General features: G+C 67.3%; 57 protein-coding genes and 1 tRNA gene (1 of these 58 running past the window's edge). 34 read left to right on the top strand and 24 right to left on the bottom strand.

Annotated features, from left to right (window positions below; translation table 11 throughout):
• On the top strand, positions 1-339 hold the final stretch of the coding sequence (locus tag F816_RS0109500; RefSeq protein WP_038032074.1) for a 4Fe-4S dicluster domain-containing protein. 357 nt of this gene lie to the left of the window's left edge; only the last 339 of its 696 coding nucleotides appear in the window; the start codon falls outside the window, past its left edge; it ends in the stop codon at positions 337-339.
• Positions 340-365: 26 nt separating this feature from the next.
• Positions 366-1304: a DmsC/YnfH family molybdoenzyme membrane anchor subunit gene (locus F816_RS0109495; RefSeq protein ID WP_019594536.1), complete on the top strand. Its 939-nt coding sequence runs from the start codon at positions 366-368 to the stop codon at positions 1302-1304.
• A 78-nt stretch (positions 1305-1382) separates the two neighbouring features.
• Here F816_RS0109495 and F816_RS15105 read toward each other — a convergent pair whose 3' ends face one another.
• Entirely contained in the window at positions 1383-1517 is a 135-nt protein-coding gene (locus F816_RS15105; RefSeq protein WP_019594535.1) for a hypothetical protein, read from the bottom strand.
• Between the two features lie 174 nt (positions 1518-1691).
• On the opposite strand from F816_RS15105, the gene rfaH reads away from it, so the two are divergent.
• The gene (rfaH, locus tag F816_RS0109485; RefSeq protein WP_019594534.1) at positions 1692-2243 is read left to right on the top strand and encodes a transcription/translation regulatory transformer protein RfaH; all 552 of its coding nucleotides are present in this window, start codon (positions 1692-1694) and stop codon (positions 2241-2243) included.
• 180 nt (positions 2244-2423) lie between these two features.
• Here the strand turns inward: rfaH and F816_RS0109480 are convergent.
• Positions 2424-2500 (bottom strand) — tRNA-Arg (locus F816_RS0109480).
• A gap of 183 nt (positions 2501-2683) precedes the next feature.
• Between F816_RS0109480 and F816_RS0109475 the strand changes: the two genes are divergently transcribed.
• Positions 2684-3562 carry a c-type cytochrome gene (locus F816_RS0109475; RefSeq protein WP_019594533.1) on the top strand — a complete coding sequence of 293 codons (879 nt, stop codon included), beginning with the start codon at positions 2684-2686 and terminating at the stop codon, positions 3560-3562.
• A 72-nt stretch (positions 3563-3634) separates the two neighbouring features.
• Here F816_RS0109475 and F816_RS0109470 read toward each other — a convergent pair whose 3' ends face one another.
• From F816_RS0109470 to F816_RS0109460, 3 genes are all read right to left on the bottom strand, one after another.
• Entirely contained in the window at positions 3635-5140 is a 1506-nt protein-coding gene (locus F816_RS0109470) for a YifB family Mg chelatase-like AAA ATPase (RefSeq protein WP_019594532.1), read from the bottom strand.
• A 59-nt stretch (positions 5141-5199) separates the two neighbouring features.
• Complete coding sequence (locus F816_RS0109465) at positions 5200-5460, bottom strand: accessory factor UbiK family protein (protein WP_019594531.1); 261 nt, start codon at positions 5458-5460, stop codon at positions 5200-5202.
• A gap of 65 nt (positions 5461-5525) precedes the next feature.
• A complete protein-coding gene (locus F816_RS0109460) occupies positions 5526-6248 on the bottom strand; it encodes a pteridine reductase (protein WP_026333221.1) in 723 nt (240 codons plus the stop codon).
• An 82-nt stretch (positions 6249-6330) separates the two neighbouring features.
• Between F816_RS0109460 and F816_RS0109455 the strand changes: the two genes are divergently transcribed.
• Together F816_RS0109455 and tsaD are read left to right on the top strand one after the other, a co-directional pair.
• Positions 6331-7530, top strand: a complete 1200-nt coding sequence (locus F816_RS0109455) for a class I SAM-dependent methyltransferase (RefSeq protein ID WP_038085706.1) — start codon at positions 6331-6333, stop codon at positions 7528-7530.
• A 76-nt stretch (positions 7531-7606) separates the two neighbouring features.
• The gene (gene tsaD / locus F816_RS0109450) at positions 7607-8629 is read left to right on the top strand and encodes a tRNA (adenosine(37)-N6)-threonylcarbamoyltransferase complex transferase subunit TsaD (protein WP_019594528.1); all 1023 of its coding nucleotides are present in this window, start codon (positions 7607-7609) and stop codon (positions 8627-8629) included.
• A gap of 53 nt (positions 8630-8682) precedes the next feature.
• On the opposite strand, the gene plsY is transcribed toward tsaD, so the two are convergent.
• Positions 8683-9300: a glycerol-3-phosphate 1-O-acyltransferase PlsY gene (gene plsY, locus F816_RS0109445; RefSeq protein WP_018168903.1), complete on the bottom strand. Its 618-nt coding sequence runs from the start codon at positions 9298-9300 to the stop codon at positions 8683-8685.
• 47 nt (positions 9301-9347) lie between these two features.
• On the opposite strand from plsY, the gene F816_RS0109440 reads away from it, so the two are divergent.
• The 10 genes from F816_RS0109440 (at position 9348) to ccoS (ending at position 19996) form a co-directional block, all read left to right on the top strand.
• On the top strand, positions 9348-10172 hold the full coding sequence (locus tag F816_RS0109440; protein ID WP_019594527.1) for an alpha/beta fold hydrolase: 825 nt from the start codon (positions 9348-9350) through the stop codon (positions 10170-10172).
• Positions 10169-11041 (top strand): malonyl-ACP O-methyltransferase BioC, encoded by an 873-nt coding sequence (gene bioC, locus F816_RS0109435; RefSeq protein ID WP_019594526.1) that lies wholly within the window; start codon positions 10169-10171, stop codon positions 11039-11041. The genes F816_RS0109440 and bioC overlap by 4 nt, the downstream gene beginning before the upstream one ends.
• A 204-nt stretch (positions 11042-11245) precedes the next feature.
• Positions 11246-12730 carry a cytochrome-c oxidase, cbb3-type subunit I gene (gene ccoN, locus F816_RS0109430; protein ID WP_026333219.1) on the top strand — a complete coding sequence of 495 codons (1485 nt, stop codon included), beginning with the start codon at positions 11246-11248 and terminating at the stop codon, positions 12728-12730.
• Between the two features lie 19 nt (positions 12731-12749).
• Entirely contained in the window at positions 12750-13484 is a 735-nt protein-coding gene (ccoO, locus tag F816_RS0109425; protein ID WP_019594524.1) for a cytochrome-c oxidase, cbb3-type subunit II, read from the top strand.
• Between the two features lie 18 nt (positions 13485-13502).
• Positions 13503-13721, top strand: coding sequence for a cbb3-type cytochrome c oxidase subunit 3 (locus F816_RS0109420; RefSeq protein WP_018145085.1), 219 nt, complete (start codon positions 13503-13505; stop codon positions 13719-13721).
• Positions 13718-14647, top strand: coding sequence for a cytochrome-c oxidase, cbb3-type subunit III (gene ccoP, locus F816_RS0109415; RefSeq protein WP_019594523.1), 930 nt, complete (start codon positions 13718-13720; stop codon positions 14645-14647). The genes F816_RS0109420 and ccoP overlap by 4 nt, the downstream gene beginning before the upstream one ends.
• A 179-nt stretch (positions 14648-14826) precedes the next feature.
• Positions 14827-16227, top strand: a complete 1401-nt coding sequence (gene ccoG / locus F816_RS0109410; protein WP_019594522.1) for a cytochrome c oxidase accessory protein CcoG — start codon at positions 14827-14829, stop codon at positions 16225-16227.
• Between the two features lie 110 nt (positions 16228-16337).
• The gene (locus tag F816_RS0109405) at positions 16338-17171 is read left to right on the top strand and encodes a FixH family protein (RefSeq protein ID WP_018168910.1); all 834 of its coding nucleotides are present in this window, start codon (positions 16338-16340) and stop codon (positions 17169-17171) included.
• A 17-nt stretch (positions 17172-17188) separates the two neighbouring features.
• Complete coding sequence (locus tag F816_RS0109400) at positions 17189-19747, top strand: heavy metal translocating P-type ATPase (protein ID WP_019594521.1); 2559 nt, start codon at positions 17189-17191, stop codon at positions 19745-19747.
• Between the two features lie 30 nt (positions 19748-19777).
• A complete protein-coding gene (ccoS, locus tag F816_RS0109395) occupies positions 19778-19996 on the top strand; it encodes a cbb3-type cytochrome oxidase assembly protein CcoS (RefSeq protein ID WP_018145090.1) in 219 nt (72 codons plus the stop codon).
• Positions 19997-20287: 291 nt separating this feature from the next.
• On the opposite strand, the gene rpoH is transcribed toward ccoS, so the two are convergent.
• The 4 genes from rpoH to ftsY form a co-directional block, all read right to left on the bottom strand.
• Positions 20288-21154, bottom strand: coding sequence for an RNA polymerase sigma factor RpoH (rpoH, locus tag F816_RS0109385; protein WP_018145092.1), 867 nt, complete (start codon positions 21152-21154; stop codon positions 20288-20290).
• A gap of 102 nt (positions 21155-21256) precedes the next feature.
• Positions 21257-22186 (bottom strand): ABC transporter permease, encoded by a 930-nt coding sequence (locus F816_RS0109380; protein WP_019594520.1) that lies wholly within the window; start codon positions 22184-22186, stop codon positions 21257-21259.
• Positions 22183-22860, bottom strand: a complete 678-nt coding sequence (gene ftsE, locus F816_RS0109375; protein ID WP_019594519.1) for a cell division ATP-binding protein FtsE — start codon at positions 22858-22860, stop codon at positions 22183-22185. The genes F816_RS0109380 and ftsE overlap by 4 nt, the downstream gene beginning before the upstream one ends.
• 12 nt (positions 22861-22872) lie before the next feature.
• Positions 22873-23880 (bottom strand): signal recognition particle-docking protein FtsY, encoded by a 1008-nt coding sequence (gene ftsY / locus F816_RS0109370; RefSeq protein ID WP_019594518.1) that lies wholly within the window; start codon positions 23878-23880, stop codon positions 22873-22875.
• A gap of 55 nt (positions 23881-23935) precedes the next feature.
• On the opposite strand from ftsY, the gene F816_RS0109365 reads away from it, so the two are divergent.
• The 14 genes from F816_RS0109365 (at position 23936) to F816_RS0109300 (ending at position 38869) form a co-directional block, all read left to right on the top strand.
• Positions 23936-25348 (top strand): pitrilysin family protein, encoded by a 1413-nt coding sequence (locus F816_RS0109365; RefSeq protein WP_019594517.1) that lies wholly within the window; start codon positions 23936-23938, stop codon positions 25346-25348.
• A 14-nt stretch (positions 25349-25362) separates the two neighbouring features.
• Complete coding sequence (locus F816_RS0109360; RefSeq protein WP_019594516.1) at positions 25363-26667, top strand: pitrilysin family protein; 1305 nt, start codon at positions 25363-25365, stop codon at positions 26665-26667.
• On the top strand, positions 26654-27265 hold the full coding sequence (rsmD, locus tag F816_RS0109355) for a 16S rRNA (guanine(966)-N(2))-methyltransferase RsmD (RefSeq protein WP_019594515.1): 612 nt from the start codon (positions 26654-26656) through the stop codon (positions 27263-27265). Before F816_RS0109360 ends, rsmD begins: the two co-directional genes overlap by 14 nt.
• 192 nt (positions 27266-27457) lie before the next feature.
• On the top strand, positions 27458-29080 hold the full coding sequence (locus F816_RS0109350; protein WP_019594514.1) for a BCCT family transporter: 1623 nt from the start codon (positions 27458-27460) through the stop codon (positions 29078-29080).
• A gap of 9 nt (positions 29081-29089) precedes the next feature.
• On the top strand, positions 29090-29971 hold the full coding sequence (locus F816_RS0109345) for an NAD(P)-dependent oxidoreductase (protein WP_081622689.1): 882 nt from the start codon (positions 29090-29092) through the stop codon (positions 29969-29971).
• 369 nt (positions 29972-30340) lie between these two features.
• Positions 30341-30544 carry a 50S ribosomal protein L31 gene (gene rpmE / locus F816_RS0109340; RefSeq protein WP_018145101.1) on the top strand — a complete coding sequence of 68 codons (204 nt, stop codon included), beginning with the start codon at positions 30341-30343 and terminating at the stop codon, positions 30542-30544.
• 16 nt (positions 30545-30560) lie between these two features.
• Positions 30561-31424 (top strand): hypothetical protein, encoded by an 864-nt coding sequence (locus F816_RS0109335; RefSeq protein ID WP_019594512.1) that lies wholly within the window; start codon positions 30561-30563, stop codon positions 31422-31424.
• Positions 31424-32290 (top strand): M48 family metallopeptidase, encoded by an 867-nt coding sequence (locus F816_RS0109330; RefSeq protein WP_019594511.1) that lies wholly within the window; start codon positions 31424-31426, stop codon positions 32288-32290. Before F816_RS0109335 ends, F816_RS0109330 begins: the two co-directional genes overlap by 1 nt.
• A gap of 81 nt (positions 32291-32371) precedes the next feature.
• Positions 32372-33592 carry a malic enzyme-like NAD(P)-binding protein gene (locus tag F816_RS0109325; protein WP_019594510.1) on the top strand — a complete coding sequence of 407 codons (1221 nt, stop codon included), beginning with the start codon at positions 32372-32374 and terminating at the stop codon, positions 33590-33592.
• A 25-nt stretch (positions 33593-33617) separates the two neighbouring features.
• Positions 33618-34541: a malate dehydrogenase gene (gene mdh / locus F816_RS0109320; RefSeq protein WP_019594509.1), complete on the top strand. Its 924-nt coding sequence runs from the start codon at positions 33618-33620 to the stop codon at positions 34539-34541.
• Positions 34525-35481, top strand: coding sequence for a 5'-3' exonuclease H3TH domain-containing protein (locus F816_RS0109315; protein WP_196801684.1), 957 nt, complete (start codon positions 34525-34527; stop codon positions 35479-35481). The genes mdh and F816_RS0109315 overlap by 17 nt, the downstream gene beginning before the upstream one ends.
• Positions 35478-36137 carry a DUF1007 family protein gene (locus F816_RS0109310; RefSeq protein WP_019594507.1) on the top strand — a complete coding sequence of 220 codons (660 nt, stop codon included), beginning with the start codon at positions 35478-35480 and terminating at the stop codon, positions 36135-36137. Before F816_RS0109315 ends, F816_RS0109310 begins: the two co-directional genes overlap by 4 nt.
• A gap of 10 nt (positions 36138-36147) precedes the next feature.
• Positions 36148-36690: a pseudouridine synthase gene (locus F816_RS0109305; RefSeq protein WP_019594506.1), complete on the top strand. Its 543-nt coding sequence runs from the start codon at positions 36148-36150 to the stop codon at positions 36688-36690.
• A 121-nt stretch (positions 36691-36811) separates the two neighbouring features.
• A complete protein-coding gene (locus tag F816_RS0109300) occupies positions 36812-38869 on the top strand; it encodes a transglycosylase SLT domain-containing protein (RefSeq protein ID WP_019594505.1) in 2058 nt (685 codons plus the stop codon).
• Between the two features lie 330 nt (positions 38870-39199).
• On the opposite strand, the gene F816_RS0109295 is transcribed toward F816_RS0109300, so the two are convergent.
• Positions 39200-39583, bottom strand: a complete 384-nt coding sequence (locus tag F816_RS0109295) for a group III truncated hemoglobin (protein ID WP_019594504.1) — start codon at positions 39581-39583, stop codon at positions 39200-39202.
• A gap of 68 nt (positions 39584-39651) precedes the next feature.
• Between F816_RS0109295 and F816_RS0109290 the strand changes: the two genes are divergently transcribed.
• Positions 39652-40560, top strand: coding sequence for a fructosamine kinase family protein (locus tag F816_RS0109290; protein WP_019594503.1), 909 nt, complete (start codon positions 39652-39654; stop codon positions 40558-40560).
• A gap of 72 nt (positions 40561-40632) precedes the next feature.
• Here the strand turns inward: F816_RS0109290 and proC are convergent, their stop codons facing one another.
• Together proC and F816_RS0109280 are read right to left on the bottom strand one after the other, a co-directional pair.
• Positions 40633-41451 (bottom strand): pyrroline-5-carboxylate reductase, encoded by an 819-nt coding sequence (proC, locus tag F816_RS0109285; RefSeq protein ID WP_019594502.1) that lies wholly within the window; start codon positions 41449-41451, stop codon positions 40633-40635.
• On the bottom strand, positions 41448-42164 hold the full coding sequence (locus F816_RS0109280) for a YggS family pyridoxal phosphate-dependent enzyme (RefSeq protein ID WP_019594501.1): 717 nt from the start codon (positions 42162-42164) through the stop codon (positions 41448-41450). Before F816_RS0109280 ends, proC begins: the two co-directional genes overlap by 4 nt.
• Before the next feature lie 140 nt (positions 42165-42304).
• On the opposite strand from F816_RS0109280, the gene F816_RS0109275 reads away from it, so the two are divergent.
• Genes F816_RS0109275 through F816_RS0109265 form a run of 3 tightly spaced genes read left to right on the top strand, consistent with a single transcriptional unit; the run spans position 42305 to position 45705 of the window.
• Positions 42305-43339 carry a type IV pilus twitching motility protein PilT gene (locus F816_RS0109275; protein ID WP_018145114.1) on the top strand — a complete coding sequence of 345 codons (1035 nt, stop codon included), beginning with the start codon at positions 42305-42307 and terminating at the stop codon, positions 43337-43339.
• Between the two features lie 54 nt (positions 43340-43393).
• Positions 43394-44566: a PilT/PilU family type 4a pilus ATPase gene (locus F816_RS0109270; RefSeq protein ID WP_019594500.1), complete on the top strand. Its 1173-nt coding sequence runs from the start codon at positions 43394-43396 to the stop codon at positions 44564-44566.
• Between the two features lie 20 nt (positions 44567-44586).
• Positions 44587-45705, top strand: coding sequence for a PilT/PilU family type 4a pilus ATPase (locus F816_RS0109265; protein WP_019594499.1), 1119 nt, complete (start codon positions 44587-44589; stop codon positions 45703-45705).
• A 321-nt stretch (positions 45706-46026) separates the two neighbouring features.
• Here F816_RS0109265 and F816_RS0109260 read toward each other — a convergent pair whose 3' ends face one another.
• The 11 genes from F816_RS0109260 to gshB form a co-directional block, all read right to left on the bottom strand.
• Positions 46027-46935: a dihydroorotate dehydrogenase electron transfer subunit gene (locus tag F816_RS0109260; protein WP_019594498.1), complete on the bottom strand. Its 909-nt coding sequence runs from the start codon at positions 46933-46935 to the stop codon at positions 46027-46029.
• The gene (locus F816_RS0109255; protein WP_019594497.1) at positions 46932-48224 is read right to left on the bottom strand and encodes a dihydroorotase; all 1293 of its coding nucleotides are present in this window, start codon (positions 48222-48224) and stop codon (positions 46932-46934) included. Before F816_RS0109255 ends, F816_RS0109260 begins: the two co-directional genes overlap by 4 nt.
• Positions 48221-49234, bottom strand: coding sequence for an aspartate carbamoyltransferase catalytic subunit (locus F816_RS0109250; RefSeq protein ID WP_018145119.1), 1014 nt, complete (start codon positions 49232-49234; stop codon positions 48221-48223). The genes F816_RS0109255 and F816_RS0109250 overlap by 4 nt, the downstream gene beginning before the upstream one ends.
• A gap of 19 nt (positions 49235-49253) precedes the next feature.
• Positions 49254-49775 (bottom strand): bifunctional pyr operon transcriptional regulator/uracil phosphoribosyltransferase PyrR, encoded by a 522-nt coding sequence (gene pyrR, locus F816_RS0109245; protein ID WP_019594496.1) that lies wholly within the window; start codon positions 49773-49775, stop codon positions 49254-49256.
• Positions 49772-50167, bottom strand: coding sequence for a Holliday junction resolvase RuvX (gene ruvX / locus F816_RS0109240; RefSeq protein ID WP_019594495.1), 396 nt, complete (start codon positions 50165-50167; stop codon positions 49772-49774). Before ruvX ends, pyrR begins: the two co-directional genes overlap by 4 nt.
• A 2-nt stretch (positions 50168-50169) precedes the next feature.
• Complete coding sequence (locus F816_RS0109235; RefSeq protein WP_019594494.1) at positions 50170-50748, bottom strand: YqgE/AlgH family protein; 579 nt, start codon at positions 50746-50748, stop codon at positions 50170-50172.
• 91 nt (positions 50749-50839) lie between these two features.
• Positions 50840-51712, bottom strand: a complete 873-nt coding sequence (locus tag F816_RS0109230) for an energy transducer TonB (protein ID WP_019594493.1) — start codon at positions 51710-51712, stop codon at positions 50840-50842.
• Positions 51713-51868: 156 nt separating this feature from the next.
• Complete coding sequence (locus F816_RS0109225; protein WP_019594492.1) at positions 51869-52417, bottom strand: Gx transporter family protein; 549 nt, start codon at positions 52415-52417, stop codon at positions 51869-51871.
• 10 nt (positions 52418-52427) lie between these two features.
• Positions 52428-52802: a NusG domain II-containing protein gene (locus tag F816_RS0109220; protein WP_019594491.1), complete on the bottom strand. Its 375-nt coding sequence runs from the start codon at positions 52800-52802 to the stop codon at positions 52428-52430.
• Positions 52799-53836 carry an FAD:protein FMN transferase gene (locus F816_RS0109215; protein ID WP_019594490.1) on the bottom strand — a complete coding sequence of 346 codons (1038 nt, stop codon included), beginning with the start codon at positions 53834-53836 and terminating at the stop codon, positions 52799-52801. The genes F816_RS0109220 and F816_RS0109215 overlap by 4 nt, the downstream gene beginning before the upstream one ends.
• A gap of 5 nt (positions 53837-53841) precedes the next feature.
• Entirely contained in the window at positions 53842-54804 is a 963-nt protein-coding gene (gshB, locus tag F816_RS0109210) for a glutathione synthase (protein WP_019594489.1), read from the bottom strand.
• Positions 54805-54854: the final 50 nt, after the last annotated feature.

Below are 54854 nucleotides of genomic sequence, written 5' to 3'. Positions count from 1 at the left end.
CGCGAGCTCGACCGCGAAGACGGCGTCATGAAGAAGTGCACGCTTTGCGTGGACCGCATCTACGACGAGCAGCTGCCGCCGGAAGAGCGCCAGCCCGCCTGTGTGATCACCTGCCCGGCGCACGCGCGTTTCTTCGGCGACTTCGATGACGACGCCTCCGAGGTCAGCCGCCTGGTCCGCGAACGTGGTGGCGTGAAGCAGATGCCCGAGCTTGGCTACAAGCCGGTCAACACCTATCTGCCGCCGCGGATCACCCGTTCCATCCCCACCGACGATGTGCGTGCCAACACGCTGATCACCTCGGTGAAGGATTGGGTCAACAAGATGGTGGCGCGCTAAGCGCGCCCGATCGGGGAGAGAAAACCATGCATCCGGCGTTTTCCGTCATTCTATTTACTGTCATCTCCGGTGCAGGCTACGGCCTGTTCCTGCTGCTGGTGGCCTTCCATCTCGCGGGCATCGGCCCGGCCATGAGCCATGGCGAGCTGATCGCGCACGGGGTTGCGGCCCTGGGCATGATCACCGTCGGGCTCATGCTGTCCACCGGCCACCTGGCGAACAAGAAGAACGCCTGGCGTTCATTCATGCGCTTCAAGACCTCCTGGCTCTCGCGCGAGGCGGTGTTTGCCGTGCTGTTCTACCCGTTCGCCGCGATCTATGGCCTCGGCGTGCTGCTGCAGGGCTACGAAATCGGTCCGTTGGCCGCAGTGGCTGGCGCCATCGCCGCCGTGCTGGCGGTGGTCACGCTGTTCTCCACCGGGATGATCTACGGCTGCCTGAAGACCATCCGCCAGTGGAATACCGCGCTGACCCCGGCCAACTACATCCTTCTGGGCGTGGCCACCGGTGCCGTCGCCTTCGCCGCCATTGCCAGTGTGTTCGGCAACGCCACCGCGATGCATGCGGGCGTGGCCATCGTGCTGCTGCTGATCGCCGGCGTCCTCAAGGGGATCTACTACTTCTGGATCTCCCGCGTGACGGGCCCGACCATCAACACCGCCACCACCTTCAACCGGGCGACCGTGCGGTTGCTGGATACCGGGCATACCGCCGGTACCTTCCTGACCGACGAGTTTGGCTACGATGCAGGCAAGAACACCACCGATACCCTGAAGATGGGCGTGTTCCTGCTCGCGTTCGGTACCCCGATCCTGGTGTTCGCCGCGATCCTGTCCGGCGTACCGGCCATCGTGGCCTGGCTCGGCCTGGTCGCGGCTCTGGTGGGTGTGGTCATGGAGCGCTGGCTGTTCTTCGCCGAGGCGCGGCACGTCGTGCGCTTGTACCACGGGGACCAGCATACCTGAGCCCCGCTGGCTGAAGTGGCACATCAAACGCCCGCCTTGCGCGGGCGTTTTCATGGGCGGCCGTCGGGCGCGGAGGTCTTACTCGCGCTGATCGTCCTGGCGCATGCCGTGGATGATGTAATAACCCACGTAGCCAAAGAACGCCACGATCCCCAGCAGGGTGATGATGGTCAGAATGCCGATGGGCGACTGGAACATGATTTCGGTCAGCATGAGGGTTCTCCTGAGGTGTCGTTGCACCTCTGAAGCTAGCGCTGCCCCGGGCTGTCGAATTTGATCCAGATCAAGGCAGTAGCCGATCGCCCCGGCAACCCTGTGCATCCCGTTTCGTGATGCATCTACGCACGTTCGCTGCCAGTCGGCCTATCATTAGAGTGAGCTGATGCTATGGGTGGTGCGCAATTGCCGGCGCGCTGCTGCGCCGAGGTCCCCTTGAAACACTGGTACACCATCCAATGCAAACCCCGGGAAGAAGGCCGCGCCGAGGCGAATCTCGACCGCCAGGGGTATCGGACCTTCCGGCCGCTGATCCGCCGGCCCGTTCGCCGCGGGGGGCGTCGCACCGCCGTCACCGAGTCCCTGTTTCCGCGCTACCTCTTCGCGCAGCTTTGCGACGTCGCAGAAAACTGGGCGCCCATTCGTTCCACGCGCGGCGTGCTTGGTTTGGTGCGCTTTGGCTCCAGCCCGGTGCCGGTTCCCGAGCCGATCATCGAGGGGATCCGCCTGCGCCTGGACCCCGAGAGCGGCTGTCTCGACCTTACCCGCGACAGTGACTTTGCCCCGCAGCAGCCGGTCACCATCACGGATGGGCCGTTCCAGGGGCGCGAGGCCTTGTTTCTCGCCCGTAGCGGAGAAGAGCGCGTGATCGTTCTCATGCAGATCATGAGCCAGTGTCAGCAGGTCGAGTTGCCGGCTGCGGCCGTGGGGCCCGTTGTCTGATCGGGCAGTGCGAGGGCGAGGCTGTCGTCTGCGCTGCGCAGAGACTGTGGATTGTCCAGGTGGGGCGGATCGGTTGTCCCGTTCAGCGGGCCTCGGCTGGAGAAGGGGGCCTCCGGCCCCGGGGATCCACCCGCATAACGAAGAAGGGCCCATACAATGGGCCCTTCTTCGTCGTCATGATGGCGCGCCCGGCAGGATTCGAACCTGCGACCCCTGCCTTCGGAGGGCAGTACTCTATCCAGCTGAGCTACGGGCGCAAGATCTGCCATGATACGGGCGCGAGCTTTGACGCGTCCAGCCATATTTGACCGCCACACTCGGTTTGTGGTCGTGGTTTGCATGATGCCCTATACTCTGCGCCCGATTTGCGCTTGATGCGCGAGGGCTTTCGAATAGCACACCACATGGCCGCTCAAGGCCGGGATCTCGGAGGGAGAGAAGTGGGAAATCAACCGATCAAGATGGACACCGGGAACAAGGTGTTGCTGTTTATTGCGTCCCTGGCCTTGCTGGGTACGGTCCTTTTCCTGGTTTCGCACCTGGCCGGCTGGCTTGGTGGCATGCAGGTGTCCCAGCCCGACACCGTGAGTGACGAACGCGTCGCCCAGCGCATCGCGCCGATCGGTCAGGTGGTGTCCGGCCAGGTGGATAGCGCCGAAGAAGCCGCGGACCTGACCCCGGGCGATATCTACTCGAACGTCTGCGCGGCCTGCCATGACGCTGGTGTGTCCGGCGCCCCAATCAAGGATGACGCCGACGAGTGGAGCAATCGCCTGAACGACAAGGGCCTGGATACCCTGTTCGCCAACTCGATCAACGGCATCGGCGCCATGCCGGCGCGCGGTGGCGATTCCAGCCTGAGCGACGAGCAGATGCGCGACGTGGTCGCCTACATGCTGGACGAGGCCGGGGTCGATCACGACTATGAAGGCAGCGATAGCGGCAATGGCAATGGCGACACCGCCGCCGAAGATGCTGCCGGGGGCGAAGAGCCGGTCGCCACTACCGAGACTGGCGAAGCGGCGGCCGAAGAAGAGGCCGAAGCGGTTGCCGCCATCGCGGTTGAAGATGGCGATGCGGAGCGCGGTCAGTCGCGTTACAACACCTGTGTTGCCTGCCACGGTGCCCAAGGTCAGGGTACCCCGGTGTTCCCGAAGCTGGCCGGTCGTGATGCCGGGTACATTGCCGACAAGCTGGTGCGTTACCGCGCCGGCGAGACCGTTGGCGACCAGACAGCACTCATGGCGCCGAATGCCGCCAACCTGTCGGACGAGGACATCGCCGACCTGGCCGTCTACGTGGCGACCTTCGAAGACTGATCGTCCCCGCAGGAACGGCACTACGAAACCCCGCTCAGGTATCGCCTGGGCGGGGTTTTTCTTTGGTGGCCGCTATTGCGTGCGCCAGTGGTCCAGGGCGCGGTAGCTCAGCGCCTCGGTCAGGTGCTGGGTCGCGATTGCCTCGGCGTCGTTGAGATCGGCAATGGAGCGCGCCACCCGCAGGATCCGGTGGTAGGCCCGCGCGGAGAGCCGGAAGCGTTCTGCAGCCTTGTCCAGCAGCTCCCGGTCAGCCGTGCCGAGGGCAGCGTATCGGTCCAGTGCTGTGCCATCGAGTGCGCTGTTCAGTCCATTCTGGCGCTTGTGCTGCACCTTGCGGGCCCGCGCGACGCGTTTCGCCACGGAGGCCGAGTCTTCGGATGCGGCGGCCGATCCGGCCAGGTCCCCGGGGGGGATGCGCGGGACCTCGATGGCCAGGTCAATCCGGTCGAGTAGCGGTGCCGACAGGCGCTTGCGGTGGCGGGCCCGCTGCTCCGGGGTGCATTCGCAGCGTTCGGCGAGGTCGCAATCGAATCCCTGTGGGCAGGGGTTCATCGCACCGACCAGCTGGAAGCGCGCCGGAAACTCGGCCTGGCGGGCCGCGCGCGAGATATGGATGACCCCACTCTCCAGCGGTTCGCGCAGTACGTCGAGCACCGAGCGGCTGAATTCGGTGAGTTCGTCGAGGAACAATACGCCCTGGTGCGCGAGCGAGATCTCGCCGGGGCGTGGTGTACTGCCGCCGCCGACCAGCGCCACGCCCGAGGCGGTGTGGTGCGGTGACCGGAACGGACGCGCCCGCCAGTCCTGGCGCAGGTGCGAGCTGCCACGCAGGCTGTGGATGGCCGCGGTTTCCAGGGCCTCGGCCTCGTCCATTGGCGGCAGGATGCCGGGGATGCGCGAGGCCAGCATGGATTTGCCGCTCCCGGGTGGCCCGACCATCAGCAGGTGATGCCCGCCGGCGGCCGCGATCTCCAGGGCCCGGCGCGCCTGGTGCTGGCCGCGCACGTCGGCGAGGTCGGGGTGAGCGGGTGCGGAAGGCTCGGGCGGTTGTGCCGGCACCAGGGCCTCGCGCCCCGCCAGCGCGGCGCAGACGGCGCTCAGGTGCGAGCCGGTGAGAACCCGGGCGCGGCTGGCGAGGGCCGCCTCCGCCCCGTCCTCCGGGTTCACCACCAGCGCCCGCTCGGCGTCGGCTGCCGCAAGCCCGGCAGACAGGGTGCCACCCACCGGGCGCAAGGTGCCGTCCAGCCCCAGCTCGCCGAGGAACTCGTGCCGGGCCAGCGCTGCGGCCGGGATCTGCTGGCTGGCGGCCAGGATGCCCAGCGCAATGCCGAGATCGAAGCGGCCGCCGTCCTTGGGCAGGTCGGCGGGGGCCAGGTTGACGGTAATGCGGCGCCGTGGAAACTCGAAGCCGCTGGTCTGGATCGCCGCGCGCACGCGGTCACGGCTTTCGCGCACCGCGGCCTCGGGCAGGCCGACGATCTGGAAGGCGGGTAGCCCGTTGGCCAGGTGGGTCTCGATGGTGACCAGCGGGGCGTGGATGCCGTCGATGGCGCGGGCGTAGGCGATGGTGACGGGCATCCGTGCCCCTCCGTTCTGCCGCCCGGCATCCGTGCCCGGCGGGTGGTTTCAGATGGTGGTTACTGCCCGGTCTCGTTGCTCGGGCGGGCTTCCAGCGCGGCGACCCGCGCCTCGAGTTCCGCCAGGCGTTCGCGGGTACGTTCCAGCAGGGCCACCTGGATGTCGAAGTCCTCGCGGGTCACCAGGTCCATGCGTTCGAAGCCGCTTTGCAGCGACGAGCGGACCTGGCGCTGCACGTCCTCCTGCATGTGGCGTACCGACTCCGGCAGGCTTTCGGTGATGCGGCGGGCAAGGTCGTCGAAGCGTTTGGAATCGATCATGCTGCAGTCTCCTGGCGCAAATGCTCGGTTGGGGGCCAGTGTAGCGCGGCTGGACGGGGTCGCGGCTACTGCGATGCCGACCGGCCGCCGTCCACCGGGATCACCTGGCCGGTGATGTAGGGCGCGTCCAGCAGCAGGAAGCGCACGGTGCGCGCGATGTCCTCCGGGCGGCCCTCGCGCTTGAGTGCGGTGCGTTCAATCATTGCCTCGTGGGTGCCGGTGTTTTCGGCCTCCTCGGGGGCGAGGATCGCGCCGGGGGCGACGCCGTTGACCCGCACGTCCGGCCCCAGCTCGCGGGCGTAGGCCTGGGTCAGCGCCCACAGCCCGGCCTTGGCCGCCGAATACACCGGGTAGCCCTTTAGCGGGCGTAGCGCATGGATGTCGACGATATTGACGACCGCGCCCTGCTGACGCTGCAACGCCGGATTGCAGGCCTGGGTGAGGAAGGTCGGGGCCTTCAGGTTGGAGCCGATCAGGTCGTCCCAGCTGTGTTGGGTGATCTCGCCCACGGCCGTGGCGTAGAAGGTCGAGGCGTTGTTGACCAGGAAGTCCAGGCGGCCCCAGGTCGCCTCGGCCTCGCGCGCCAGGCGTTCGATGGCCTCCAGGTCGAGGAGGTCCGCCTGCAGGGCGCGGGCGCTGTCCGGGCGCTCCGCGTTCAGTGTGGCGACGAGGTCTTCGGCATCCGTGCGCGAGCCGCGGTAGTGGATCAGTACCCGCAACCCGGCTGCGTGCAACCCGCGCACGATGGTTGCGCCAACCCGCCGCGCGGCCCCGGTGACCAGCACCACCCGCGCCTCCCCGGAAGTCGTGTCCATGCTGTCGGATTGTACCTGCGCCACGCCTGCCCCCGGGTTGGTACCATTCGTCGTCATGATGCCGCCGAAACCTAGCACAAACGCCCCGGCCGATCCGGTGGCCGCCGATATCGCCCTGCGTCTGCACGCCTCCCTGCAACAGAGTGTTGTCGCCGGCGAGGGGTTCCTTCCGTTCGTCGATTACATGCAGGCCGCGCTGTATGCGCCGGGGCTTGGCTATTACGTGAACGGGGCGCACAAGCTGGGCGAGGGGGGCGATTTCGTCACCGCGCCGGAGCTGTCGCCCCTGTTCGGCGAGACCCTCGCGACCTGGCTGGCCCCGGTGTTGCGGGACGATCTGAGCGGGACCGGCACACTGCTCGAATTCGGGGCCGGCAGCGGCCGGCTCGCGGGGGATGTGATCACCACGCTGCGCGAACTCGGGGTGGCGTGGGAGCGCTACTGGATCGTCGAGGTCAGTCCGGACCTGCGGGCGCGGCAGCAGGCCCACCTGGAGGCTGCGCTGGACCCCGCGGAGTACGCCCGGGTGGCGTGGCTGGATGCCCTGCCCGAGACCCCGTTGCGCGGTGTGGTGCTGGCCAACGAGGTGCTGGATGCCCTGCCGGTGGAGCTCTTCCGCTGGCGTGAAGGCCGAGTCTGGCAGGTCGGGATCACGACCGATGCCGCCGGCACCCTGAGCCTGGCCGAGCGCCCGGCCCCGCCCACGCTGGCCGATCCGGTGGAGCGGCTGCAGGCCGAGCATGGCCCGTGGCCTGAGGGCTATCTCTCCGAGTGGCGTCCGGCCCAGGCCGCGTGGGTGGGCGCCCTTGCCGGCTTCCTTGAGCAGGGGGTTGCCGTGATCGTGGACTATGGCTTTCCGCGCACCGCCTATTACGCGCCGGAGCGTCACCAGGGGACGCTGGTGGGTTATTACCGCCAGCAGATGATCCAGGATCCGCTGGCCCATCCGGGCCTGATGGACCTGACCGCCAGTGTGGATTTCACCGGGGTCGCAGAGGCGGCGGACGCTGCGGGCCTCGATGTGCTGGCCTATGCCGCGCAGGGCGAGTTTCTGCTAGGGGCAGGGTTGCCAGAGCGTTTCGAGGCCCGTGTGGGCAGCGGCGAGGATGCCCGTGTGACCATGCAGGCCGCTCAGGCCGTGCGCATGCTGACCCTGCCGGGGGAGATGGGCGAACGTTTTCAAGTGATGGCCTTGGGGCGCGGTTGCGCGCAGCTGCCACTGAGCGGCATACCGGATCGCCGGGGGCGGCTGTGAAAGCAGGCCCGAACGCAATGGCGCGCCGGGGTAGGGGCTGCTTGGTGCGGTCCGCGAAACCCGGCATGCTCGCAGCATGATCGTATTAGGCATCGAGACTTCCTGCGACGAGACGGGCGTGGCGCTGATCGACGCGGATCGGGGCCTGCTCGCGCACCGCCTTTACAGCCAGACCGATCTGCATGCGGTTTATGGCGGTGTGGTGCCCGAGTTGGCCTCGCGTGACCACATTCGGCGCCTGTTGCCGCTGGTGCGTGCCGTGCTGGACGAGGCGGGCGTGGGCGGCGACGACCTGGCTGCGGTGGCCTACACCGGCGGGCCGGGGCTGCTGGGGGCACTGCTGACCGGCGCCTCGGTGGCTCGCTCCCTGGCCTGGGGCTGGGGGATCCCGGCGCTGGCGGTGCATCACCTGGAGGGCCACCTGCTGGCGCCGTTTCTGGAGGATGCCGGGCTTGATTTCCCGTTTCTGGTGCTGCAGGTCTCTGGTGGGCATACCCAGCTGATTCATGCGCGCGCCCTGGGTGACTACGACCTGATCGGCGAGAGCATCGACGATGCCGCGGGCGAGGCCTTCGACAAGACCGCCAAGCTGCTGGGGCTGGGCTATCCGGGTGGGCCGGCGCTCGCGCGTCTGGCCGAGCAGGGGCGCTCGGACGCCCTGCGCCTGCCGCGCCCGATGCTCGACCGCCCGGGGCTGGACATGAGCTTCTCCGGTCTGAAGACCGCGGTGCTGACCGCATTGAAGAAACAGGTCTACCGGCCGGAGGATGTCGCCCGCGCCTTCGAGGAAGCGGTGACCGACACCCTGGTGGAGAAGACCCGGCGCGGCCTGGAGCAAACCGGGGCCCCAGCGCTGGTGGTCGCCGGTGGCGTGGCGGCCAACACGACATTGCGCGCCGGGCTCAAGGCCATGGCGCAGCGTCAGGGGGTGCCGGTGTACTTCCCGCGGCCCGAATTCTGCACCGACAATGGGGCAATGATCGCGCTGGCCGGGCTGCGGCGACTGCAGGCCGGCCAGGTGACGGAAACCGGGGCGCCGGTGGTGGCGGCGCGGGCGCGCTGGCCGTTGGCGGAGCTGGCGCCGCCCGCGGCGGCATGAAGGGGGCTGCGGATGGGGCTGCGATCTTGTAAACCCGTCCGCAGGCCGAAGGGTTACTCCTTTGGCGCCGCCGGGGCCTTGTCCTTCTGGCCGATCCGCGATTCCTCCCCGCGCATCAGGCGGCGGATGTTGCTGTCGTGACGGATGAACAGGATCACGCTCATCAGGGCCACGGCGGCACTGATCCAGTGGTCCATGCCCAGCAGGACCATGTACACCGGGGCCATGCCGGCGGCGACCAGGGCAGCCAGCGACGAATAACGCCAGATGGCGGCAACGACCAGCCAGGTGAGCAGGACCAGGCCGCCGACCAGCGGGCTGATGGCGAGCATCACACCCAGTGCGGTGGCCACGCCCTTGCCGCCCTGGAAGCGGTAGAACACCGGGAACACGTGCCCGAGGAAGGCGGCCAGGCCGATCAGGCCGATCGCCCAGCCGGGGAACAGGTCCAGTTGCAGGGCGACGAACACCGGCAGCCAGCCCTTGCCGACATCCCCGATGAGCGTGATGATGGCCGCCGTCTTGCCGCCCGAGCGCAGTACATTGGTGGCGCCGGGGTTCTTCGAGCCGGTGGTGCGCGGGTCCGGCAGGCGCAGCAGCTTGCTGACCAGAATGGCCGTGGAAAGCGATCCCAGTAGATACGCGATGATGATGCCGATTGTGATGCCCATGAGCGGTCAGCCTGCCTGCGCGGATTGGCGAGAGGATTCGACCGCACATGATACGCAAGCCGGTGGCCGCCGTTCAGGGCGCTGACGTGCCTGCCGCGCAATCGCAGGGCAATGCTCCGACGCTGGTGCTCCTGCATGGCTGGGGCTTCTCCGGCACGGTGTGGGCGCCGCTGCGCGCCGCGCTCCCGGGTGCGCCACGGGTGCTGGCGCCGGACCTGCCCGGGCACGGGGCCGCCGGCGATGGCGAGACGCTGGCGGATGCCGAGCGCACCGCGGCGGCGTTGATCGCTTCGCTGCCAGCGGATGTCGAGTGTCCGGTGTGGGCGGGCTGGTCCCTGGGCGGTCTGGTCGCACTGGCCGCCGCGCGCCAGTGGTCGGGGCCCCAGGGGCTGCTGCTGATCGGGGCCTCGCCGCGCTTTGCGAAGGCCGACGACTGGCCGGCGGCCCTGACCCCGGCCGAGCTGGAAGGCTTTCGTGCAGCCCTCGGGGGTGATCGCCGGCGGCTGGAGCGCCGCCTGGCGATGCTCTGCGCGCGCGGGAGCCAGGATGCCGCTTCGCTCGCCCGTCGGCTGGTGTTGCAGTTACAGGCCGCTCCAGCCTCGCCCGAGGGCCTGGAGGCCGGCCTCGCGCTGCTGGCGGCGGCGGATCTTCGGTCCGTCTGGGCGGCCCTGGAGGTGCCTTCGGCGGTCTGGCTGGAGGCCGGCGATGCGCTGGTGCCGGCCGCCGTGGCGGACGACCTGCACAGGCTGCGACCCGCCAGTCGGATCGTCCGCGGCGTGGGCGGCCACGCGGAGTGGTTCGCGCGCCCGCAATCCTTGGCCGGTTTGGTCGTCGAGTTCTTGAATCAGTGCAGCGCAGGGAAATCCGCATGAGCCGACCCGACAGTTTCGATCTCGACAAGGCGCGGGTCCGTGAGGCCTTCGCGCGGGCGGCTTCCACCTACGAGGAGCACGCAGTCCTGCAGCGCGAGGTGCAGGAGCGAATGCTGGGGCGGTTGGACTGGGTTCGCATGCAGCCGGAGCAGGTCGTGGATCTCGGCTGCGGCATCGGCGAGGCCCTGGATCACTTGAGCCGCCGCTACCGCAAAGCCCGCCTGGCCGGGGTCGATTTCGCCCCGGAGATGGTCGCGCGGGCGCGCCGCCGCGGGCGCTGGCTGCGCCGGCCGCAGGTGGTCTGCGGCGATCTCGAGGCGCTGCCGCTGGCGGAGCAGTCCTTCGACCTGGCGGTTTCCAGTTCCGCCCTGCAGTGGTGCGCCAGCCTGGATCAGGCCTTCATGGAGGTGCGGCGTATCCTGCGCCCGGGCGGGCTGTGGATGTTCACCACCTTCGGTCCCGACACCCTGCGTGAGCTGCGGGCGGCCTTCGCGGCGGTGGACGGTGGGGCGGGGACGCATGTGAACGCCTTCATGGATATGCACGACATTGGCGATGCCCTGGTACGCGCCGGGTTTGCCGATCCGGTGATGGACCAGGAGGCCCTGACCCTGACTTACCCGGATCTGACCGGGTTGATTCGCGACCTGCGCGGGGTTGGGGTGCGCAATGCCCTGTCGGGGCGGTCGCCGGGACTGTTCGGTCCGCGCCGCCTGGTTGCGGTGGCCGAGGCCTACGCGCGCGACTTCGGCGTGGAGGGCCGCCTTCCGGCAACCTGGGAGGTGGTCTACGGCCATGCCTGGGTTCCGGATGCGCCGCCGCCATCGCGCCCGGCGGGGCGGGTGATCCCGGTCCAGCCGATTCGTTGATCCAGATCAACGAATCGGCCCGGCGCCCTCTCGCCTGGACGTGTATGACCGATGTATTATCGATGCGGTCAAAAGTTCCGCCAATCGCACTCAATATCCGAGTGACACAGGCGGTATTGGTTTTTTGTGGGCCCGGAATGGGGTAGAGTTCACGCCCCCGAACCATCGGGACATCCGTGTTCCCCGCAGCAAGGTGGAAAAGTCATGTCACAAGCAGCCACTACGGCGGGTGCCGCACCCGCAGCGTCAGTCGCGACTTCCGAGCAGTACAACTACGCGATTATCAAGCGGTTTGCCATTGCCGCCGTCCTTTGGGGCGTGTTCGGGATGGCCGCCGGCGTCTGGATCGCCTCGCAACTGGCGTTCCCGTTCCTGAATTTCGATATCGCGCAGATCACCTTCGGGCGTTTCCGTCCGGTCCATACCACGGCCGTGATCTTCGGGTTCGGGGGTAACGCGCTGTTCGCCACCTCGTATTACGTGGTTCAGCGGACCTGTCAGACCCGCCTGTGGAGTGACTCCATGGCGAGCTTCACCTTCTACGGGTGGAACCTGGCGCTGATCCTGGGCGTGATCACCTACACGATGGGGATTACTCAGGGCCGCGAGTACGCCGAATTCAACTGGCAGATCGACCTGATCATCCTGGTTGTCTGGGTGGCTTACTTCATGGTCTTCCTGATGACCCTGCTGCGCCGGAACCAGCCGCACATCTACGTGGCGAACTGGTTCTTCATGGCCTTCATCCTGGCGACCGCGCTGCTGCACGTCTTCAACAACATCCAGGTGCCGGTGGGTCTGTTCCACCCGCATTCCTACTCCGTGTTTTCCGGGGTGCAGGATGCGATGACTCAGTGGTGGTACGGCCATAATGCGGTGGGCTTCTTCCTGACCGCGGCCTTCCTGGGGATGATGTACTACTTCGTGCCGAAGCAGGCCGGGCGTCCGATCTACTCGTACAAGCTGTCCATCATCCACTTCTGGGCGCTGGTCTTTCTGTACATGTGGGTGGGCGCGCACCACCTGCACTGGACGGCCCTGCCGGACTGGGTCTCCACCCTGGCGGCGACCTTCTCCATCCTGCTGCTGCTGCCCTCCTGGGGCGGCATGATCAACGGCATCATGACCCTGTCGGGCGCCTGGGATAAGCTGCGCACCGACCCGATCATGCTGTTCCTGATCACCGCGCTGGCGTTCTACGGCATGTCGACCTTCGAAGGTCCGATGATGTCGCTGAAGAGCGTGAACGCGCTGTCGCACTACACCGACTGGACCGTGGGCCACGTGCATTCCGGTGCGCTGGGCTGGGTGGCGATGATCACCTTCGGCTCCCTGTACCACCTGATGCCGCGCCTGTGGAACGTGAACCTGTACAGCCTGAAGCTGGTGTACGTGCACTTCTTCCTGGCGACCATCGGGATCGTGTTGTACATCACCGCGATGTGGGTGGCCGGTATCGGTCAGGGTCTGATGCTGCGTGCCTTCGACCAGTACGGGAACCTTGCCTACACCTTCACCGAGTCGGTGGTGTTCCTGCACAAGCCGTACGTGGTGCGCGCCATCGGTGGCGGGTTCTTCCTCGCCGGCATGCTGATCATGGCGTTCAACATCGCGATGACCGTTCGCTCGGGCATCAAGGCCGAGGCCCGCGAGGCCCAGGCTGCGTCCACCGAAGCCCGCACGGCCTGATTAGGGAGAGAATAGATCCATGAAGCATGAAAGCGTTGAAACCAATGCCGGCCTGCTGATCATCCTTACCCTTGCGGTGATCAGCGTCGGCGGCCTGGTCGAGATCGTGCCGTTGTTCTACATCGACGACACGATCGAGGAAGTGGACGGCGTGCGTCCCTACACCCCGCTGGAACAGCGTGGTCGCGACATCTACGTTCGCGAGGGCTGCTACACCTGCCACTCGCAGATGGTGCGTCCGTTCCGTGACGAGATGCTGCGCTACGGCCACTACTCGCTGGCGGCCGAGTCGCAGTATGACCATCCGTTCCAGTGGGGCTCCAAGCGCACCGGTCCGGACCTCGCCCGAGTTGGCGGCAAGTACTCCAACGAATGGCAGGTTCAGCACCTGATCAATCCGCAGTCGCTGGTACCGGAGTCGATCATGCCGGGCTACCCCTGGCTGGCGGAAACCCCGCTTGACTACTCCGATATCGACCGCCGGATGGTCGCGCTGAAGCGGGTCGGTGTGCCGTACTCGCTCACCGAAGAGGAATACGAGGCCAACGTCGAGCGCTTCGGCGAAGAACACGCCCGGATGTTCGATATCCGTGACGCCGAGGACAACCTGGTTAGCCAGGCCCAGGCGGGGAACTTCGACGGCAACCCCGGGACGGTCACCGAGATGGACGCAATCGTCGCCTATCTCCAGGTGCTCGGGACCATGGTCGACTTCAGCGAATACGACGACGGACACTTTGCCGAGTTCCGGTAAGGAGGAGCGGGCGCGAACATGATGGGACTGTGGGAATGGATTACGGACATGGGCAACAGCAAGATGGTCGCCCTGTTGCTCTTCATGGGTACCTTTATCGGGGTCGTGATCTTCCTGTTTGCCAACCGTCAGCGCGCCCGGAAGTTCGAGACGTATCGCTATATTCCTCTGGATGACGATGATTCACATCGGGAGCCCGTGGCCCGGCGTGACAAAACCAAGAGTGACGAGCAATGAGCACACAGGACAACCGCGAAAAGGACCCGAACCAGGTCGAGACCACTGGGCACGTCTGGGACGGGAACCTCCAGGAATACAACAACCCGCTCCCGCGCTGGTGGCTGTGGGGTTTCTACGCCACGATCGTGTTTGCCGTGGTGTACTGGCTGATCTACCCGGCCTGGCCGATCGGTGACAGCTTTACCAAGGGCTTCAACACCATCACCTTCGAGCAGGGTGGCGAAGAGCGCACGATGCACTGGAATACCCGTGCGCTGCTGGCCAAGGACATGCAGACCGGCACCTACGCGGTGCGTCAGCGCGAGATGCTTGAACAGGTCGCGGCCCAGGATTACGAAACCATCCTGCAGGACGCCGAGAGCATGAGCTTCGTCAACGCCTACGCCCAGGGTTCCTTCGGCACCTGGTGTGCCGCCTGCCATCAGGTTGGTGGTGCCGGCGTGGTCGGGCAGTACCCGAACCTGCGCAACGACCACTGGAAGTGGGGTGGCACCGTGGAGCAGATCGAGGAAACCCTGCACCAGGGCCGTCTGGGCTACATGCCGGGCTACCGCGACACCCTCGACGGCGACCAGCTGAACCAGGTCGCAGCGTACGTGCTGTCGCTCAACGACTACAGCGTGGACCAAGAAGAAGCGGACGCCGGCGAACGCATTTTCACCGGTACCGACGGCGGCTGCTTCCAGTGTCACGCCATGGATGGCCAGGGGCTGGCGTCCCAGGGTGCTCCCAACCTGACCAATGATCTCTGGGGTCTGGTGGACGTGCGCGGTGCGGAAAGCGATAGCGAGCGCCAGCGTCTGGTGGCGAACTTCATTCGCAACGGCGCCCAGCGCGAGATGCCTGCGTTCGGGGATCGTCTGTCGGATGCCGAGATCAAGATGCTGACGGCCTACGTGCATTCGTTGGGTGGCGGGCAGTAAGCGCGAATCTGTTGACCGTATGGTGAGCCCCGGGGCCGGGCGCTCGCCGTGATAACTACAGGGGTGCCCGCCGGGTTGTTTGACGCCCGAGGGCGCCCCTGCTTTTTTGGAAGGAACCCGATCCCAGGGCGCGCCTTGCGGCCGCCCCACTCTGCCGGATTGAACTCCGGGAGGTTTTGATGTCCCAGGCCCAGCCGTTGTACGAGGCACGCATCCCGATCCATCCGCGGTCGGTCAAGGGGCGTTTCCGCAATCTGAAGACCGGCATCCTGTTGCTCGCGTACGGTGTGTTCTTCGGCCTGCCCTGGGTCCGCTGGGAGCGCGAATACGGCCCCAATCAGGCGGTCTTGTTCGACATCCCGGGCCGGCAGTTCCACATCTTCGATCTGGTCGTCTACCCGCAGGACATCTTCTGGTTGGCCGGCTTCCTCCTCATGGCCGCCTTGCTGCTGTTTTTCGTCACGGGCGTCGCCGGACGGGTGTTCTGTGGCTATTTCTGCTTCCAGACCCTGTGGACCGACGTCTTCATGTGGCTAGAGCGCAAGATCCAGGGTGAACGGCCCGCCCGCCTGCGCCTGGCCAAGCAGCCCTGGACGGGCGAAAAGCTGTTCAAGTACGGGTTGACCCACCTGTCCTGGCTGCTCGTGGCCTTTGCCACCGGCCTCGGTTTCATCCTGTACTGGGGGAATGCCCCCTCGATCGTAAGCGACTTCTTTACCGGTCAGGCGGTCTACGCGGCCTACCTGACTGCGGGCATCCTGACGGCCACGACCTACACCTTTGCCGGATTGGCGCGCGAACAGGTGTGCACCTTTATGTGCCCCTACGCCCGGTTCCAGAGCGTGATGTTCGACCGCGACACCATGATCGTGTCGTATGAAGAGGCGCGCGGGGAAGGTACCGCCGGTCGCTCCAAGGTCAAGGCCGGTCTGAAGACCCGCGAGGAACGCCAGGCCGCCGGGGTGGGTGACTGCATCGACTGCGGTTATTGCGTCCAGGTGTGCCCGACGGGCATCGATATCCGCGACGGGCTGCAGTTCCAGTGCATCCACTGCGCACTTTGTATTGATGCCTGTGACACCATTATGGACAAGCAGGGCTGGCCCCGCGGCCTGATCGACTATACCTCCGAGCGCGAGCAGGAGGGCGGGAAGACCCAGGTCCTGCGCGGCAAGACCCTTGGCTACGGGGCCGCCGTGCTGATTGTGGTGGTGGCGCTGGTCGCCAGTATTCTCGGCCGCCCGCCAGTGGATGCCAACGTCAACCAGGTGCGCCAACCGCTCTACGTCCAGATGTCCGATGGTCGCACCCAGAACGGCTATGAGATCCGCCTGAACAACACCGCGGATCGGGAGCTGGATTTTGAGATCGGCCTGGCGGGGCTGGAGGGCGCCGAACTGGATCTGGGCCAGGTAGAACGTATCCGTCTGGAGCCCGGTGAGCGGCTGACCGTCGTGGCGCGTGTACGCCACGACGTGCCCGCCGGTACTCCCTCACCGCAGCCTTTCCGCTTCGTGATCACCGACCGCGAGGGCCATATCGAACCGCTAGAGGTGACCTCGCAGTTCAGTCACCGCTAGCAAGCGTTGCCGCCAGCCACCGGCGAAGAAACAGTAACCGAGCTGCCGGAACTCGCGCGGCACACCGCAAGCGCCTAGCTTGCGTTCACGCAGGAAACGAAGAAAAGCATATGAGCAACCTCGTCATTACCCTCGGCATCGGCAGTGCGGCACTGGCCATCCTGTTCGCCCTGATCTATCGCTTCACGCGGTTCAAGGCCTACAGCACCTCGGCCGTGGTGGTCGCGCTCATGCTGTTCGTGTTTATCCCGTACTCGATCCTGACCTGGCAGGGGGCAGACGTCTTCGCCATTCATCTGGCGCTCTACATCATCGTGCCTTACGGCCTGGGGATCGTGTTCACCCAGAAGGAGGCCGAGGTCGAAAGCGGTGGCAAGGCCAAGATTGGGCGTCTGCACTGGGCCCCGTTGGTATTGGTGGGGTTCTTCACCATGGTCGCCTCGGTACAGGCCGTCCTGATCACACTCGCCCATAACGGGATGCCGCAGCAGTTCATCGGCTCGATCCTGCCGGAGCCGGAGAACCGGGCCGAGCGGGTGACCTCCGCCTTCCCCGGCACAGTGGCCGGCATGGAGAGCCGCAAGCAGGCGCTCGCCGTGCACCGCGTCTCGGAGCTGCAGGAACAGCGACAGAAGGGCTGGCAGGTGCGTCAGGGCTGGGTTGACCGACCCACCGAGGGCGAGACCGCTACCCTGCAGGTCGAGGTGCGGGATGCGGACGGCGAGCCTATCGACGATGCCAGCATCCGCGGCCTTTTCATGTGGCTGGCCGACGAACGTCGCGATCAGGGCTTCGAGATGCAGGCGATGGGCGAGGGCATGTATCAGGTCGAAGTTGCGTTGCCGGCCCCCGGGCGCTGGGATCTGCGCTTCCAGGTCCAGCACGATGGCCAGCTTCTGGAGCAACAGGCACGTACCCGCGTGCGTAGCGCCCAGCCCGGGTAGGCCCCGCCGCTCCCGCCGTGGCGCTCGCGTCCGACTCGCAGGGCCCGGCAACGCCCGAGGCCGAGGCCCGTTGTTTCCACTGCGGCCTGGAGGTGCCGGCAGGCGCCTGCTACCCGGTGACGTTCGAGGGCCGCGTGGAACCCACCTGCTGCCCCGGCTGCCAGGCCGTGGCCAGCGCGATCATCGAGCGTGGCCTGGGGGCCTATTACCATCACCGTGATGCCCCCCCGGCGGAGACCGGCAGCCCCCTGATCCCCGACGAGCTCCGCGAGCTCGAACTGTTCGATCACCCCGGCGTCCAGCAACAGTTCGTCGCGGCCGCCGGCGCAGAGGGCGACCGCCGTGAGGCCGCCCTGATGCTCGAGGGCATCACCTGTGCGGCCTGCGTATGGCTGAACGAGCGTCATGTCCAGGCCCTTCCGGGCGTGGAGAGCTTTCGCGTGAATTACTCCACCCATCGCGCGCAGGTCGTCTGGGACCCCGCGCGGATTGCCCTGTCGGATATCCTCAAGGCGATCCGCGACATCGGGTACCACGCCCATCCCTACGACCCCGGAACCCGCGAGCAGGCGATCGCCCGCGAACGGGGCCTCGCCTTGCGCCGGATCGCCGTTGCCGCCCTGGGGATGATGCAGGTGATGATGCTGGCCGTGGCGCTCTGGCTGGGCGCCGAGGACACCGAGCACGAAGACCTCCTCCAGTTCATGCGCTGGGTGGCGGCGGCGCTGACCACGCCGGTCGTCCTGTACTCCGCGATCCCGTTCTATCAAAGCGCCTGGCGCGACCTGCGTCATCGCCAGCTGGGGATGGACGTGCCCGTGAGTCTGGCGATCATCGTGACCTACCTGGCCAGCCTGTACGCGGTCATCCTCGGGACCGGCGAGCACGTCTATTTCGAATCGGTCGTGATGTTCGTCTTCTTCCTGCTCACCAGTCGCTATCTGGAGCTGATCGCGCGCCAGCATGCCAGCCATGCCATTGACCGCCTGGATCGTCTGGTGCCCGCCATCGCCAATCGTCTGGATGCAGCCGGGCGCGTCGAGGCGATCCCGGTCGGCGAGCTGGTGCCGGGGGATCGGGTACGTGTTCGCCCGGGCGAGACCATCCCCACGGACGGCGTGGTGTGCGAGGGCGAGTCGACGGTCAATCGTGCCCTGTTGACCGGCGAGCCCGAGCCGCACGCGGTGCGCGTCGGGGATCCCGTGACAGGCGGCACCGTGAACGTCGATGGCCCACTCGCCATCGAGGTCCAGCGCGTCGGCGCCGAGACGACCCTGGCGGCGATCCAGCGGCTCCTCGATCGCGCCCAGACCGAGAAGCCGCGGATGGCCCGGATCGCCGAGGCCGGTACCGGCTGGTTTGTTGGTGCCGTCCTGATCCTGACGGCGCTGGCGGGTCTGGTTTGGTATGCGTGGATCGATCCGACGCGGGCCCTCTGGGTCATGGTCGCCATGCTGGTCGCCACCTGCCCCTGTGCCCTGGCGCTCGCGACGCCGGTCGCGCTGACCGCCACCACCGGCGCGTTGTCGCGCCTCGGTCTGCTGGTTACGCGCGGCAGTGCCCTGGAGACCTTGCCGCGCGTCGATATGGTTTGTCTCGACAAGACCGGAACCCTGACCGTCGGCATGCCGCGTCTGCTGGCACAGTCCGAGCTGCAGCCCGCGCCCGAGGGGGCTGACTGGCTGGACTGGGCCGCCGCGCTCGAGGCCCATTCCGAGCACCCCCTGGCACGCGCCCTGGTCGCTCCGGCCAAGGCCTCATCGGTGGTCGCCAGCGAGGTTCGCAACCTCCCCGGGCGCGGCCTCGTTGGCCACATAGAGGGCCACCGTGTGGCCATTGGTGGAGCGTCGATGTTGCCGCAGCCCGGTACGCCCAACCCGGAGCCACCCTTGGGCTACCCCTTGGCCACCCCGGTCTGGCTGGTGGTCGACGACCAACCGGTCGCGCTGTTTTGGCTGGCCGACACTCCGCGTCCCGGGGCCCGGAACGTGATCGCCGATCTGCAGGGGCGCGGGTTGCGGGTGGTCTTGCTGACCGGGGACCGCCCGCAGGCCGCGCAGGCCTTCGCGGCGGAAATGGGCATCGCCGAAGCCGAGGGTGGCCTGACCCCGGAGGGGAAGCTCGCCTATGTGCACGCTCGCCAGGCGGAGGGCCGGGTGGTCCTGATGGCCGGTGAGGGCATCAACGATGCCCCGGTGCTGGCCGGGGCCGACGTATCGCTGGCGATGGGCGGCGGCACCCAGCTGGCGCAGAATCAGGCCGACCTGGTCCTGCTCTCGGATCGCCTGGAACACCTGCCGCAGGCGCTGGACCAGGCGCGCCACACGCGGCGCGTGATCCGGCAGAACATCGCCTGGGCAATCGGCTACAACCTGGTGGCCCTCCCCGTGGCCGCGGCGGGGCTGCTGACTCCCTGGCTGGCGGCGCTGGGCATGTCGCTCAGCTCGTTGCTGGTGGTTGGCAATGCGCTGCGCCTGCGTCCGGGGCGCGACGTGATGGACACAGGCGACGAGGCGTCGGTGCATTCCGGAGAGGGGTCCGTGCGCGACCCGGCGTCACGGCCACCCCCGGTTTAAGCCGTTCGCGCGCCTGGGTACACTGGAAGCATGTCAATCCTCTACCTGTTGATCCCGCTGGCCATGCTGTTCGCCCTGGTGGTGGGCGTGGTGCTGTTCTGGGCCATCCGCTCGGGGCAGTACGACGATCTTCAGGGTCCGGCGCATCGCATCCTGATGGACGATGATGACCCGCGTATCCCGACCGGGTCGGGCGAGGAGGCCCCTCCCGACGCGACCGGTGGGGGGCGGCAAAAGTCCCAGCGCTGACCTCGGTCGAACTTGCGCCGCGCTGCGGACCCGCTTACCCTTTCCTTATTCTGGTTGAAATTTCCCGAGGGCTTCGAGATGCGCGAGTGGTTTACTTTCCCTAACTTTCCGCTGACGTTCACGGTCGGCCTGATCATCTGGTCCTGGATCAGCTTCTTCTCGGTGATCCTGTTCGGCTGATCGGGCATGGAAAACCGTGCCGGGTGCCGCTGCGCCCGGCAACAAAAAGGCCCCGGCTGATGCCGGGGCCTTTTTCGTTCGGGGCCCTTGTTTCGCGCGGGTGCGGAAGCGTCAGTCGTCGAAGGCGGCCCGGATGCGCTTGATCGCGCTGTTCTCGATCTGGCGGATGCGCTCGGCCGAAACGCCGTACTCCGCGGCCAGCTCGTGCAGTGTCGCCTTCTGATCGGCCATGTAGCGGCGCATCAGGATGGTGCGCGAACGCTCGTCCAGTTCGCCCAGGGTCTCGCTAAGGCGTTCCTGATAGTGACGGTCCCAGTCCTCGTCCTCGGTCACATTGGCGGGGTCGTCGCTCAGGTCCTCCAGGCTCAGCCGTTCCGAAGGGGCCTGATAGCCGTATTCATCGTCGGCTTCGGGGCCCGGGTCGAAACTCGCATCCTGGCTCGAGAGGCGGCGTTCCATCTCCCAGACGTCCTTTTCGGAAACGCCCAGATCCTGCGCCACGGCGGAGACCTCGGCATTGGACAGCCAGCCGAGACGCTGCTTGGCACTGCGCAGGTTGAAGAACAGCTTGCGCTGGGCCTTGGTGGTCGCGACCTTCACGATGCGCCAGTTACGCAGGATGAACTCGTGGATCTCGGCGCGAATCCAGTGCACGGCAAAGGACACCAGGCGCACGCCCTGATTCGGGTCGAAACGGCGGACGGCCTTCATCAGGCCCACGTTGCCTTCCTGGATCAGATCCCCCAGGGGCAGGCCATACCCTTTGTAGCCGCGCGCAACATGGATCACGAAACGCAGGTTGTGCAGGATCAGCTGGCGTGCCGCATCCAGGTCCTGGCGCTCGTGCAGCGCCACGGCCAGTTCACGCTCGTGCTCGGCGTCCAGCACCTCGATGCGGCCAACGGCCTGCATGTAGTGATCGAGGTTGCCCACCGGTACGGGCATGTCGATGCGTGGAGTGGTCAGGGCCTGGTTCATGCGTGGTGTTTCCTCCCGATTCATGACTCTACATTAGCAGTCTGTGAATAAGAGTGCTAAACCCTGCAAAGGTTCCGCGCGTTTCGCCCGGGACGCGTCTCCCTAAGGTGCATCCCGCAGGGCATGCCCGCTGCCCAGCCGGGCGCCCAGCCAGCCGAGGAGGAGTCCGGCCAGAAGCAGGGCCAGGAGATGGGTGGCCCCAGGCAGGGACAGCCCCAACTCGAGATCGAACGCGGCCGCGGCCTGTTCCAGTGGCGCCCGGCTCAGGCCGATCCCGATGAGCAGCAGGATGCCGGCGAAAACGCCGCCACCCAGGCCGGTCATCACGCCGCCGTAGAGGGAGGGTCGACGCAGGAACCGGTGGGTAGCCCCGCTGATCCGCGAGATGGCGATTTCTTCCCGGCGTTCACGTAGCTCCGAGGCAGTCGCCAGTGCCAGGATCAACAATGCCCCCAGCCCCAGCAGGGCGCCCACCACCGACAGGATGCGCAGCCCCAACTGGTGCAGGCTGTTCAACTGCCGTACCCAGTCATCGTCGCTGACCACCGTCGCACCCGGCACGGTGGCGGCAAGCGCCTCGCGCAGCGCCGCAACGGTTTCGGGATCCGCGGTCGCGGGGACCACATCCACCACGTCCGGCAGCGGGTTTTCGTCCAGCCAGTCCAGCAGGCCCGGGTCGGCCAGGCCGTCGCGATAGCGGGCCAGGGCCTCGTCGGCATCGATCCAGATCCAGCGTTCCACCCGTGCATCGGTCTCCAGGTGGCGTTCCAGATCCGCAACCGTGGCCGCCTCCACGTCGTCGAGGTAGAGGGCGATGCGTGGGTCGTGGTCCACGTGGGCGGACAGGGCGCGGGCGTTGTCCAGCAGGACCCAGAGGTAGGCCGGCAGGGCGAGGATGAAGCCCAGTACGGCAATGCTGATCAGGCTCAGAACCGGGGCTTGCAGGCGGCGTTGCAGGCTACGCCGGGCGGCATCCCGGTGGGCCTCCAGCCAGGCCGGTATGGTGTCCAGCAGGCGACGGCCTGGCTTCATGTCGGGGCCCCCGCTGCCGCCCGCGCCTCGATGCGTCCGTCTTCGAGGTGCAGCACCGGCTTGCCCATGCGCTCGACCAGCTCCAGATCATGGCTGGCGATCAGGGCGGTCATGCCGACCCGGTTGAAGTCGTCGAACAGTTGCAGGATTTCGCGCGACAGGGCCGGGTCGAGGTTGCCGGTGGGCTCGTCCGCCAGCAACAGGACAGGCCGATGGACGATGGCCCGGGCGATCCCGACGCGCTGCTGTTCACCGGCGGACAGGGTGCGCGGGTTGACGGCCTCCTTGTGCAGCAGGCCAACCTTGTCGAGTGCGGCGCGTACGCGCTTGCGCATCTCGGGACGGCGGTAGGCGAGGATCTCCAGCGGCAGGGCGACGTTATCGAACACCGGACGGTCGAACAGCAGGCGGTGATCCTGGAACACCAGCCCGATGCTGCGGCGAAACCCTGGGATTGCCCGGTTAGAGAGCCGGTCGAGGTCGTGGCCGTTGACTCGAATACGCCCGCGTGTGGGGCGCTCCAGCCCGGCGATCAGGCGGAGCAGGGTGCTCTTGCCCGCCCCCGAGGGGCCGGTGATAAATGCCATCGCACCCGGGTCCACGCGCAGGCTGACGTTGCTGAGCGCCTCGGCCGCACTGCCGAATCGCTTGGTGACGCGTTGCAGATGGATCATCCGGCGGGCTCGTCAGTCGCTGTCGCGGCCAAGCAGGGCGCGCACGAAGGCGCGGGCGTCGAAGACCTGCAAGTCTTCGGCCTTTTCTCCGACCCCGATGAAGCGCACCGGAATGCCCAGCTGTTCGGCCAGCGCGAACAGCACGCCGCCCTTGGCCGTACCGTCCAGCTTGGTCACGACGATCCCGGTCAGGCCCAGGGCTTCGTGAAACTGGCGGGCCTGATTCAGGGCGTTCTGCCCAGTGCCGCCGTCGACCACCAGCAGGACCTCGTCTGGGGCGTGTTCGTCGAGGCGGCCCATCACGCGCTTCACCTTGCGCACCTCGTCCATCAGGTTGGTCTGGGTGTGCAGGCGCCCGGCGGTGTCGGCAATCATCACGTCGATGCCGCGCGCCTGCGCTGCCTGCAGGCCGTCGTAGACCACCGAGGCGGAATCCGCCCCGGTGCCCTGGGCGATCACCGGAGCGCCATTGCGCTCGCCCCAGGTCTGCAGTTGTTCCACTGCTGCGGCGCGGAAGGTATCGCCGGCCGCCAGCAGCACCGAGCGATCGTCCGCCTGCAGGTGATGGGCCAGCTTGCCGATGGTGGTGGTCTTGCCGGCGCCGTTGATGCCGACGACGAGGATGGAGAAGGGGCGTTCGGCCTCCGGGATCTCCAGGGGGCGCGAGACCGGCTCGAGGATCTCGATCATGGCCGCCTCCAGGGCGTCCATCAGGGCCTCGGCATCATCTAGTTGTCCGCGTTTCACCTCGCGGGTGATACGATCCATGATCCGCTGGGTCGCATCCAGGCCCACGTCCGCGAGGAGCAGGCGTTCTTCCAGCTCCTCGAACAGTTCGTCGTCGATCTTGCGCCGGAGCAGCGACCCCAAGTCGCCGCCCAGGACCTGCCCGGTCTTGGCCAGGCCCTTGCGCAGGCGCTGGAACCAGCCGCCGCGGGCGGGCTTGTCCGGCTCGCTTCCAGGTGCCTCCGCGTCGGGGGTGGCCGGGTCTTCGGACTTCTTTTTGCGGAAACCGAACATGCTCGATGTGGTCAAGTAGAGAGTTCGCCAATGCTAGCACGAGGATTCATGAATTATGCGCGGTAAAAACCTGGTCATAGTGCTCGTTACGGCGTTTGTCTTTGCCTGGCCCGCCGGGGTCCTGGCCGCGACGCCCGAGATCGAATCGAAGGTGGTCGAGACTACGCTGGACAACGGCCTGACGGTCCTGGTGCTGGAGGACCGGCGCGCCCCGGTGGTGGCCAACATGGTCTGGTACCGGGTCGGGTCGGCCGACGAGCACAGCGGCGTGACCGGCATCTCACACATGCTGGAGCACATGATGTTTCGCGGGACCGAGCAGTATGAGCCCGGCGAGTTTTCGCGCATCGTTTCGCGTCTGGGCGGGCGCGAGAATGCCTTTACCGGCCGTGACTACACGGGTTATTTCCAGATCATCGGGCGTGATCACTGGGAGACCATGATGGCGATGGAGGCGGAGCGCATGCAGCACCTGAAGCTGCAGGAAGACGAGTTCCGTCCGGAATTGAACGTTGTAAAGGAAGAGCGCCGCCTGCGCGTGGAGGACCAGCCCAACTCTCTGGTGCGCGAGCAGCTGATGGCCACGGCTTTCCTCAATCATCCGTATGGCAATCCGGTGATCGGCTGGATGAGCGATATCGAGGCCTACACCCTGGAAGACAATCAGGCGTGGTATGACCGCTATTACCACCCGAACAACGCGGTGGTCGTAGTGGTCGGCGATGTCGATGCCGAGCGGGTCATCGAGGCGGCCCGGGAGCATTTTGGGGACATCCCGGCGGGTGATCTCCCGGAGACGAAGCCGCGCGCCGAGACACCGCAAAAGGGCGAACGCCGCATCACCGTCGAGGCCCCCGCAGAGCTGCCCTACCTGCTGATGGGCTGGAAGGCGCCGGTTCTGAATACCGTGGACGACCCGGTGGATGTCTACGCATTGATGGTGGCGGCCGGGATCCTGGATTCAGGTGAGGCCTCGCGCTTTGCCCGCGAGATCGTACGGGGCGAAGAACTGGCCGGCGCGACCTCGGCCCGCTACAGCCCGTTCAGCCGGCTGGATGACCTGTTCATGATTGCGGCGGTGCCCACGGCTGCCACGGATGTGGAGACGCTTGAGGCGGCCCTGCTGGAGCAGGTGGAGCGGTTGAAGGACGAGCCGGTCAGCGACAGCGAACTGGAACGGGTGCAGGCGCGGGTGATCGCCTCCGAGGTGTACCAGCGCGACTCGGTGCGCTCCCAGGCCTTCCAGCTGGGCATGCTGCAGATCATCGGCGTCGGCTGGCAGGAAGGCGATCGCTTCGTCGAGCGCGTGCGTGCGGTGACTGCCGAGGATGTGCAGCGCGTGGTGCGCGAGTACCTGGTGCCGGAACGACGCACGGTCGGTATTCTCGATCCGCAGCCCCTGGATGGTGACGACCCGCCCGCTCCGGGTGCGGTAGAACCCTATGGCGATACCGCGGGGGGTATGTGATGACGGGAGGCAACATGATGCGAACGGGATTCCTGGTAGCCCTGGTCGGGCTGCTGGCGCTGGCGCTGCCGGCCCAGGCGGTGGAGATCGAGGAGTGGGAGACCGACGAGGGGCTGCGCGTGCTGTACGTGGCGGCGCCGGATTTGCCGATGGTCGACCTGCGCCTCACCTTCGACGGCGGGGCCTCGCGCGACGGCGACCAGAATGGCGTGGCCTCGTTGACCAGCAGCGCCCTGCAGCATGGCACGGCGGAGATGGATGCGGACGCGCTGGCCGAGGGTTTCGAGTCGGTGGGCGCGCAGTTCAGCACCACGGCACTGCGCGACATGGCCATCGTCAGCCTGCGCAGCCTGACCGAGCCGGACTGGATGGACGCGGCGCTGGAGACCCTGTCCGCAGTCCTGGCCGAGCCCGCCTTCCCGGAGGCCGATTTCGATCGTGCCCGGCGCCAGGCCCTGCAGGGGCTGCAGCGCGAGCGCCAGGATCCCGGGAGCGTTGCCACCCGGCGTTTCTACGAGCTGATGTATGGCGATCACCCTTACGCCAACTGGCCGGGCGGCGAGCGCGAGGCCCTGGAGGCGTTGCAGCCCGCGGATGCCCGCGCGTTCTACGAGCGCCACTACACCACGGCCAACGGCGCCCTGGCGATCACGGGCGGGCTGAGCCGCAGTGAGGCCGAGGCTGCGGCGGCACGCATCTCCGCCGCCCTGCCGCAGGGGCCTGCGGTGGAACCGCTGCCCGCGGTGGAACCGCGCGCGGAACCGGTCGAGGAACGTATCGACTTTCCTTCCGAGCAGGCCCATATCCACATGGGGGCCCCGACCCTGCGCCGCGGCGAGGATGACCACTATGCCCTGACCCTGGCCAACCATGCCTTCGGCGGAGGCGGCTTTATCTCGCGCCTGTTCCGCGAAATTCGCAGCGCCCGTGGACTGGCCTATTCGGTCAGCAGCCGCTTTCAGCCCATGGCGGTCGAGGGTCCCTTCCGTATCGGGATGCAGACCGGGGTCGATCAGGCCGACGAGGCGGTGACCGCGCTGCGCGAGGAGCTCCAGCGCTGGCATGCCGAGGGTATCGGTGCCGACGAGCTGGAGGCCTCGCGCGAGAATGTGGTCAACAGCTTCCCGCTGTCGTTGGCCTCGAACAGCGACATCGTCAGTCTGCTCGGGATGATCGCCTTCTATGACCTGCCGCTGGATTATCTGGAGCGCTACATCGAGCGCATGGAGGCGGTCGAGCTGGATCACCTGAACGCGCGGCTGCGCGAGCGCATCAACCCGGAAGCGATGGTCACGGTGATCGTAGGTGGGCAGGAGTAGGCGCGCCCCCGCCGGGCGCTCTGCGCGCATCCGCATCATCGGTGGGGCCTGGCGCCGCCGCTGGCTGCCGGTGCTTGGGGTCGGCGGGTTGCGCCCGACCGCGGACGCCCTGCGCGAGACCCTGTTCAACTGGTTGCAGCCGCGGCTCCCGGGTGCGCGGGTGCTAGACCTGTTCGCCGGCACCGGGGCGTTGGGGCTGGAGGCGGCCTCGCGCGGGGCGGACTCCGTACTGCTGGTCGAGCGCGATGCCCGTGCCGCGGCCCAGCTTCAGGCCAACTGCGAGACCCTGGGGGCCGAGCAGGTGAGTGTGCGCCGGGATGACGCCCTGCGCCTGCTGGCCGGGGAACCGCCCGGCGGGTTGCCCTTCGATCTGGTGCTGGTGGACCCGCCATTCGGCCAGGGCCGGGTAGCGCCGGTGCTGGAGGCCCTTCGCGCGCACGACTGGCTGCACGCGGATAGCCGGATCTATGTGGAAATCGAGTCCGAGGCGGACCTCGATTTCCTCGCTGCGGGTGGCTGGGAGATCGAGCGTGAGCGTCAGGGCGGGCAGGCCCGTGCCTTGTTGCTGGCCCAAGCTCCAGTCGCCGAGGCGGCGTAATATGGCGCAGGATATGGCGACGGTTGCGAAGCCCTTCACGTTTTTGCAGTCGGAGCAGTCTTTCGCTACGGTGGCTTTGTCCCACCTACTGCGGCAACGCCCAACGGGCGTGATCCTGTGCGGCTCCCGGCGCACGTTCGGAGCAAGCTCGCGCCGGCCCGCGCTCGCCACAAGAATACAAGGGGAAACCGAATGGATGAGCAGTCCACCCCCGGTCTGACGCAAACCCGCCTCGGCGGCTTTGGCGTGATCTGCAGCCCGGTCTTCTACACCTCGAGTATCGTGATCGCACTGTTCGTCCTGTTCGGGGCGATCTTCCCGGACACCGCCGAAGCGGTCTTCAACCAGCTGCAAAGCGGCATCGGGGAGTATCTCGGCTGGTACTACATGCTGGTCGTGACCGTGTTCCTGGTCTTCTCCCTGTACCTGATGTTCAGCCGTTACGGCGGGGTGCGCCTGGGCGATCAGTTCGAGGCCCCGCGCTTCAGCTACGCCGCGTGGTTCGCGATGCTGTTCTCCGCCGGCATGGGGATCGGGCTGCTGTTCTGGAGCATCGCCGAGCCGATGTACCACTACCTCAGCCCACCGCACGCCGAGGGCGAGACCAGCGCGGCGGCTGTCGAGGCGATGCGCTACACCTTCTTCCACTGGGGGCTGCATGCCTGGGCGATCTACATTGTCGTCGGCCTGTCGCTGGCGTATTACGCCTACCGCCACAATCTCCCGCTGCTGATCCGTTCCTCGCTGTACCCCTTCATCGGCGACCGGATCTATGGCCCCTGGGGGCACCTGGTGGATATCGTGGCGCTGTTCGGCACCATGTTTGGCGTGGCCACCTCGCTGGGCCTTGGCGTCATGCAGATCAACTCGGGCCTGAACTTCGTGTTCGGGATCGAGGAATCGACCTACATGCAGATCGTGCTGGTCGCGATCATCACCCTGATCGCCGTCGGGTCGGTCGCACTGGGCGTCGACAAGGGCATCAAGCGCCTGTCGAACTTCAATATCGGCCTGGCGGTGATCCTCATCGCGCTGCTGCTGGTCATGGGCCCGACCCTGTTCATCCTGCGCCTTCTGGTGGAAAGCACTGGCGTCTACGTTCAGTCCCTGCCCGAGATGAGTCTGTGGGCCGACACGATCGAGGATTCCGGCTGGGCGACCTCCTGGACCATCTTCTACTGGGGGTGGTGGATCTCCTGGGCCCCGTACGTCGGCATGTTCATCGCGCGGGTCTCGCGCGGCCGTACCATTCGCGAGTTCGTCGCCGGGGTGTTGCTGGCCCCGACCGCCGCGGCCTTCGTCTGGCTGGCCGTGTTCGGCGGCACCGCGATGAGCTACGAGCTCGATGGCGTGGTCGACCTGACTGGCGCCGTGTCGGAGAACATGTCCACCGCGCTGTTTGTGACCCTCCAGGCCATGCCGCTGTGGGATTGGCTGTCCGTGGCCGTGATGGCGGCGGCGACGGTGCTGATCGTCACCTTCTTCGTGACCTCCTCGGACTCCGGCTCGCTGGTTATCGACACCCTGGCCTCCGGTGACGTGCGCAACCCGACCGTCACCCAGCGCGTGTACTGGGCCATCCTCGAGGGGGTGGTCGCGTCCATCCTGTTGCTGGCGGGCGGTCTGGCTGCGTTGCAGGCGGCCGCGATCAGTGTCGGGCTGCCGTTCTCGGTCATCATGCTGATCATGGTATTCGGCCTGTGGAAGAGCCTGCATCAGACCGAAGCGGTCACCCCGAGCAAGTACCAGAAGGAAGCCCCGCCACCGCATACCCTGTTGGGGTATACGGAAGATCTGGACGACAAGATCAAGTAGGGGGTAACGATGGCTGCGTCCCGAGTGGCGCTGCTGGGATGCGGGCTCATGGGGCAACCCATGGGCCTGCGTCTTTTGCAGGCCGGATTTCCCGTGGTGGCTTACAACCGCACGGTCGCGCGAGCAAGCGATCTGGCGGCCGAGGGGGTCACCGTTCACAGTTCGCCCGCCGCGGCTGTCGCGGAGGCGGACGTGCTGGTGCTGATGCTCAGTGATGCCACGGCCATCCATGCCGTGCTGGATGCCTTGCCGGCCGGCGCGCTGGATGGTCGTTGCGTGATCCAGATGGCGACCATCCTGCCGGCCGAGAGCCGGACTCTGGCGGAGCGGGTGCGGGGCGCCGGGGCCTGCTACCTGGAGGCGCCGGTGCTGGGTTCCATCCCCGAGGCCCGGGATGGCCGTCTGCTGATCATGGCGGGCGCCGATCGCGAGGCCGACTTTGCCCGGGCTCAGCCGGTACTGGTGGCTCTGGGCGAGACACCCCGGCATGTCGGTTCGGTCGGGCAGGGGGCGGCGCTGAAGCTGGCCTTCAACCAGCTGATCGCGAGTCTCACGGCGGCGTTTTCCCTCAGCCTGGGGCTGGTACGGCGCGAGGGGGTGGAGGTGGATACCTTCATGGACATCCTGCGCGACAGTGCCCTGTATGCCCCGACCTTCGACAAGAAGCTTGGCAAGATGGTCTCCGGTGACTTCGGTACCGCCAACTTTCCGGTCAAGCATCTGCTGAAGGATGTGCGCCTGACCGAGCGCGCGGTGGAGGATGCCCACCTGGTGGGGCCGTGGCTGCCGCTGCTGGCGGATCTGCTGGATCGGGCGCGCGAGCAGGGCCTGGCCGATGCGGATTATTCGGCCATCTACACCATGATTGCCCCCGAAAACGCGGGGCAATGAGGAAGATACGGCGACCCTTATGCACAGCGCCTGGCGATGGTGCTCGAGGCTGAAGGGGGTGGCCCGTGGCAACACCTCGGACTGATGGCTGGTATTAAATGGCTTAAAAACCAGGTGCTTGCGTGATATCTTCGCCGGGAGCCGGCGCCGCCGCCTTGACGTTTGCGGTGGATTCCGTTCCGGGCGCGACAATTCGTCCACAAAGTTATCCACAGGTTGTCCGGGCGGGTAAAACCACCCAGTCATTCAGGCAGTTGTCACCCAGAGTTGAAACGCGCTCTGCAAATGCCGTCGCAACCTGGTCTTGCGCTCGGGCGGGTAGCACCGCTATGCTATCGGACTTTTCGCCAGAACCTGCGTGAGCCGACCATGAAAGCCGACATCCATCCGAACTACCACAACGTCAAGGTTATCTGCAGCTGCGGTACGCAGTTCGAGACCCGCTCCACGCTCTCCGGCGAGGAGATGCACCTGGACGTGTGCTCGCAATGCCATCCGTTCTACACCGGCAAGCAGAAGATCGTTGATACCGCCGGCCAGGTCGACAAGTTCAACCGCCGCTTCGCATTCTGAGGCTGCGGCGCGCCGGATGGCGCGCAACGCGAACGGACACGTGACTGCTGCGGCGGACGTTGTCCGACCCGACGAGGGCGTCCTGCGGGGCGCCCTCGTCTGCGTTGTGGGCTTGGCCCTGGTGCTGCTGGCCATTGCGGCCCGGGCCGAGTGCCGGCTGGCGGATCAGGATCCGCGTGGGCTTCAGGAGGTGGAGGTAGAGCGCGTCCAGGGCTTCGATAGTTTGCGGTTGATCGATGGGCGGACCGTTCAAGTGATTGGTCTGGCCCCGGCCGCGCCGCTGCCGGAGAGGGCCCGCCCGATGCGACCCCTGCATCTTCACGAGGGGCTGCGCGAGGCACTGGCCGCCCGGCTGGACGCGGTCGATCAGCGGCTGATCCTGCGCCCGGGCCGTCCCGCCCGGGACGCCGAAGGGCGCCTGCGCATGCATGCCTGGCTGCCCGGCGGGCCGTTGCTGGCGGGCGAATTGATTGCCGCCGGCGAAGCGATGCCGCGCCCCGGGCCGCAGCCGGCCGCCCTGGATACCTGCTTCTACGTGGCCGAGGCCGAAGCACGGGCAGGGGAGCGGGGTCTGTGGTTGGAGCGCCCGGCCGCCCTGCCGGTCCGGATGCTGGACCCGCGTTCCGGTGCCCTGCGCCAGGGCCGGCTGCGGGTGCAGGGCGAGGTGGTGGCCGTGCGCGAGACGTCGCGGCACTGGGTGCTGGAGCTGGACGGGCCGCTGGACGTCCTGATTCGCGGGCCTGACCGCGATCACTGGCCCGATCTTCAGCCCGATACCTTGAGCGGCGAGGCGGTCATTGTGCGCGGTCAGGTGTATCCTTGGAGGGACCGACTCCGGATGCGCATACGCCATCCGCTCGATCTAGAGGTATCGGAATAATGCGTGCTCTTTCCAAGTCCTGGCGGACCGCTCGCGGTCGTCTGGCCTCTCTATTCCTGACGGTTCTGATCGCCGCTGGCCTGGCCGTGGCGATTCCCGGTTGTACCACCAATCCGGTGACCGGACGCTCGCAGTTGATGCTGGTTTCCGAGAATCAGGCGATCGATGCGTCGCGCAGCGCCTATGTCGAGATGCTGGCTCCGGCGCGCGAGGAGGGTCGCATCAATGCCGATCCTGCGATGACCGCGCGGGTGCAGGGCATCACCGAAAAGGTGGTTGCGCAGGCGGTCAAATACCGTCCCGAGACCGCGGACTGGGACTGGGAGATCGCGGTGATCGAGGCCCCGGATACCGTCAACGCCTTCGCCATGGCGGGCGGCAAGATGGCGATCTACTCGGGCATCATCGAACAGTTGAAGCTGACCGATGACGAGCTCGCGCAGATCATCGGGCACGAGATTGCCCACGCGCTGTCGGCGCATACGGCGGAAAAGATGTCGGTGGCGCTCGCCAGCAATCTGGCTCTGACCGGTTACGCCCTTTCCGGCGACCGTTCGCAGCTGGCCCTGACCGGAGCGGCGCTGGGGGCCGTGCTCGCCGTGCAGCTCCCACACAGCCGGGGCATGGAATCCGAGGCCGACCGCATTGGTATCGAGCTGGCGGCGCGCGCCGGTTACAACCCGGATGCCGCAGCCAGCCTGTGGCGTAAGATGGCTGCGCAGGCCAATGGTGGCCAGCCGGAATTCCTGAGTACTCACCCGGCACCGGATTCACGCCAGCGCGAACTCACCCGTCTGGCCGACCAGTACCGCCCATTGTATGACGAGGCCCGGCGCGGGTCCGTCCCCACCCACCCGGTCAACTGATTTCGTTTCCGGTGCGGGCCTACCGCACCGGGCCTGCACCTGTTTCTGAAGCAACCGTCCGACAAAAGGCCTCGCTACACCATGTCCAAGGATTTCAACCAGCGCGCGCTGGAATACCACGAGCAGCAGCCGGCCGGGAAGCTGGCGATCCACATCACCAAGCCCACCGCCACCCAGGATGATCTGTCGCTGGCCTACTCGCCGGGCGTCGCTGCGCCGGTACGCGCGATTGCCGAGGACCCGGAGCTGGCCTATCGCTACACCGGCAAGGGCAACCTGGTCGCAGTGATTACCGATGGCACCGCGGTGCTGGGGCTGGGTAACGTGGGTGCGCTGGCGTCCAAACCGGTAATGGAGGGCAAGGGCGTGCTGTTCAAGGCCTTCGCCAATATCGACGTGTTCGATATCGAGGTGGACGCCGCGCAGCCGGAGGACTTCATCAACACGGTCGCGCGTATTGCCGGCGGCTTTGGTGGCATCAATCTGGAAGATATTGCCGCGCCGCACTGCTTCGAGATCGAGCGCCGCCTGTCCGAACGCCTGGATATCCCGGTCTTTCATGACGATCAGCACGGCACCGCGATCATCACCGCGGCCGGCCTAGTCAACGCCCTGGAGATCCAGGGCAAGAAACTGAGCGAGGCGAAGATCGTCTGTGTCGGCGCCGGGGCTGCCGGGATCGCGTCCATGCAGCTGCTGGTCCGCCTGGGCGCGGCGAAGAAGAACCTGTTCATGGTGGATCGCAAGGGTGTCATCCACAGCCAGCGCGATGACCTGAACGAATACAAGCAGATCTTCGCGGTGGACACCGACGCGCGCAGCCTGGCCGATGCCTGTGCCGGTGCCGACGTATTCATTGGGCTGTCCGGCCCGGACCTGCTGACCGCGGAGATGCTGCGCTCCATGGCGCCGAAGCCGATTGTCTTCGCCCTGTCCAACCCGGACCCGGAGATCCGTCCGGAGCTGGCGCACGCAACCCGCGACGACCTGATCATGGCCACCGGGCGTTCGGACTACCCGAACCAGGTGAACAACGTGCTCGGCTTCCCGTTCATCTTCCGCGGCGCGCTGGATGTGCGCGCCCGGACGATCAATGACGAGATGCTGGTGGCCGCGGTACACGCCCTGGCCGGACTGGCCCGCGAGCCGGTACCGCAGGTGGTGCTGGATGCCTACGGCCTGGAGGCCCTGGAATTCGGCCCGAACTACATCCTGCCGACCCCGTTCGATCCGCGTCTGATCGACACCGTGCCGCAGGCGATCAGTCAGGCCGCCCGCGACAGCGGGGTCGCCCGCCTGTAACGCAGTCCTGTAGGAGGAGCAGCGCATGCAGAAGATCGCCATTGTCGGCGCCGGACGCGTCGGCGAATCGACCGCCCAGTTTCTGGCCCGCCGTGACATCGCCCGCGAGATCGCGCTGCTGGACGTGCGCGAGGGCGCGGCGGCCGGCGCCGCCCTGGATATCCAGGAGACCGCGCCACTGCTGCGTTTCGATACCCGGCTGACCGGCAGCCACGAGGCGTCGGTGATCGCTGGAGCGGAGCTGGTGATCATCACTGCCGGGTTGCCGCGCAAGCCAGGCATGTCGCGCTCCGACGTGCTGGACAAGAACGTCGAAATCCTCGACGTCATCCTGCAGGACATCCTGGTTCATGCCCCGCAGAGCCGGATCCTGGTGGTCTCCAACCCGGTGGATGTACTGACCTACCGCGCCTGGCAGAAGACCGGCTGGAGCCGCGACCGTATCTTCGGCCAGGCCGGGGTGCTGGATACCTCGCGCATGGCGGCCTTCATCGCGCTGGAGACCGGTCTGTCCACCCACGACATCCAGGCGCTGGTGCTGGGCGGCCATGGCGACGCCATGGTCCCGATGCTGCGCTATTCGTCCATCAACGGCGTGCCGCTGGATCACTTCATGGATCAGGCCACGCTGGACAACATCGTCGAACGCACCCGGCACGGCGGCGCCGAGATCCTGGCCCTGAAGCAGACTTCCAGCGCGTATGGTGCCCCGGCGGCGGCCATCGCCGAGATGGTCGAGGCGATTGCGCTGGACCGGCGGCGGGTGCTGCCGACCGTGGCCCTGCTGGACGGCGAATACGGCGAGCGCGACGTGGCCATGGGCGTGCCCTGCATCCTCGGGCAGGGCGGGATGGAGCGTGCCATCGAGCTGGAGCTGAATGCCGAGGAGCGCGCCGCCTTCGACCGGTCCATCGCCGGGGTACGGAAGGACCTTGAACGCCTCGCCTGACGCCGGCCCAGTGCCGGATGCGCGGTTGCCGACCCTGACCCTGGTCGACAGCAGTATCTTTGTTTTTCGCGCCTGGTTCGCGCGTGGCCTGGACCCAGATCCGCAGGGCCGGCCGGGCGGTGCGCTGCACGGCCTGGTGCACTCGCTCTGCCAGTGGTTGCCGGCCTGCGCGCCGGGTCCGGTGGCCTTTTGTTTCGACACCGGCCTGCGCCGTGGCTTCCGTCACCGCATTGACCCTGCCTACAAGGCCCATCGCCCGCCGGCCCCGCCGGAGCTGCGCGAGCAGTTCGCGCGCATCCGCGAACTGCTGGGCCGGCTGGGGTTTGCGACTCTGGCCGACGCGGAGTACGAGGCCGACGACCTGATCGCCAGCCTGGCCCGCGCCGGGCGCGCGGCCGGCTATCGCATCGACGTGAAGAGTGCCGACAAGGATCTGACCCAGGTGATCCTGGGCGGGCAGGATCGCCTGCATGACCCGGAACGCGGGGTCGACATGGATCGTCGCGCCATCGAGAAGCGCTTTCGCATCCGCCCCGAGCAAGTCGCGGACATGCTGGCCCTGGCCGGGGATGCCAGCGACAACATTCCCGGAATCGACGGGGTCGGACCGAAGACGGCCGCGCGTATCCTGCGCCGGTTACGCGACCTCGACACGGTCCTGGCCGACCCGCCGGCCGTCACCCGTTGCAACATCCGCCGCGCGCCCGCCGTAGCCGCGGCCATCGCCGAGCAGGCCGACCGGCTGCGCCGCTCGCGCCGGCTGACCGGCCTCGCCGACCGTATCCCGGATCTGCCAGCGCCCGGGGCATTGCATCCGACGGGCCCCGATCCGGACGCGTCCGCCTGGCTGCACGATCTGGGTGTTGCCCCCGCCTACCACGCCCCGCTCCTGGCCACCGCCGGCGCCTGGGGTCTGACAGATACGAGGCAGACGGCATGACCCGTCGCCTGCACATCCTGGGCGGCTTGGTGCTGGCCGCGCTCGTGCTTCTGCCGGCCGGCGTACAGGCGCACCCGCATGCCTGGATCGACCTGCGGATCAGCTTCGAGCGCGACGGCGAGGGGCAGATCACCCATATGCTCCATCACTGGCGCTTCGACCCGACCTACGGGCAGTACCTGTACGACGATGCCCAGGAGCACCAGTCCGGCGATACCGCTGAGGCGCGCCTGCAGGGGCTTGCTACCGAGATCCTCGACAATCTGGACGAGTACCGCTGGTACAGCCACCTGGAGGTGGCTGGAGAGGCGCTCGGGATCGCCGCCGCCGCCGATCCCCGGATGGCCATGGACGCGGGGCTGCTGCACTTCCGCTTCCGGCTGGAGCTGGAGCAACCGGTCGATCCGACCGACGAGCCGCTGGCCTACCGGGTCTACGACCCGACGTATTTCATCGAGATCCTGCATCAGGACCCGCATGGCACGGAGATTCTTGATGCGTCCGGACTGGTGGATGCGACCTGTCAGGCCCGGCTCGAACGGCCGCGCCCGGATCCGGCGCTGGTGGCGCGCGCGATGGCGCTGGACTATGGCGCCAGCGTGGATTACGACCTCGGCCGGCACTTTGCCGAACGCGTCACCCTGCGCTGCGACTGAGGCACTGGTTATGGCCCGGGTCGTATTGTTCCACAAGCCCTGGGGCGTACTGCCCCAGTTCACCGACCCCGAGGGTCGTCCGACACTGGCCGACTACATTCCGATCCCCGGCGTTTATCCGGCCGGTCGTCTGGACCGTGACAGCGAGGGCCTGCTGGTCCTGACCGACGATGGGCGTCTGAACGCGCGTCTGACCCAGCCGCAGCACAAGACCAGCAAGACCTACTGGGTCCAGGTCGAGGGTGAGCCCGACGATGCCGCGTTGCATGCCCTGCGCGAGGGTGTCGAGTTGAAGGATGGCCTGACCCGCCCGGCGCAGGTGGAGCGCATGGACCCGCCGGACCTCCCTGAGCGCGACCCACCCGTGCGTTTTCGCCGCCATATCCCGACCCGCTGGCTGGCGCTCACCCTGCGCGAGGGGCGTAACCGCCAGGTTCGCCGAATGACCGCGGCGGTGGGTCACCCGACCCTGCGCCTGGTGCGCTACCGGGTCGCCTCCTGGACCCTTGATGGCCTCGCACGGGGCGAGTTTCGCACCCTGGACACGGGTTAGGGGGCTCTTGAAACCCCGGAATGCCGGAACTGCCGCCCGCGTCGCGCGAAACTGGAGGATCCTCATTGCAAGCGCCCCGGTGCAGGCCGATGATAGGAAACCATTGATACGAGGGCAGGACATGCGCCATTCCAGGAACGTAATCGCCGGGCTGGCCGGCCTGTTGCTGGTCCTGGCCGCGGCGCTGCCGGCGGCCGCTGCCGAAGAAGACCTTTATGTCTTCGAGCGCAGCCTGTACCTGCTCGCCGAGCGCGCCCTGAACCGCGGCGACATGACGGCCTACCGCGCCGCGCGCAGCACCCTGACCGGCTACCCACTGACCCCTTACCTGGATTACCGCGATCTGGCGCGCAATCTCAATCGCGCCGACCCGGATGCCGTGCGCCGCTTTGTACGCGAGCATGACGACACCCCACTGGCGGCCCGGCTGCACGGGAGCTATCTGACGCATCTCGCGCGCGAAGAGCAGTGGGGGGCGTATCTCGAATTCCTCGATTCGGACCGTTCGCTGTCCGTCGAGCAGGACTGCAATCGCCGCCAGGCGCTGTTGGAGACGGGGGAGCGCGATGCGGCCCTGGAGGACGTGGAGTCTATTTGGCTGCACGGGCAGTCGCGCCCTTCGGCCTGCGACCCGGCCCTGAAGGCCTGGCGCGATGCCGGGGGGCTGACCGGTGAACTCGCCTGGGATCGATTCGTGCTGGCCGTCGAGGCGGGACAGACGGGTCTGGCTCGTTACTTGCGTCGCTACCTTGACCGCGATGACCGCCCGTGGGCGGAGCGCTGGCTGGATCTGGCCAGCCAGCCCGCACGGGTTGTGGAGGCCGACTTCGACGCCGGCGCTCACCGCTCGGCGGAGGCGCTGATGGAGCGGGCCTTCACCCGCTGGATCCGCCAGGACCTGGATGCCGCCCTGGAAGGCTGGGAGAAGGACGGGCGTGATCTCGGACTGTCTTCCGAATCGGCCGGGCGCGTGCAGCACGCCCTGGCTCTGCGCCTGGCGCTGCGCTATCGCCCCGAGGCGCTGGACTTCATGGCGGCCCTGGAGCCCGAGGTGTTCGACACCCAGTTGCGCCAGTGGCAGGTGCGCGCGGCATTGTACGAGCGCGACTGGGAGGTGGTGATGGACGCGATCCGCGCCATGGATCGCGATGTGCGCGACGAGGCGGCGTGGCAGTACTGGTATGCCCGCGCCCTGGAGCAGGTCGAGTCGCTGGAGGCTGCACGCGGCTTCTACGAGCGCGCGGCCCGCGAACGCAACTTCTACGGCTTCCTGGCGGCCGACCGCCTGGGGCAGCCCTATCGCATCGGGCATCAGCCCCTGGTGCTGGAAGACGGGCAGCGTGCCGCCATGCGCACGCACGCCGGCATGCAGCGCATGCGCGAACTGGTCCGCCTGGACCGTAACGCCGAGGCCCGCCGCGAATGGACGCACGCCGTGGCCGCCATGGATACCGCAGAGCTGGAGGCGGCGGCGCGCACCTTCGCCGACTGGGGCTGGCACGACCGCGCGATCTTCACCGCGGCGCGCGCGCGCAACTGGGACGACATCGAGCTGCGCTTCCCGCTCGCCTTTGATGACCTGATCGTGGCCGGCGCCCGCGAACAGGGCATCGATCCGGCCTGGGCCATGGCGATCGCACGCCAGGAGAGTGCCTTCCTCTACGACGTCCGTTCCGGTGCCGGAGCGCTGGGTATCATGCAGGTCATGCCCGCGACGGGTCGGTCGATCGCCTCGGCCGCGGGTGTGCGCGTGAACTCCGACTGGGACATCCTTGACCCGGCGACCAATGCCCGGCTTGGCACCTACTACCTGCGGCGCAATCTCGACCGTTTCGGAGGCCACAGCATGCTGTCCTCCGCGGCCTACAATGCTGGCGCCCACCGCGTGAGTTCCTGGCTGCCGGAGGACCGCGCGATGGATCCGGATATCTGGGCCGAGCTGATCCCGTTCTCCGAGACCCGCGACTACATCCGCCGCGTGTTTGCCTACCGCATCCTGTACGCGGTCCGCCTGGGGCAGGAGCCGCCGTCGCTGGCCACCCTGCTGTATCCGGTCACGCCGCAGGATGGTCTTGCCGCGAGCCGCGAACGCCACCTGGCCACACTGCCTGGCGAGGCGGGCATCACCCTCAGCCGCGCCTTCTGCGATGCCCCGGGCTACACCGAAAACGCCTGCTAGTCCGCCTGCCGCGAAGCGCACAAAGCCACGAAGAAGGCCAAAGGGCGGTTTGCAACCGGAAGGCTGGAAGATCGGCAGGCGGCCGATCGCCCGGAGGGCCGAGGCCTCTGCCGACCCCTGGCGCGTCGGCCTGTCAGGAGCCGATTTGGTGACAGACATCCGCCACGTGCCCTCGCCGCAGGGCGCCGCCAACGGCAATCGCAAAGGCTCCAGACGCGGGGCTCGCCCGTCGCCACGCCACAATGCTCCCGGCTTCCTCTGAACCGTGCTTGACCTGGACGTGGCCCTTCTTCGTGCCTTCGTGTGCTTCGTGGTGCAAACAAAGGCGGGTTAGCCGCGGATGATGTCCTCGCGCATGCGGCTGGCGATGCCGTCGGCCAATTGCTGCCATTCGGCCGCCAGAGGTGGCTCCAGGTGATCCTCGGTCGTGGCCTTGAAGTGGCGCATCCAGACGGCCAGGTCGGCCTCGGTCAGGTTCAGCGGTGCGTGCTTGCCGACCATGTCGATGGTCGGCGGTTGTTCCAGGCGCCCGCCCAGGTTCATGTACCAGAAATCGGCGATGCGTTTCACGTGATCCGGAAAATCCTGGATGCGCGCGAAGTGATGGCCGATCTGGGGATCGGCTGACAGGCGGCGGTAAAAGTCGTCGATCACCGCGCGGATGCGCTCGGCGCCGATCTTGTCGCACAGAGGTTCGAGCTTGCGAAAGGCCATTGGGGTCTCCTGACGGATCCTGCGACAGCCGGTAACCTGCACACTGACATGGAACCCGGATGCCAAGGATGAACCAATTCGATTCAACGGGCCCCGATGCCGTGGCGGCTGCGGTGGCCCAGTGTATTGCCGACCATACCGGAACGCCCTTTGAGCCAACAGGAAGCCAGGCCTGTTCCGGGGGCTCCATCAATCAGGCGCAGCGTTTCACCGGAAGCGACGGGCGGGCGTTCTTCGTCAAGCTGAGTGGGGGCGACGGCGCTGCGATGTTCGCGGCCGAGGCGCGCGGCCTGGAAGAACTCGCGCGCTGCGAACGCCTGAAAATCCCCGCTGTCGTCGGCACCGGATCGGCGGGCGGCACGCACTTTCTGGTGCTGGAGAACCTGGCGCTGGGCGGCCCCCGCGACGGGGTGGCTCTGGGGCACGGGATTGCCGACATGCACCAGAAGACCCGTCCGCGCTTCGGGCTGGATCACGACAATTTCATTGGCAGTACGCCGCAACCGAATGCCGAGCACGACGATTGGGCGGCGTTCTACCGTGATGAACGTCTGGGATTCCAGCGCCGGCTGGCGCGGGAGCGTGGGGCGGCGGGATCGTTACTCGGGGCGCTGGAGGAGCTGGAGTCCTCGCTGGGCGGCTTCTTTACCGATTATCAGCCGGTACCCTCCCTGCTGCACGGCGACCTGTGGAGCGGCAACTGGGGGTTCCTGGCGGATGGCAGCGTGACGATCTTCGATCCGGCGGTGTACTACGGCGACCGCGAGGCGGATCTGGCGATGATGGAACTGTTTGGTCACCCGGGCCAGGACTTCGTCGCCGCCTACGAGGAGATCCTGCCCATCGACCCCGGCTATGGCGTGCGGCGCACACTCTACAACCTCTATCACATCCTCAACCACGACCATCTGTTCGGCGGCGGCTACGGCGCCCAGGCCGAGCGCATGATCCGCCAGCTGCTGGCCGAACTGCGCTGATTGCCCCGCCACGACGCGCTCTTGACCTGTCCCTTCTTCGTGTATTCGTGCGCTCCGTGGTGGAACAGGGTTTCAGCGGCCGAGTTCGCGCGAGCGTTCGGCGGCTGCGGTCATGGCCCGGCGCATCAGTTCGCGCAGGTCGCCGTCTTCCAGGACCTGCAGGGCGCGTTCGGTCGTCCCACCCGGTGAGGTGACGCGGTGGCGCAGTTCGGCGGCGCTCTCGTCGCTCTCCGCGGCCAGGCGGGTGGCCCCGGCCAGGGTGCCAAGGGTCAGTTCCAGTGCCGTGTCCGCCGGCAGGCCCAGCGACTGCGCGGCCTCCTGCATCGCCTCGATCATCAGGAAGACGTAGGCCGGTCCGCTGCCGGAGGTGGCGGTCACGGCGTGCATCTGTTCCTCGTCCTCCACCCAGATCGCGCGGCCCACCGCCTCCAGCAGCCGGGTGGCCGTGGCGCGATCCTCGGGGCTTGCGGTGGGGGCGGCGTAGAGTCCGGTGACCCCGGCGCCGACCAGGGCCGGGGTGTTCGGCATCGCGCGGACCAGGCGTGTGCTGTCGCCCAGCCACCCGGCCAGCTGGGCAGTGGTGATGCCCGCAGCTACCGAGATCACTAGCGGCTGACCCTGCTGCACCGCATCGCGCAGCGTCGGGGCGAGCTCCGGCAGGGTCTGTGGCTTCACCGCAAGCACCAGGGTGGCGCTCTGGGCCGCCAGTTCGGCGGCGCTACCACTGGCGAGCCCCGGGTAACGCGCCTGCAGATCGCGTACGCGCTCGGCGCCCTTGTCGGCGATGGCGATGCGTTCGGCGGCATGGCCGGACTGGACCAGCCCCTGAAGCAGGGCCTCACCCATGTTGCCGGCCCCGACGAAGCCGACCTCGAAGCGGTGTTCCGTCATGTGGATTCCTTTGGTTTGGATTGGCGCGGGCCGAACAGGGCGGTGCCGATGCGCACGATGGTTGCCCCCTCGAGAATGGCGGCCTCGAGATCGCCTGACATCCCCATGGACAGCGTATCCAGCGAATGGCCCCCTGCGTTCAGGGTATCGCGCAGGGCGCGCAGGCGCGCGAAGGGTTCCCGCTGTAGCGGGATGTCGTCGGCGGTGGCCGGAATGGCCATCAGCCCGCGCAGTGCGAGGCCGGGCAGGTCCTGCACTGCGGCGGCCAGGGCGGCGACCTCCCCGGGTGCGACGCCGGCCTTTTGCGGTTCCTCGCTGATGTTGACCTGCAGGCATACCTGCAGCGGCGGCATGCCCTCCGGACGCTGATCCGACAGGCGCCGGGCGATACGCTCGCGGTCGACGGTATGCACCCAGGCGGCGCGTTCGGCCACCGCGCGGGTCTTGTTGCCTTGCAGCGCGCCGATGAAGTGCCACTCGAGGTCGAGTGGCGCGGGTGCCGCTTCCAGGGTGTCGTACTTGTCCACCAGCTCCGGGGCGTAGTTCTCGCCGAAGGCGGACTGTCCCAGCGCATGCAGGGCACGGATCTCGTCCGCACCGCGGGTCTTGCTGACGGCCAATAGACGGACCGAATCCGGGTCGCGTCCGGCCTCGCGGCAGGCGGCCTCGATGCGGGCTCGAACGGTGCTCAGGGCATGGTCTGGTGTGGTCATTTCCCTATGATATAGTCCGGAAGAACACAAGGTCACCGCGGATTTTCGCGCGGGCCTTCATAAGCGACAGGGGGTGGTGGTCGTGGCTGCCACCAGGGCGTTGGCGCGGGTCGGCGTTACGCCCGACAACAGGGGGATGCATGGATATCACGCAGTTGCTGGCCTTTTCGGTCAAGAACGGGGCCTCGGACCTGCACATCTCTGCGGGCATGCCGCCGATGGTACGTATCGACGGCGACATGCGCCGGGTGAACGTGCCGGTCATGGACCACAAGGAGGTCCAGGGCCTGATCTACGACATCATGAACGACCGCCAGCGCAAGGACTACGAGGAGTTCCTGGAGACAGACTTTTCGTTCGAAATCTCGGGGCTGGCGCGTTTCCGTGTCAACGCCTTTAACCAGGATCGTGGCGCAGCGGCGGTCTTCCGTACCATCCCCTCCAAGGTCCTGACGCTGGAAGAGCTGGGTGCCCCGCGCATCTTCGAGGAGATATCGGACTATCCGCGCGGCATCGTGCTCGTGACCGGCCCGACCGGTTCGGGCAAGTCCACCACGCTGGCGGGCATGGTCAACCACCGCAACGAAAACGACTACGGGCATATTCTCACCATCGAGGACCCGATCGAGTTCGTGCACGAATCGAAGAAGTCCCTGATCAACCAGCGCGAGGTACACCGTGACACCCACGGCTTCAGCGAGGCCCTGCGCTCGGCCCTGCGCGAGGACCCGGACACCATCCTGGTCGGCGAACTGCGTGATCTCGAGACCATTCGCCTGGCCCTGACCGCGGCCGAAACCGGCCACCTGGTGTTCGGCACCCTGCACACCAGTTCGGCGGCCAAGACGATCGACCGCATCGTCGACGTGTTCCCGGCGGCCGAGAAGGATATGGTGCGGGCCATGCTGTCGGAGTCGCTGCGTGCGGTCATCGCGCAGACCCTGATGAAGAAGATTGGCGGCGGGCGCGTCGCGGCGCACGAGATCATGCTCGGCACGCCGGCGATCCGGAACCTCATCCGCGAAAACAAGATCGCGCAGATGTACTCGACCATCCAGACCAGTTCCGGCTCCGGCATGCAGACGCTGGACCAGTGCCTGAAGGACATGCTCGCGCAGGGCGTGATCAGCCGCGAGGACGCTCGCCGCAAGGCCAGCAACCCGGATTCCATCTGACCACCACGCCGCCGATGCGCTTGACCGTCGGACCGGGTACCAAGGGAGAACGCCATGGATCGTGACAAGGCGATCAAGTACATGCACGACCTGCTGCGGGCCCTGGTGGACCGGGACGGGTCGGATCTGTTCATCACGGTGGGCATGCCGCCGGCGGCAAAGATCGACGGTCGCGTGGTGCGGATGACCGAACAGAACCTGACGCCCTCGCATACCCAGGCGCTGGTGCGTTCGATGATGAACGACAAGCAGTCGGCCGAGTTCGAGCGCCACCAGGAGTGCAACTTCGCGATTGGCTTACAGGGTGTGTCGCGTTTTCGCGTAAATGTCTTCACCCAGCGTGGCAGCCCGGGCATGGTGCTGCGAACCATCAATTCCGTGATCCCGAAGTTCGAGGACATCCAGATGCCGCCGCAGCTGGAGAAGATTACCCAGGAGCGTCGTGGCCTGGTGATTTTTGTGGGTGGCACCGGCTCGGGCAAGTCGACCTCGCTGGCGGCCATGATCGGCTATCGCAACCGCACGACAGCCGACCACATCGTCACCATAGAGGACCCCATCGAGTTCGTTCACGAGCACGCGATGAGCATCATCACTCAGCGTGAAGTCGGGGTGGACACCGAGAGCTACGAGATCGCGCTGAAGAACACCTTGCGCCAGGCGCCGGACGTGATCCTGATCGGCGAGATCCGCGACCGCGAGACCATGGACTACGGCGTCGCCTTCGCGGAGACCGGGCATCTGTGCCTGTCCACGCTGCACGCGAACAGCACCAACCAGGCACTGGACCGCATCATTAACTTCTTCCCCGAGGACCGGCGCGAACAGCTGCTGATGGACCTGTCGCTGAACCTGAAGGCCGTGATTTCGCAACGCCTGGTACGCAAGGAAGGCGGCGAGGGCCGGGTGCCGGCGGTGGAGATCCTGATCAACACCCCGCTGATGGCCGACCTGATCCTGAAGGGCCAGGTGCACGAGATCAAGGAGCTGATGTCCCGTTCCCGCGAGCAGGGCATGCAGACCTTCGACCAGGCCCTGTTCGACCTCTACGAGCATCGCCACATCAGCTACGACGAGGCCCTGCGCAACGCCGACTCGGTGAATGATCTGCGCTTGCGCATCAAGCTCGATAGCCAGCGAGCCCAGGACGACGGAGCCCCCGCCGTAACGGATGAGGGCGAAGGCCTGTCCGTGGACGAGCGCGCCGAGGACTTCAACCTGCGTTAGTCGTTGGGGAAACAGAAAACATGAGCCAGTTGCAGATCGAGCCCTACCTGAAGTTGATGGCCCAGAAGGCCGCCTCGGACCTGTTTTTTCTGACCGGCGCGCCGGCCAGTATCAAGGTCGACGGCGCGCTGCAGCCCATCTCGCGCAAGGCGCTGGCGCCCGGTCAGGCCGAGAGCATTGCGCGCGAGCTGATGAGCGAGCACCAGGCCGAGATCTTCGACCGCGAGACGGCCGTCAACTTCGGCCTGTCGCGCGAAGGCCTGGGACGCTTCCGCGTGAATGTCTACCGCCAGCGCGGCGAGGTCGCGATGGTGATCCGCTTTATTCGGGTCGCCATCCCGACCATCGAGCAGCTCGGGCTGCCCGAGGTGCTCAAGCAGTTTGTGGCCTACAACGACGGGCTGATCCTGATTGTCGGGGCCACCGGCACCGGGAAGTCGACCACCCTGGCGTCGATGATCGATCACCGCAACACGAACCAGAGTGGGCATATCCTGACGGTCGAGGACCCAATCGAGTTTCTGTTCAGCCACAAGCGTTCTATCGTCGGTCAACGCGAGGTCGGGATCGATACCCCCAGCTACGACCACGCCCTGCAGGAGGGCATGCGCGAGGCCCCGGACGTGATCATGGTCGGCGAGGTCCGCTCGCGCGAGACCATGCGCGCGGCGCTGACCTATGCCGATACCGGGCACCTGGTCCTGACCACCCTGCACGCGACCAATGCCACCCAGGCCCTGGATCGAGTGATCAACCTGTTCCCCGAGGACAACCGCCCGCAGATCCTGTCGGACCTGTCACTGAACCTGCGTGCGATCGTCGCCCAGCGCCTGCTGCAGACCAAGGACGGTCGACGCGTTGCCGCGCTGGAAATCCTGGTCAACACGCCTTATATCTCCGAGCTGATACGCGACGAGAAGATCAGCGAGATCAAGGAGATCATGGCCAAGGGGAGCTCCGTGGGCATGCAGACCTTCGATCAGGCGATCGTCAAGCTGTTCAAGACCGGTGACGTCATGCTGGACGAGGCCCTGAACAAGGCGGATTCGCGCGCCGATCTCGAGTGGCGCTTGAACTTCGGGGGCGGGGTCGCCTCCGCCGACGAGACCGAGGAAGAGTTGAAGCTCCCCGACCGCTAGGGAGACGCTGATGGAATCACGCGTTCGCGGTGGTGCCCCCTGTTTTCCGGGACAAGGCGTGGTGCGCAGCCGGTAGTGGTTCTACCGGCAAGTGCCGCAACGCAGGATCGGGGAACAGGGGGCACCAACCCCGAAGGGGCTCGGCCGCTTTTGAGCGCGCACGGCGTTGCGGCTCCCTTGTGCAGAGTGACTGCACGGCAGTCACCGCGCCTTGTTCGCACGCAAAAGCGACTCGAGCGCGAACGCGTGATTCCATCAGCGTCTCCCTAGGAGCCTGCTCGCAGGCGAAGCCCCTGCCAAAGCCGGTTCCGGGGTTTTGCCTCAGGCGCTCGTCGGCTCCGGGAACACATCGGCGGCCGCGAACACCGGACCGTCCACACAGACCCGTTTCATCGCCACCCCATTTGGAGTGCGCACCGGGACCGTGCACCCGGCACAGCCGCCTACCGCGCAGGCCATGAACTCCTCCAGCGATACCTGGCAGGGGAGATCGAACTCCGCCGCCAGTTCGGCGCAGGCGGCGAGCATCGGATGGGGGCCGCAGGCGAAGATTTCCACTTGCGCGCGTTCCTCCGGTGCGAGTCCGGCGAGCCACGCGCGCCCCAGGTCCGTGACGAAACCGTCATAGGCGCCCGGCAACCCGGCCTTGGAGGTCAGGCGGCAGGCGACCCCCCAGTCTTCCAGTAGCGGCAGGGTCGCGATGGCCCCGTCCGGTAGGCCCGACCAGAGGATCTCCGACGGGCGGGCATGAAAGGGAAACGGCACCTCGGAGCCCAGCACCGCATGGGTTTTCCCCGCCTCGCCCTGAAGATGCAGGCGGTGGGCGAGGAAGATCATCGGCGGGATGCCGACCCCGCCCCCCAGCAGCAGGCGCCTCGGACGTTCCGGATTCAGGCGAAACGGCTGGCCAATCGGGCCCAGTACGCTGAGGGTATCGCCCTTTGCCTGCTGCGACAGGGCGCGCGTGCCGTCACCGACCACCTTGTAGAGGAACTCCACCCAGCCGGCCTCGCGGTCCACGCGCTGGATCGATAGCGGGCGGCGCATCAGCAGGCGCGGGGCGCATTGCAGATGGGCAAACTGCCCGGGCTGTGCCGCGCGGGCGCACTCGGGCGCAAGGACACGAAGGATCCACTGGTCCGCACCGGCGTCATGGTGGTCCAGGATGCGGCCTTCCTCCTGGAAGATCGTGCCTCGGTGCTTCCGGTCGGCGGTTTGGGTCGTGCTCATGCGGTGTCCTCGGCGGGGCGGGTCCAGACCGGGCGTCCGGCGACCCAGGTCTCGCGGACCTGTCCGGCGAAGGTCCAGTTGAAGAAGGGCGTGTTGTGGCCTGCGCTCAGCCAGTCTTTGCGGCGGACCTCGTGCATTGCGGCCGGGTCCCACAGCACGAAGTCGGCGCGCGCGCCCGCGCTCAGGCGTCCCTGGGCAAAGCCGAGGATATCGGCCGGCCCGGTGGTGACCCGGGCCAGTGCGTCGTGCAGGCTTAGCAGTCCGTCCTCGACCAGGCGCAGCGTCAGCGGCAGCAGGGTCTCCAGCGCCGAGATGCCGGGTTCGGTACTGGCGAATGGGCCCAGCTTGCCATCCGGTTCATGTGGCTGGTGGTCGGAGCAGATCGCGCTGATGTCGCCGCGCGCGACGGCCGCGCGCAGGCCGTCGCGGTCGCGCTGGCCGCGCAGTGGCGGGATCACGTGGCAGTTCGGGTCGTATTCGGCGACGTCGACCTCGGTCAGGAACAGCTGGTGGGCGGCCACGTCTGCGCTCACCGGCAGACCGTCGGCACGTGCCTTGGCGATCATCTCCGCGCCGCGGCGGGTCGACAGCCGGGCCACGTGGACCCGCGCCCCGGTCTGCTCCACCAGCGCCAGGATGGCGCCCAGCGCCGCGGTCTCGGCGGCCTCGGGGATGCCGGCCAGCCCCAGGCGGGTGGAGACTGCGCCCTCGTGCATGCAACCGGAGCCGGTGAGGGCCGGGTCCTGCGCCGAGAGCACGATGGTCAGCCCAAAGGTGGTGGCATATTCCAGTGCCCGGCGCAGAACCAGCAGGCTGGCCAGTGGTTTGCTTGCGTTGCTGACTCCGCGTGCGCCGGCCTGCATCAGGGCGGCCATCTCGGCCAGCTGCTGCCCCTCCAGCTGATGGGTCAGTGCGCCGAGCACGTACACGCGTACGCCGCAGGCCTGGCGGGCGCGGCGATTGATCAGCTCGATCTCGGCGGGCGAGTCGATCGGTGGCTCGGTATCCGGCGGGACGACCACGCTGGTAATGCCGCCGCGGGCCGCGGCCAGGGTCTCGCTGGCGACGGTGGCCTTGTGTTCCTGGCCCGGTTCGCGCAGGCGCGCGGCCAGGTCGATTAGACCGGGGATCAGCCACAGCCCGCTGCCGTCGATGCGCCGGCGGGGCTCGAAGCCGTCCGGGATCTGGCCGCGGGCGAGGATCTCGCTGCCCTGCACGCATAGCGCGCCGACCGCGTCGAAGCCGTCCACCGGATCAAGGATGCGGGCGTTCTCGATCAGTACGCTCATGCCTGGTGGGCCCCCATGACCATGGACATCACCGCCATGCGTACCGAGATCCCGTAGGTCACCTGTTCGAGGATCACCGAGTGCGGTCCGTCGGCCACGGCGGATTCGATCTCCACCCCGCGGTTGGCGGGTCCGGGGTGCATGACCAGGCAGGTGGGGTGCGCCAGTTGCAGCCGCCGCGAGGTCAGGCCGAACAGTTGGTAGTACTCGTGTTCGGAGGGCAGGTGGGCGTGTTCCATGCGCTCGCGCTGCAGGCGCAGCATGATGATCACGTCGACGTCTTTCAGGCCGGCGTCGAGGTCGTTGTAGACGTGTACGCCCAGCTGGTCGACATCCGCCGGCAGCAGCGAGCAGGGCGCGACCACGCGGACCTCGCCGGTCTGCAGGATGTTCAGCGCGTGGATCTGCGAGCGCGCGACCCGCGAATGCAGGATGTCGCCGACGATCGCGACCTTGAGTTTGGTGAAGTCGCCCTTGTGGCGACGGATGGTGAACATGTCCAGCAGCGCCTGGGTCGGGTGCGCATGGCGCCCGTCCCCAGCGTTCAGCACGCTGATCCCCGGGGCTACGTGGCGAGCGATGAAATGGGCGGCCCCGCTCTCCTCGTGGCGCACGACGAACATGTCGACATTCATCGCCTCGATGTTGCGCAGGGTGTCCAGCAGGCTTTCGCCCTTTACCGCCGAAGAGGTGTTGATGTTCACGTTCAATACATCGGCGGACAGGCGCTTGGCGGCCAGCTCGAAGGTGGTGCGGGTGCGGGTGCTGGCCTCGAAGAACAGGTTGACGATGGTCTTGCCGCGCAGCAGCGGGACCTTCTTCACCGCCTTCTCGTTCATGTTGGCGAATGATTCGGCGGTGTCCAGGATCTCGGTCAGGAGCTCGCGGTTCAGCCCTTCGATGGTCAGCATGTGGCGCAGCTGGCCGTCATCGGTCAGCTGCAGGCGGTTGGGCAGCGGGCCCGGTTCGGGCAGCCGCGCGCCGGGGTGGGCGATCTGGGTCTCGGTCATCCGTTGTGCATCCGGCGGGTCAGGCCTTCAGGTCCTCGGGATCGATCGTCACCCGTTCCAGGCGTAGTGGCTCGGGGCCGCGCAGCTTGATCTGTTCGGCCTTGCCGAGCTCCATGTGGGCGCCGACGATCGCCGCCGCGATCGGCAGCTCGCGACCGTCGCGTTCGACCAGCACCGCGAGGGTCACCGAGGCCGGACGGCCATAGTCGAACAGCTCGTTCAGCGCCGCACGGATGGTGCGGCCGGAGTACAGGACGTCATCCACCAGCAGCACGTGTTCCCCGTCGAGATCTTCCGGCAGTTCCGACGGGCGCACCTGCGGGTGCATGCCGATGCGCGAGAAGTCGTCGCGGTAGAAGCTGATGTCCAGCTTGCCCAATGGGCGCTCCACCCCAAGGCGTTCGCGCAGGTGCTCCGCGATCCAGACGCCGCCGGAATGGATGCCGACCACGATGGGTGCGGCGATCCCGTGGGTTTTCAGGTAGTGGCGGGCCTGCTCGGCCATGTCGTCGAGCAGGGTCGGGACGTCCGGTGTCGTCATGATGCATTCTCCAGAAACCAGCCTTCGAGGATGACCGCGGCGGCGTGGGCGTCCAGCCCCGGGTCATTGCGTCCCGGCCGGCGTCGCTCGCGGGCCAGATGAGATGTCAGGTGCTCGTCGCACCAGTATACCGGTTGCCCGTAGCGCTCTTCGAGCGTGCGGGCAAAGGCGCGGATACGTCGGGCCAGCGGTGTGGGCTTGCCATCGGCCTGGGTTGGCCATCCGACCACGAATCCTTCCGGGCCCCATTCCGCGACCAGGGTGTCAATCGCGGGCCACAGATCGGGCGCATCGCTGGTGAGCGTGCGCAGGCCGCGCGCTGAGCCCATGATCTCCTCGCCCACCGCGACCCCGATGCGGCGCCGCCCGTAGTCGAAGGCCAGCAGTCCCACCGTCAGGCGTGGCCGGAGGCCGGGCTGATCAGGTTGACGTCGATGCCGATGAGTTCGGCGGCGGCGCGCCAGCGCTCGGCGCTGGGGCGATCAAACAGGATGTCGGCGTCGGCGCGGGCGGTGAGCCAGGCGTTCTCGGCCAGTTCGCTTTCCAGCTGGCCGGGGCCCCAGCCGGCATGGCCGAGCGTGATCAGGATCCTGCGGGGCCCCTGGCCCGCGTTGATCGCCTCGAGGATATCGCGCGAGGTGGTCAGCACGATGGAGTCGGTGATGGGCTGGCTGCCGCGCCAGGTCTGCTCGGCGGAGTGCAGAACGAAACCGTGTTCCGGCTGCACCGGGCCGCCGCGATAGACCGGCATCTCCGGCAGATCCTCGCCGGGTTCCAGCTCCACATGCTCCAGCAATTCGCGCAGCGAGAACTCGGTGGGCTGATTGATGACCAGGCCCAGCGCACCTTGTTCGTCGTGATCGCAGATATAGGTGACCGCATGGCTGAAATAGCCATCGTTCAGGCTCGGCATGGCGATCAGGAAGTGATCGCGCAGGCAGTCGGGCTCGTGACGGGCGGGCGTCGGCTTCATGCCACCAGTATCGATGCTGACTCTGCAGGTCGCAAGGAAGGCCGGGGCGGTTTTTCCGATCCCGTGTGCGCCGCCGTTAATTGGTGTCTCCCTAGCGGATCTGTTCCATCTGGTCGCGGCGGAAGGCCCAGGTGCGGGTAATCACCAGTTCGTCGTATTCCTCGCGCATTGCCTCGGTGAACGGCGCGTACGGGGCCGCCAGTTCCACGATGCGGATGGCGGCCTGGTCCAGGACCGGCTCGCCCGAGCTGCGGGCGACCTCGATGTTGATCAGTTCGCCCTCCGGGTTCAGGCGGACCGACAGGACCAGGGTCCCGGAGAGGCCGCGGCGACGCGCCTCGTCCGGATAGTTCACGTTACCCAGGCGTTCCACCTTGTTGATCCAGGCCTGCAGATAGGCGGCTTCGGGGGCGCTGCGCGCGGCCAGGCTGTCCAGATAGCGGGTGCGGCTGGCGCGGGTGGAGAATGTCTGGCGCTCTTCCGCCGGTGCCGCCCGCGCGCTCTCCAGGCCGCGATTCATCAGCGTCGCGGCGGAGGGTCGGTCCTCGGCATCGGGGGCTTCCAGCGGCTCGGGGTCGGCGACCTCGGGCGGCGCGGCACGCTCGTCCGGGGTGTCGGCGGCGATTTGTTCCGGTTCCGGCTCGGGTTCCGGCTGCGCCGGGTCCATGATCAGCGGGCCGGCCTCCGGCAACGGTGCGTCGAGGCCCTCCGGCTCGGGCTCGCCGACGCCGGCATCCTCCGCATCCGGCGCCTGCGCCTCGCGGATCTCCTCGCCTTCACCGCTCGCGGCCTGGTCGCGGGTGGCGATGTGCTCGACCTCGGCGTCCAGTTCTGGCGGCGGGGCATCGGGGTCGGTGACCCAGGTGATGTCCAGGGGCTCGCGGGTGGGTGCCTCGATCGGATCGACCGCGAAGCCGATCCCCAGGATGATCAGCGCGTGCGCGACCACCGCGAGGAAGATCATGGTCCCCAGGTGGTCCTGTACGCGGGGCGCCTCCGGCGGGGGCGTGCCGGCTGGCGGTCCGGCGAGGGCGTTCGAGGCGGTATTCGCTGTCACGTCCCCTCCGGCCCACGGCGGGCGCACACGGCCCCGGGGCCCGTGGGGCGGGCCGGGCTGGCGCTAATGATTGGGCGTGGGGTTGTGGACATGGCGCTGGATTCGCGGGTCGGCGAGTACGTGGGCGGTCAGTATACCGGTCAGTCCGCCGGTGATCAGAGCGGCGAGCAACAGTGGCGGCAGCACCAGCGGCAGGTTGGGGTGCGGGATGATGATTGCCCAGGCGAGCAGAAACTGCCCGGTGATGTGAGCCATCGCGGCAGCGATGGCCAGGCCCACCGGGCCGACATGCCGGGTGGCGAAGGGGCGCAGGGCGGCCAGCAGGGCGAGGCTCGCCAGGGCGCCGGCCAGCGACAGCCAGAACGCCGGGCTCAGCAAGGTCCCCAGCAGCAGGCTGCTGCCGACTACCCGGATCAGGGTGACCGCGACGGCCGCGCGCCAGCCGAGGACCAGCAGGGTGATCAGGGTGACGATGTTGGCCAACCCTGGCTTGATGCCCGGGACCGGGCTGGGGATGGCGGCCTCGAGGATCTGGATCCCGATGGCCATGGCGGCCAGCGCGGCGATCGCCTGGTCGCGGGTGTCGGTCCCGGCATGCGGATCGCCGGTCATCGTGGGCACATCAGTAATGCAGGCTGTCGAAGCCCGGTTCCGTGCCGAGGACCTGGAGGGTCAGCCGGTTGGGCAGGCTCACGGCGATCTCGCCGTGGGCCTGCAGCCAGCCGCTGGCCTCGCAGATGTTCTGGCGCCCGGGGGAGTCGGCGCAGCGGGCCCGGCCAGGTTCGATCTCGATGTGGGTGATCCCGGCCGGACCGTGGATCTCGAGGACCCGGGCCCGGTCCAGTGGTTCGTGCTGCGGGGTGGCCCCAGCCTGACTGATGACCAGTACCCGGGCATCTCCCGAAGGGCTGTAGGCCAAAACGAAGGCCGCGACTACGACCCCCGCAGCCAGAGCTCCGATCAGGGTATCGCCCCAGCGCAGCAGCCTGTGGTTCACGGCAGTTCGCGTACCACGAACGGCTCCCGGTCGGGGCCGAGTTGCACGCGATCGGCGAGCGCTGGCGTGGCCTCGATGCGGTCGTCCAGTACCACCAGGGCCTGCTCGATGCCCATCTTGCGGGCGTACTCCAGCCACTCGTCGGGCCCGGCGATCATTAGCGTGGTGGCGGCGGCGTCGGCCAGCGCCGGGTCGTGGTGGAGCACCGTGGCGCTGTCGATTCCCTGGCTCGGGCGGCCGCTGCGCGGGTCGATGACGTGGTGGATGCGCTCGCCTTCCCACTCGTAGCCGCGCTCGTAGTCGCCGGAGGTGAACAGGGCCTCGCCGGCGTCCAGTTCAATGCTGCCGAGCACGCCGCCATGTGGATGACGGATGCCGACCCGCCAGGGCCGTTCGCTGGGGCGGCCCAGGGTCATCAGGTCGCCGCCGGCGTTGAAGATCGCGGCCTCGACGCCGTGATCCGCCAGTAGTTCCAGCACGCGTTCTACCGCCAGGCCCTTGGCCAGCCCGCCGAAGTCGAGCTGCAGGTCCGGATGCATTCCGCGCAGGCGCACGCCGTTGCGTTCGATGTCCTGCATGCGGGGCGGGTCGTCCAGCAGCTCGGCCAGGGTGGCCTCGTCCGGGGGTGGGCCGTCGGGTTCGTCCTGATGGAAGCCCCAGGCGGCGACCAGCTTGCCCAGTGCGGGGTTGAACAGCCCGTCGCTCAACGCCTCCATCTCGCGACCGTGCTCGATCAGCGGCAGCACCGAGGGTGGGGCGCTGAACTCGCCCTGCAGGGCGAGTAGCTCGTTGGTGCGCCCGAGCGACCCGGGTTCCCATGCATGCCAGGAGGTATGCAGGATTTCCAGTTCCTCCTGAACCGCGATTCCGATCGCCTCCACGTCGTATTCGCCGGCCGGGTAAAGGCTGAGATCCACCAGCGTGCCGAAGGCGTAGAAACCAAGCTGTTCCGTATCCGGTTCCTCGCGGCCGCAGGCGGCCAGGAGGGCGGCCGCGAGCAGCAGGGGCAGGGTTCGAGTCAATACGGAGCGCATGCCGCTCATCCTTCGATCGGGCGAGTGAGGTAGTCGATGTACTGGCCGGCCAGGTCGTCTCCGCCTGCCGCGTCCAGTTCGCGGACACCGGTGGGGCTGGTGACGTTGATCTCGGTCAGGGAGTCCCCGATCACGTCGATGCCGACGAAGTCCAGCCCGCGGGCCTTCAGCTCCGGGGCGATCTCGTGGCAGATCCAGCGATCGCGTTCGGTCAGGGGCACGGCCTCGCCCCGGCCGCCGGCGGCCAGGTTGGCGCGGCTTTCGCCCGCGGCCGGGATGCGTGCCAGGGCGTGGTCGTAGGGCTCGCCGCCGATCAGGATGATGCGCTTGTCCCCGGCGCTGAACTCCGGCAGGAAGCGCTGCGCGACCACGCTGCGCTGGTCGAACTCGGTGATGGTCTCGAGGATTACCGAGGTGTTCGGGTCGCCCTCGCGGACACGGAATACCGAGGCCCCGCCCATGCCGTCCAGCGGCTTGACCACGATGTCTCCCTGCGCCTCGAGGAAGGCGCGGATCCGGCCCCGGTCGCGGGTAATCACGGTGGGTGGGCAACACTGCGGGAAGTGGACGGTAAAGGCCTTCTCGTTGACGTCGCGCAGGGCTTGCGGGCGGTTCGATACCCGTACGCCGTCGCGCTCGGCGAGCTCGAGGGCGTAGGTCGCGTAGATGTACTCCAGATCGAACGGCGGGTCCTTGCGCATCAGCAGCAGGTCGAAGCGCGCCGCCGGACCTGTGACGGGTTCGCCCAGGGTGAAGAAGTTCTCGCGCCGGTCGTGCACTTCGATCGGGCGGCTCCGGGCCGCCGCCCGGCCCGCCTCGATCCACAGGTCGGCCGGCTCCAGGTAGTGGAGACGATGGCCGCGGGCCTGTGCTGCCAGCATCATGGCGAAGGTGGTGTCCTTCCACGGTTTGATACCCGTGATCGGGTCCATCAGGATGGCGATGTTCTGGGCCACGTTGCCTCGCACGAACGGGATGTTCCGGGGAGTATGCCATGCCCGCCGGGGCCGTCGGTGAC

The sequence above is a fragment of the Thioalkalivibrio sp. ALM2T genome (genome assembly GCF_000381505.1).
Lineage (GTDB): Bacteria > Pseudomonadota > Gammaproteobacteria > Ectothiorhodospirales > Ectothiorhodospiraceae > Thioalkalivibrio > Thioalkalivibrio versutus.
This window is presented reverse-complemented; position numbering and strand designations above follow the sequence as displayed.

Excerpts from the sequence above, each read along its gene's own strand:
- F816_RS0109495 (WP_019594536.1), top strand. The coding sequence starts at position 366 with ATGCATCCGGCGTTTTCCGTCATTCTATTTACTGTCATCTCCGGTGCA.
- F816_RS15105 (WP_019594535.1), bottom strand. The coding sequence starts at position 1,517 with ATGCTGACCGAAATCATGTTCCAGTCGCCCATCGGCATTCTGACCATC.
- rfaH (WP_019594534.1), top strand. The coding sequence starts at position 1,692 with ATGGGTGGTGCGCAATTGCCGGCGCGCTGCTGCGCCGAGGTCCCCTTG.
- F816_RS0109470 (WP_019594532.1), bottom strand. The coding sequence starts at position 5,140 with ATGCCCGTCACCATCGCCTACGCCCGCGCCATCGACGGCATCCACGCC.
- F816_RS0109465 (WP_019594531.1), bottom strand. The coding sequence starts at position 5,460 with ATGATCGATTCCAAACGCTTCGACGACCTTGCCCGCCGCATCACCGAA.
- F816_RS0109455 (WP_038085706.1), top strand. The coding sequence starts at position 6,331 with ATGATGCCGCCGAAACCTAGCACAAACGCCCCGGCCGATCCGGTGGCC.
- tsaD (WP_019594528.1), top strand. The coding sequence starts at position 7,607 with ATGATCGTATTAGGCATCGAGACTTCCTGCGACGAGACGGGCGTGGCG.
- plsY (WP_018168903.1), bottom strand. The coding sequence starts at position 9,300 with ATGGGCATCACAATCGGCATCATCATCGCGTATCTACTGGGATCGCTT.
- F816_RS0109440 (WP_019594527.1), top strand. The coding sequence starts at position 9,348 with ATGATACGCAAGCCGGTGGCCGCCGTTCAGGGCGCTGACGTGCCTGCC.
- bioC (WP_019594526.1), top strand. The coding sequence starts at position 10,169 with ATGAGCCGACCCGACAGTTTCGATCTCGACAAGGCGCGGGTCCGTGAG.
- ccoN (WP_026333219.1), top strand. The coding sequence starts at position 11,246 with ATGTCACAAGCAGCCACTACGGCGGGTGCCGCACCCGCAGCGTCAGTC.
- ccoO (WP_019594524.1), top strand. The coding sequence starts at position 12,750 with ATGAAGCATGAAAGCGTTGAAACCAATGCCGGCCTGCTGATCATCCTT.
- F816_RS0109420 (WP_018145085.1), top strand. The coding sequence starts at position 13,503 with ATGATGGGACTGTGGGAATGGATTACGGACATGGGCAACAGCAAGATG.
- ccoP (WP_019594523.1), top strand. The coding sequence starts at position 13,718 with ATGAGCACACAGGACAACCGCGAAAAGGACCCGAACCAGGTCGAGACC.
- ccoG (WP_019594522.1), top strand. The coding sequence starts at position 14,827 with ATGTCCCAGGCCCAGCCGTTGTACGAGGCACGCATCCCGATCCATCCG.
- F816_RS0109405 (WP_018168910.1), top strand. The coding sequence starts at position 16,338 with ATGAGCAACCTCGTCATTACCCTCGGCATCGGCAGTGCGGCACTGGCC.
- ccoS (WP_018145090.1), top strand. The coding sequence starts at position 19,778 with ATGTCAATCCTCTACCTGTTGATCCCGCTGGCCATGCTGTTCGCCCTG.
- rpoH (WP_018145092.1), bottom strand. The coding sequence starts at position 21,154 with ATGAACCAGGCCCTGACCACTCCACGCATCGACATGCCCGTACCGGTG.
- F816_RS0109380 (WP_019594520.1), bottom strand. The coding sequence starts at position 22,186 with ATGAAGCCAGGCCGTCGCCTGCTGGACACCATACCGGCCTGGCTGGAG.
- ftsE (WP_019594519.1), bottom strand. The coding sequence starts at position 22,860 with ATGATCCATCTGCAACGCGTCACCAAGCGATTCGGCAGTGCGGCCGAG.
- ftsY (WP_019594518.1), bottom strand. The coding sequence starts at position 23,880 with ATGTTCGGTTTCCGCAAAAAGAAGTCCGAAGACCCGGCCACCCCCGAC.
- F816_RS0109365 (WP_019594517.1), top strand. The coding sequence starts at position 23,936 with ATGCGCGGTAAAAACCTGGTCATAGTGCTCGTTACGGCGTTTGTCTTT.
- F816_RS0109360 (WP_019594516.1), top strand. The coding sequence starts at position 25,363 with ATGATGCGAACGGGATTCCTGGTAGCCCTGGTCGGGCTGCTGGCGCTG.
- F816_RS0109350 (WP_019594514.1), top strand. The coding sequence starts at position 27,458 with ATGGATGAGCAGTCCACCCCCGGTCTGACGCAAACCCGCCTCGGCGGC.
- F816_RS0109345 (WP_081622689.1), top strand. The coding sequence starts at position 29,090 with ATGGCTGCGTCCCGAGTGGCGCTGCTGGGATGCGGGCTCATGGGGCAA.
- rpmE (WP_018145101.1), top strand. The coding sequence starts at position 30,341 with ATGAAAGCCGACATCCATCCGAACTACCACAACGTCAAGGTTATCTGC.
- F816_RS0109335 (WP_019594512.1), top strand. The coding sequence starts at position 30,561 with ATGGCGCGCAACGCGAACGGACACGTGACTGCTGCGGCGGACGTTGTC.
- F816_RS0109330 (WP_019594511.1), top strand. The coding sequence starts at position 31,424 with ATGCGTGCTCTTTCCAAGTCCTGGCGGACCGCTCGCGGTCGTCTGGCC.
- F816_RS0109325 (WP_019594510.1), top strand. The coding sequence starts at position 32,372 with ATGTCCAAGGATTTCAACCAGCGCGCGCTGGAATACCACGAGCAGCAG.
- mdh (WP_019594509.1), top strand. The coding sequence starts at position 33,618 with ATGCAGAAGATCGCCATTGTCGGCGCCGGACGCGTCGGCGAATCGACC.
- F816_RS0109310 (WP_019594507.1), top strand. The coding sequence starts at position 35,478 with ATGACCCGTCGCCTGCACATCCTGGGCGGCTTGGTGCTGGCCGCGCTC.
- F816_RS0109305 (WP_019594506.1), top strand. The coding sequence starts at position 36,148 with ATGGCCCGGGTCGTATTGTTCCACAAGCCCTGGGGCGTACTGCCCCAG.
- F816_RS0109300 (WP_019594505.1), top strand. The coding sequence starts at position 36,812 with ATGCGCCATTCCAGGAACGTAATCGCCGGGCTGGCCGGCCTGTTGCTG.
- F816_RS0109295 (WP_019594504.1), bottom strand. The coding sequence starts at position 39,583 with ATGGCCTTTCGCAAGCTCGAACCTCTGTGCGACAAGATCGGCGCCGAG.
- F816_RS0109290 (WP_019594503.1), top strand. The coding sequence starts at position 39,652 with ATGAACCAATTCGATTCAACGGGCCCCGATGCCGTGGCGGCTGCGGTG.
- proC (WP_019594502.1), bottom strand. The coding sequence starts at position 41,451 with ATGACGGAACACCGCTTCGAGGTCGGCTTCGTCGGGGCCGGCAACATG.
- F816_RS0109280 (WP_019594501.1), bottom strand. The coding sequence starts at position 42,164 with ATGACCACACCAGACCATGCCCTGAGCACCGTTCGAGCCCGCATCGAG.
- F816_RS0109275 (WP_018145114.1), top strand. The coding sequence starts at position 42,305 with ATGGATATCACGCAGTTGCTGGCCTTTTCGGTCAAGAACGGGGCCTCG.
- F816_RS0109270 (WP_019594500.1), top strand. The coding sequence starts at position 43,394 with ATGGATCGTGACAAGGCGATCAAGTACATGCACGACCTGCTGCGGGCC.
- F816_RS0109265 (WP_019594499.1), top strand. The coding sequence starts at position 44,587 with ATGAGCCAGTTGCAGATCGAGCCCTACCTGAAGTTGATGGCCCAGAAG.
- F816_RS0109260 (WP_019594498.1), bottom strand. The coding sequence starts at position 46,935 with ATGAGCACGACCCAAACCGCCGACCGGAAGCACCGAGGCACGATCTTC.
- F816_RS0109255 (WP_019594497.1), bottom strand. The coding sequence starts at position 48,224 with ATGAGCGTACTGATCGAGAACGCCCGCATCCTTGATCCGGTGGACGGC.
- F816_RS0109250 (WP_018145119.1), bottom strand. The coding sequence starts at position 49,234 with ATGACCGAGACCCAGATCGCCCACCCCGGCGCGCGGCTGCCCGAACCG.
- pyrR (WP_019594496.1), bottom strand. The coding sequence starts at position 49,775 with ATGACGACACCGGACGTCCCGACCCTGCTCGACGACATGGCCGAGCAG.
- F816_RS0109235 (WP_019594494.1), bottom strand. The coding sequence starts at position 50,748 with ATGAAGCCGACGCCCGCCCGTCACGAGCCCGACTGCCTGCGCGATCAC.
- F816_RS0109230 (WP_019594493.1), bottom strand. The coding sequence starts at position 51,712 with ATGATCTTCCTCGCGGTGGTCGCGCACGCGCTGATCATCCTGGGGATC.
- F816_RS0109225 (WP_019594492.1), bottom strand. The coding sequence starts at position 52,417 with ATGACCGGCGATCCGCATGCCGGGACCGACACCCGCGACCAGGCGATC.
- F816_RS0109215 (WP_019594490.1), bottom strand. The coding sequence starts at position 53,836 with ATGCGCTCCGTATTGACTCGAACCCTGCCCCTGCTGCTCGCGGCCGCC.